The 57,671-nt window shown below is 43.5% G+C and carries 48 protein-coding genes and 1 other annotated feature (1 of these 49 running past the window's edge); of the genes, 21 read left to right on the forward strand and 27 right to left on the reverse strand.

All coding sequences use genetic code 11. The features are described 5' to 3' along the window. The first annotated feature begins 462 nt into the window (after window positions 1-462). The 4 genes from ABTQ23_RS17030 (at window position 463) to luxS (ending at window position 4,003) form a co-directional block, all read left to right on the forward strand. On the forward strand, window positions 463-1,056 hold the full coding sequence (locus ABTQ23_RS17030; protein ID WP_408616956.1) for a beta-phosphoglucomutase family hydrolase: 594 nt from the start codon (window positions 463-465) through the stop codon (window positions 1,054-1,056). 115 nt (window positions 1,057-1,171) lie between these two features. Beyond that, entirely contained in the window at window positions 1,172-2,734 is a 1,563-nt protein-coding gene (gene gshA, locus ABTQ23_RS17035) for a glutamate--cysteine ligase (RefSeq protein WP_408616957.1), read from the forward strand. A gap of 5 nt (window positions 2,735-2,739) precedes the next feature. Then, on the forward strand, window positions 2,740-3,357 hold the full coding sequence (locus tag ABTQ23_RS17040) for a transglycosylase SLT domain-containing protein (RefSeq protein ID WP_408616958.1): 618 nt from the start codon (window positions 2,740-2,742) through the stop codon (window positions 3,355-3,357). Window positions 3,358-3,493: 136 nt separating this feature from the next. Then, window positions 3,494-4,003 (forward strand): S-ribosylhomocysteine lyase, encoded by a 510-nt coding sequence (gene luxS, locus ABTQ23_RS17045; protein WP_408616959.1) that lies wholly within the window; start codon window positions 3,494-3,496, stop codon window positions 4,001-4,003. Window positions 4,004-4,070: 67 nt separating this feature from the next. On the opposite strand, the gene ABTQ23_RS17050 is transcribed toward luxS, so the two are convergent. Together ABTQ23_RS17050 and ABTQ23_RS17055 are read right to left on the reverse strand one after the other, a co-directional pair. Continuing rightward, complete coding sequence (locus tag ABTQ23_RS17050) at window positions 4,071-5,351, reverse strand: HlyC/CorC family transporter (protein WP_408616960.1); 1,281 nt, start codon at window positions 5,349-5,351, stop codon at window positions 4,071-4,073. 167 nt (window positions 5,352-5,518) lie between these two features. After that, window positions 5,519-6,304 carry a cytochrome C assembly family protein gene (locus ABTQ23_RS17055; protein WP_408616961.1) on the reverse strand — a complete coding sequence of 262 codons (786 nt, stop codon included), beginning with the start codon at window positions 6,302-6,304 and terminating at the stop codon, window positions 5,519-5,521. Window positions 6,305-6,526: 222 nt separating this feature from the next. Here ABTQ23_RS17055 and ffh point away from each other — a divergent pair, with 222 nt between their 5' ends. Then, complete coding sequence (ffh, locus tag ABTQ23_RS17060) at window positions 6,527-7,915, forward strand: signal recognition particle protein (RefSeq protein WP_408616962.1); 1,389 nt, start codon at window positions 6,527-6,529, stop codon at window positions 7,913-7,915. 63 nt (window positions 7,916-7,978) lie between these two features. Here ffh and ABTQ23_RS17065 read toward each other — a convergent pair whose 3' ends face one another. The 5 genes from ABTQ23_RS17065 to hpf all read right to left on the reverse strand — a co-directional run bounded on the left by ABTQ23_RS17065 (window position 7,979) and on the right by hpf (window position 14,277). Next, entirely contained in the window at window positions 7,979-9,646 is a 1,668-nt protein-coding gene (locus tag ABTQ23_RS17065) for an alpha-keto acid decarboxylase family protein (RefSeq protein WP_408616963.1), read from the reverse strand. A gap of 72 nt (window positions 9,647-9,718) precedes the next feature. Continuing rightward, window positions 9,719-10,906 (reverse strand): amino acid aminotransferase, encoded by a 1,188-nt coding sequence (locus ABTQ23_RS17070; RefSeq protein ID WP_408616964.1) that lies wholly within the window; start codon window positions 10,904-10,906, stop codon window positions 9,719-9,721. A gap of 282 nt (window positions 10,907-11,188) precedes the next feature. After that, window positions 11,189-11,662: an Lrp/AsnC family transcriptional regulator gene (locus tag ABTQ23_RS17075; RefSeq protein WP_408616965.1), complete on the reverse strand. Its 474-nt coding sequence runs from the start codon at window positions 11,660-11,662 to the stop codon at window positions 11,189-11,191. 51 nt (window positions 11,663-11,713) lie between these two features. Next, the gene (pheA, locus tag ABTQ23_RS17080; RefSeq protein ID WP_408616966.1) at window positions 11,714-13,720 is read right to left on the reverse strand and encodes a prephenate dehydratase; all 2,007 of its coding nucleotides are present in this window, start codon (window positions 13,718-13,720) and stop codon (window positions 11,714-11,716) included. 19 nt (window positions 13,721-13,739) lie between these two features. Further along, window positions 13,740-13,866: a sequence feature (Phe leader region), on the reverse strand. A gap of 75 nt (window positions 13,867-13,941) precedes the next feature. Then, complete coding sequence (gene hpf / locus ABTQ23_RS17085; RefSeq protein ID WP_408616967.1) at window positions 13,942-14,277, reverse strand: ribosome hibernation-promoting factor, HPF/YfiA family; 336 nt, start codon at window positions 14,275-14,277, stop codon at window positions 13,942-13,944. Window positions 14,278-14,511: 234 nt separating this feature from the next. On the opposite strand from hpf, the gene ABTQ23_RS17090 reads away from it, so the two are divergent. Both ABTQ23_RS17090 and ABTQ23_RS17095 read left to right on the forward strand, forming a co-directional pair. Beyond that, window positions 14,512-16,737 (forward strand): sensor domain-containing protein, encoded by a 2,226-nt coding sequence (locus tag ABTQ23_RS17090; RefSeq protein ID WP_408616968.1) that lies wholly within the window; start codon window positions 14,512-14,514, stop codon window positions 16,735-16,737. A gap of 56 nt (window positions 16,738-16,793) precedes the next feature. Further along, window positions 16,794-18,740 carry a transglycosylase SLT domain-containing protein gene (locus ABTQ23_RS17095; RefSeq protein WP_408616969.1) on the forward strand — a complete coding sequence of 649 codons (1,947 nt, stop codon included), beginning with the start codon at window positions 16,794-16,796 and terminating at the stop codon, window positions 18,738-18,740. Here the strand turns inward: ABTQ23_RS17095 and pdxH are convergent. Then, complete coding sequence (gene pdxH, locus ABTQ23_RS17100) at window positions 18,721-19,380, reverse strand: pyridoxamine 5'-phosphate oxidase (protein WP_408616970.1); 660 nt, start codon at window positions 19,378-19,380, stop codon at window positions 18,721-18,723. The genes ABTQ23_RS17095 and pdxH overlap by 20 nt on opposite strands. Before the next feature lie 240 nt (window positions 19,381-19,620). Here pdxH and ABTQ23_RS17105 point away from each other — a divergent pair, with 240 nt between their 5' ends. The 5 genes from ABTQ23_RS17105 (at window position 19,621) to ABTQ23_RS17125 (ending at window position 23,706) form a co-directional block, all read left to right on the forward strand. Beyond that, window positions 19,621-20,457 (forward strand): SDR family oxidoreductase, encoded by an 837-nt coding sequence (locus ABTQ23_RS17105; RefSeq protein WP_408616971.1) that lies wholly within the window; start codon window positions 19,621-19,623, stop codon window positions 20,455-20,457. Further along, on the forward strand, window positions 20,454-21,461 hold the full coding sequence (ltaE, locus tag ABTQ23_RS17110) for a low-specificity L-threonine aldolase (RefSeq protein ID WP_408616972.1): 1,008 nt from the start codon (window positions 20,454-20,456) through the stop codon (window positions 21,459-21,461). Before ABTQ23_RS17105 ends, ltaE begins: the two co-directional genes overlap by 4 nt. 9 nt (window positions 21,462-21,470) lie before the next feature. Further along, complete coding sequence (gene yciA / locus ABTQ23_RS17115) at window positions 21,471-21,923, forward strand: acyl-CoA thioester hydrolase YciA (protein WP_408616973.1); 453 nt, start codon at window positions 21,471-21,473, stop codon at window positions 21,921-21,923. A gap of 320 nt (window positions 21,924-22,243) precedes the next feature. Continuing rightward, the gene (locus ABTQ23_RS17120) at window positions 22,244-23,512 is read left to right on the forward strand and encodes a competence/damage-inducible protein A (protein WP_408616974.1); all 1,269 of its coding nucleotides are present in this window, start codon (window positions 22,244-22,246) and stop codon (window positions 23,510-23,512) included. Next, on the forward strand, window positions 23,509-23,706 hold the full coding sequence (locus ABTQ23_RS17125; RefSeq protein WP_408616975.1) for a hypothetical protein: 198 nt from the start codon (window positions 23,509-23,511) through the stop codon (window positions 23,704-23,706). The genes ABTQ23_RS17120 and ABTQ23_RS17125 overlap by 4 nt, the downstream gene beginning before the upstream one ends. On the opposite strand, the gene mltC is transcribed toward ABTQ23_RS17125, so the two are convergent. The 4 genes from mltC to ABTQ23_RS17145 form a co-directional block, all read right to left on the reverse strand. Continuing rightward, a complete protein-coding gene (gene mltC, locus ABTQ23_RS17130; protein WP_408616976.1) occupies window positions 23,707-24,891 on the reverse strand; it encodes a membrane-bound lytic murein transglycosylase MltC in 1,185 nt (394 codons plus the stop codon). A 14-nt stretch (window positions 24,892-24,905) separates the two neighbouring features. After that, window positions 24,906-25,178, reverse strand: a complete 273-nt coding sequence (locus ABTQ23_RS17135) for an oxidative damage protection protein (RefSeq protein ID WP_131913697.1) — start codon at window positions 25,176-25,178, stop codon at window positions 24,906-24,908. A gap of 89 nt (window positions 25,179-25,267) precedes the next feature. Continuing rightward, window positions 25,268-26,284, reverse strand: coding sequence for an A/G-specific adenine glycosylase (mutY, locus tag ABTQ23_RS17140; protein WP_408616977.1), 1,017 nt, complete (start codon window positions 26,282-26,284; stop codon window positions 25,268-25,270). Window positions 26,285-26,352: 68 nt separating this feature from the next. Next, window positions 26,353-26,826, reverse strand: a complete 474-nt coding sequence (locus ABTQ23_RS17145) for an Lrp/AsnC family transcriptional regulator (RefSeq protein ID WP_408617038.1) — start codon at window positions 26,824-26,826, stop codon at window positions 26,353-26,355. 160 nt (window positions 26,827-26,986) lie between these two features. On the opposite strand from ABTQ23_RS17145, the gene ABTQ23_RS17150 reads away from it, so the two are divergent. Next, complete coding sequence (locus tag ABTQ23_RS17150) at window positions 26,987-28,267, forward strand: L-cysteine desulfidase family protein (protein ID WP_408616978.1); 1,281 nt, start codon at window positions 26,987-26,989, stop codon at window positions 28,265-28,267. A 101-nt stretch (window positions 28,268-28,368) separates the two neighbouring features. Then, complete coding sequence (gene trmB, locus ABTQ23_RS17155; RefSeq protein ID WP_408616979.1) at window positions 28,369-29,085, forward strand: tRNA (guanosine(46)-N7)-methyltransferase TrmB; 717 nt, start codon at window positions 28,369-28,371, stop codon at window positions 29,083-29,085. 39 nt (window positions 29,086-29,124) lie between these two features. On the opposite strand, the gene hemW is transcribed toward trmB, so the two are convergent. From hemW to ABTQ23_RS17200, 9 genes are all read right to left on the reverse strand, one after another. After that, on the reverse strand, window positions 29,125-30,270 hold the full coding sequence (hemW, locus tag ABTQ23_RS17160; protein WP_408616980.1) for a radical SAM family heme chaperone HemW: 1,146 nt from the start codon (window positions 30,268-30,270) through the stop codon (window positions 29,125-29,127). After that, window positions 30,264-30,860 (reverse strand): RdgB/HAM1 family non-canonical purine NTP pyrophosphatase, encoded by a 597-nt coding sequence (rdgB, locus tag ABTQ23_RS17165; RefSeq protein WP_408616981.1) that lies wholly within the window; start codon window positions 30,858-30,860, stop codon window positions 30,264-30,266. Before rdgB ends, hemW begins: the two co-directional genes overlap by 7 nt. 94 nt (window positions 30,861-30,954) lie before the next feature. Further along, window positions 30,955-32,643, reverse strand: coding sequence for an NAD-dependent malic enzyme (locus tag ABTQ23_RS17170; protein WP_408616982.1), 1,689 nt, complete (start codon window positions 32,641-32,643; stop codon window positions 30,955-30,957). Between the two features lie 23 nt (window positions 32,644-32,666). Further along, the gene (locus ABTQ23_RS17175) at window positions 32,667-33,506 is read right to left on the reverse strand and encodes a response regulator (RefSeq protein ID WP_408616983.1); all 840 of its coding nucleotides are present in this window, start codon (window positions 33,504-33,506) and stop codon (window positions 32,667-32,669) included. Between the two features lie 15 nt (window positions 33,507-33,521). Further along, window positions 33,522-35,390: a sensor histidine kinase gene (locus tag ABTQ23_RS17180; protein WP_408616984.1), complete on the reverse strand. Its 1,869-nt coding sequence runs from the start codon at window positions 35,388-35,390 to the stop codon at window positions 33,522-33,524. Between the two features lie 11 nt (window positions 35,391-35,401). Then, complete coding sequence (locus tag ABTQ23_RS17185; protein ID WP_408616985.1) at window positions 35,402-40,270, reverse strand: EAL domain-containing protein; 4,869 nt, start codon at window positions 40,268-40,270, stop codon at window positions 35,402-35,404. A 277-nt stretch (window positions 40,271-40,547) separates the two neighbouring features. Next, window positions 40,548-41,096 (reverse strand): YggT family protein, encoded by a 549-nt coding sequence (locus ABTQ23_RS17190; RefSeq protein ID WP_408616986.1) that lies wholly within the window; start codon window positions 41,094-41,096, stop codon window positions 40,548-40,550. A 17-nt stretch (window positions 41,097-41,113) separates the two neighbouring features. Next, a complete protein-coding gene (gene proC / locus ABTQ23_RS17195; RefSeq protein ID WP_408616987.1) occupies window positions 41,114-41,932 on the reverse strand; it encodes a pyrroline-5-carboxylate reductase in 819 nt (272 codons plus the stop codon). Window positions 41,933-41,959: 27 nt separating this feature from the next. Beyond that, on the reverse strand, window positions 41,960-42,658 hold the full coding sequence (locus ABTQ23_RS17200) for a YggS family pyridoxal phosphate-dependent enzyme (protein WP_408616988.1): 699 nt from the start codon (window positions 42,656-42,658) through the stop codon (window positions 41,960-41,962). A 229-nt stretch (window positions 42,659-42,887) separates the two neighbouring features. On the opposite strand from ABTQ23_RS17200, the gene yaaA reads away from it, so the two are divergent. After that, complete coding sequence (gene yaaA, locus ABTQ23_RS17205) at window positions 42,888-43,658, forward strand: peroxide stress protein YaaA (RefSeq protein WP_408616989.1); 771 nt, start codon at window positions 42,888-42,890, stop codon at window positions 43,656-43,658. A gap of 61 nt (window positions 43,659-43,719) precedes the next feature. Here the strand turns inward: yaaA and ABTQ23_RS17210 are convergent, their stop codons facing one another. After that, window positions 43,720-44,910: a class I SAM-dependent methyltransferase gene (locus ABTQ23_RS17210; protein ID WP_408616990.1), complete on the reverse strand. Its 1,191-nt coding sequence runs from the start codon at window positions 44,908-44,910 to the stop codon at window positions 43,720-43,722. 664 nt (window positions 44,911-45,574) lie between these two features. Between ABTQ23_RS17210 and ABTQ23_RS17215 the strand changes: the two genes are divergently transcribed. The 6 genes from ABTQ23_RS17215 to rlmM all read left to right on the forward strand — a co-directional run bounded on the left by ABTQ23_RS17215 (window position 45,575) and on the right by rlmM (window position 50,676). Continuing rightward, window positions 45,575-46,858: an O-antigen ligase family protein gene (locus ABTQ23_RS17215; protein WP_408616991.1), complete on the forward strand. Its 1,284-nt coding sequence runs from the start codon at window positions 45,575-45,577 to the stop codon at window positions 46,856-46,858. Between the two features lie 2 nt (window positions 46,859-46,860). Continuing rightward, complete coding sequence (locus ABTQ23_RS17220; RefSeq protein ID WP_408616992.1) at window positions 46,861-47,328, forward strand: NanQ anomerase/TabA/YiaL family protein; 468 nt, start codon at window positions 46,861-46,863, stop codon at window positions 47,326-47,328. Window positions 47,329-47,717: 389 nt separating this feature from the next. Further along, entirely contained in the window at window positions 47,718-48,632 is a 915-nt protein-coding gene (locus ABTQ23_RS17225) for a transcriptional regulator GcvA (protein WP_408616993.1), read from the forward strand. Beyond that, window positions 48,625-49,260 carry an alpha/beta fold hydrolase gene (locus tag ABTQ23_RS17230; protein WP_408616994.1) on the forward strand — a complete coding sequence of 212 codons (636 nt, stop codon included), beginning with the start codon at window positions 48,625-48,627 and terminating at the stop codon, window positions 49,258-49,260. The genes ABTQ23_RS17225 and ABTQ23_RS17230 overlap by 8 nt, the downstream gene beginning before the upstream one ends. Further along, window positions 49,233-49,604 carry a DUF423 domain-containing protein gene (locus tag ABTQ23_RS17235; RefSeq protein WP_408616995.1) on the forward strand — a complete coding sequence of 124 codons (372 nt, stop codon included), beginning with the start codon at window positions 49,233-49,235 and terminating at the stop codon, window positions 49,602-49,604. Before ABTQ23_RS17230 ends, ABTQ23_RS17235 begins: the two co-directional genes overlap by 28 nt. Window positions 49,605-49,608: 4 nt before the next feature. Beyond that, entirely contained in the window at window positions 49,609-50,676 is a 1,068-nt protein-coding gene (gene rlmM, locus ABTQ23_RS17240) for a 23S rRNA (cytidine(2498)-2'-O)-methyltransferase RlmM (RefSeq protein WP_408616996.1), read from the forward strand. A 32-nt stretch (window positions 50,677-50,708) separates the two neighbouring features. Here the strand turns inward: rlmM and ABTQ23_RS17245 are convergent, their stop codons facing one another. The 5 genes from ABTQ23_RS17245 to ABTQ23_RS17265 all read right to left on the reverse strand — a co-directional run. Further along, window positions 50,709-51,716: an isocitrate dehydrogenase gene (locus ABTQ23_RS17245; protein ID WP_408616997.1), complete on the reverse strand. Its 1,008-nt coding sequence runs from the start codon at window positions 51,714-51,716 to the stop codon at window positions 50,709-50,711. Window positions 51,717-51,968: 252 nt separating this feature from the next. Continuing rightward, window positions 51,969-52,757 carry a 5'-3' exonuclease H3TH domain-containing protein gene (locus tag ABTQ23_RS17250; protein ID WP_408616998.1) on the reverse strand — a complete coding sequence of 263 codons (789 nt, stop codon included), beginning with the start codon at window positions 52,755-52,757 and terminating at the stop codon, window positions 51,969-51,971. Beyond that, window positions 52,750-54,120 carry a nucleotide 5'-monophosphate nucleosidase PpnN gene (ppnN, locus tag ABTQ23_RS17255; RefSeq protein ID WP_408616999.1) on the reverse strand — a complete coding sequence of 457 codons (1,371 nt, stop codon included), beginning with the start codon at window positions 54,118-54,120 and terminating at the stop codon, window positions 52,750-52,752. The genes ABTQ23_RS17250 and ppnN overlap by 8 nt, the downstream gene beginning before the upstream one ends. Window positions 54,121-54,281: 161 nt before the next feature. Continuing rightward, window positions 54,282-55,820 (reverse strand): GGDEF domain-containing protein, encoded by a 1,539-nt coding sequence (locus ABTQ23_RS17260; RefSeq protein WP_408617000.1) that lies wholly within the window; start codon window positions 55,818-55,820, stop codon window positions 54,282-54,284. A gap of 201 nt (window positions 55,821-56,021) precedes the next feature. After that, window positions 56,022-57,671 carry the 3' portion of a tetratricopeptide repeat protein gene (locus ABTQ23_RS17265; RefSeq protein ID WP_408617001.1) on the reverse strand. Its footprint extends 585 nt past the window's final position, so 1,650 of the gene's 2,235 nt are visible here — the last part of the coding sequence; its start codon lies beyond the right edge, outside the window — the gene reads right to left on this strand; the stop codon is at window positions 56,022-56,024.

Consider the following 57,671-nt stretch of genomic DNA (forward strand, 5'->3'; position numbering starts at 1 on the left):
CGTGTGTAGCTCAGCTGGATAGAGTACCTGGCTACGAACCAGGCGGTCGGAGGTTCGAATCCTTCCACACGCGCCATTTCTTCTTTGAACATTTCTTCTCAATCTCATTACATCAATCGTTAACTGCCAGTTAAAACAATCATCAGCGATAAAAAAGCTGAAAGAGCCAGCGAAACGCCACCAATCCAAAATAAACCCAGTCTAATTGTCCTGCTGGACAGATGAAAATAGAGGCTGATAGCACTCCAAAGCAATGTTAATATCAATGGTATTAAAAATAATCGTGTCATCTTCTAAGTGATTTTGCCAAAGGCTATTTTCAAATCTTAGTGAAGATCAGCTATTTTCACAGTAAGTTTTGCACTGAGTTTCATTTTTCATGCAATAAACTTAAAGCCCGGCATTGTCATAGATAACAATATTGCGGTTATGAATGACTTAAATAAACACAGTTGAGGTCTTATGTACGATAAATATGCTGCGCTTATCTTTGATATGGATGGCACTGTGATTGACTCTCTTCCTGCTCATCAGCGAGCGTGGGAGCAGATTTTAGCTAAATACCAAATTCCTTATACACCAGAAGTCATGAATCAGCTTAACGGCTGGCCTGCGTTGCAGACCGTCGATTTTTTATGTGACAGAGCTAATATTAAGCATTTAGACAATGCTCAAATCAGCGCTGAAAAAGAGGTGCTTTATCAACAACTAGCACCCAAGATGGTTAAAATTACTCCAATCGTAGACATCGTTAAACAATATTCTGGGAAAAAGCCCATCGCTTTAGGCACTGGCGCGAGCACCAGTGAAGCGACGAGATTACTGACTCATTTGGGAATCGCTGGATTATTTGAACATATCGTCGGCTCTGATCAAGTTGAAAAACATAAACCTGCGCCAGATACCTTTTTACGCTGCGCTAAGCTGTTAAACGTGCCATCAGAGCAATGCATTGTGTTTGAAGATGCTCAGGCTGGTTTTGACGCTGCTAAAGCTGCTGGAATGACGCATTTTGATGTGCGCACAATTTGTAAACCGAGCTATTTTGTTCAGTAGCAACTATTGCTGAAGGCCGTTTTTTAGTAATAGCTTCAATAGGTCGTGCTTATTGGATCTTTTAGGTTAATCCAGATATGCTTGCGCGATACACATTTACCTTGAGAGTTATAGTTTGAATCAAGATTTTTCAGGGCTTTTAAATGGCCTCAAACAGTTGGCTCAAACCGGTTTAGGTGAGCAGATTGGCCGCGGTATTGAACGCGAGACACTGCGCATACAACCCAATGGACAGCTTGCGAAGACGCCGCACCCACGCCAGCGTCTGGGTAGTAATTTAACTAATCCGCTGATAACGACTGATTATGCCGAAAATCTGCTCGAATTTGTGACTCCGGTTGAACGTAACCATGAGCAGTTGATGAATGCTCTGAAAGATATTCATCGATATACCGCTGATGCGATTGGTGATGAATTGTTGTGGCCGATGAGCATGCCGTGTTTTGTGGGTGATGACGATGATATTCCATTAGCGACCTACGGGCAGTCTAATGTCGGTATGATGAAGCATATCTATCGGCGTGGGCTAAAAGCGCGTTATGGTAGCACTATGCAGATCATTGCTGGTATCCATTATAACTTCTCCTTGCCAGAGAGCTTTTGGCCACAATGGCAACAGATACTTGGTAATGAGCAACCACTGCAAGAGTTCGTCTCAGAGCAGTATATGCATATTATCCGTAACTTCTATCGCTATGGTTGGGTGATCCCTTATTGGTTTGGCGCATCTCCGGCATTGTGTCAGAGCTTTATTCAAGACCGTCAAAGTAGCTTAGAGTTTCAATCGCTTGGACAAGGTTCTCTTTATCTTCCATATGCGACATCGCTGCGGATGAGTGATTTAGGCTATACCAGCAGTGCTCATTCTAATTTACAGATAAGTTACAACTCTCTTAAAGAATACGTCTGTAGCGTTCGTAAGGCCACTCAGACGCCTTCTCAGACGTTTGCCAAGCTTGGGGTTAAGGTTGATGGCGAGTATCGTCAGCTCAACAGTAATATCCTGCAAATTGAAAATGAGCTGTATGCGCCAATTCGTGCTAAACGTGTGACTAAATCTGGCCAGACGCCATCGCAAGCATTGTTTGAAAAAGGCATTGAGTATATTGAAGTGCGCTCGTTGGACCTGAATCCATTTGTTCCGCAAGGCGTGGCTTCATTTCAGCTGCAATTTATTGACTCATTGCTCCTTTGGTGCTTGATGATGCCATCGGCGCCGATGGCTGAAGGCGAGCTGCAGCAGTGCCGAGATAATCTCAATCAAGTTGCGTTAAAAGGTCGCGATCCAAGCCTTAAATTGCATATTAATGGCCAAGACCGTCTTGTGAGTGATTGGTTAAAAGAGATTAATCAAGCAATGGGCGAGGTAGCCAGTGTTTTAGGGCAGCAATTTACCGATGCCGTTGAGCGGGTCACCCAGCGTCCGCCGCTTTCTGAACAACTACTTTCGCAGTTAGTCGGTGAGAATGAAGATAACAGCGTCTTAGCGCTAGAGCTGGCTAAAAATCACAAGCTTGCCCTGCAAGAGCATCCACTGAGCTTTTGGAGCAAAGATAAATTGGATGAGATTGTCGCACAAAGCATCGATGAACAAAAAGCGATTGAGCAGCAGGACAACCTGAGCCTGGATGATTATATTCAGGATTATTTCGCAAGAGCCAGCGTGCCATTGGCTTAATCGTTATGCATTTTTATCGCATCGTTGCCATCATCGTATTTATGAGTGCTCTGACAGGTTGTGCTAGTGCGCCGCCGACTCATCCTAATAATTTATGCGATATTTTTCGCGAAAATCATGGTTGGTATGAGGCGGCTAAAGATATGAATAAACGCTGGGGAACACCTGTGCAGGTACCGATGGCGTTTATCTATCAAGAATCTCGGTTTCATTACGATGCTGAGCAACCCATGGAATATTTTTTGGGATTTATTCCGATTGGCCGCAAAAGCTCAGCGTATGGGTATGCGCAGGCCCAAGATAGTACGTGGGCCGATTATCAGCGCGCAACCCATCGTTATGGTGCGGATAGAGATGATTTCGCCGATGCGATCGACTTTATAGGTTGGTATACTAATAAAACATACATCTTAAATGGTGTTTCAAAATGGGATGCTAAGGATCAGTATCTCAATTATCACGAAGGATGGGGAGGTTATCGGCGCGGGACCTATAAGCACAAAAGCTGGTTACTGCGCGTTGCTAAACAGGTTGATGCACGAGCCCGTCGTTATGGTGCTCAATATCGCAGTTGTAAGAAAGAGTTAGATCACGGCTGGCTGTATCGATTGCTGTTTAGTTAAAGTATGGTGCCTTGATGATGAAAGCGTATAATGAGCCAAGGCTCAGAGTCGTTTTTTAAGGCTTAGAGATAAGCACTTGGTATCGGCTTAGAACTTGTCCGTAGAACCGCCGAGAGGCCTAAAGAGAGAGATTTTTATGCCATTATTAGATAGTTTTACTGTAGATCATACTCGTATGCACGCACCAGCGGTACGAGTCGCTAAATCGATGACCACACCAGGTAAAGATACCATCACTGTTTATGATCTGCGCTACTGTGTTCCGAATGAGGAAATTTTGCCAGAAAGAGGCATTCATACCTTAGAACACCTTTTCGCTGGTTTTATGCGCAATCACTTAAACAGTTCAAATGTTGAAATTATTGATATTTCACCGATGGGATGTCGTACTGGTTTCTATATGAGTCTGATTGGTCAGCCAACCGAACAGCAGGTTGCTGATGCATGGCTGGCGTCAATGAAAGATGTATTGACGGTTCAGTCTCAAAGTGAGATTCCAGAGCTGAATAAATTCCAGTGTGGAACTTATCACATGCACTCGCTTGATGAAGCGAAACAGATTGCTCAAAATATTATTGATCGTGGGATTGCTGTTAACCACAATGAAGATATTGCCTTGAGTAAAGAGCAGCTTGCTGCTTTATAAGCAATCTTTAAATGCGTAATAAAAAACCGGCTCTTGGCCGGTTTTTTATTTTTAAAACAACGCGTTATTAGTTTGATGCAATATTTTGATAAAATTGCGGCATAATGCGTGCCTGGCGAATTGCATTATTATCAATCTCTAGAACTTCGATTGGATATCCAGCAATTCGCATTCCCACGGGCGATTTTGGAATATCTTCAAGATATTCAACAATTAACCCATTTAATGTGCGCGGTCCATCGGTAGGTAACGTCCAGCCAAGTTCTTTGTTCAAATCTCGAATATTCGTCGTTCCTTCGATGATATAACTGCCATCTGGCTGCGGATGAATCTCTTCACTTGGTGTGGGGGAGATAGTTGTGGTGAAATCACCTACAATCTCTTCGAGAATATCTTCTAAAGTGACTAGCCCTTGAATATCACCATATTCATCGACAATCAGTCCGATGCGCTCTTTACGGCGCTGAAATTTACCCAATTGGATATTCAGTGGGGTATTCTCAGGGATAAAGTAAATCTCTTTAACTGCCCGCAGCAGAGTCGTTTTATCAAATTGCTCTTTGACCAACAGACGCAGTGCATCGCGAGCGTGGACAAAGCCGACTGCATCATCAATATTATCGCGATAGAGCAACAAGCGTGTGTGAGACGTATGGGTGAGTTGTTTTAAAATGGATTCCCACTCATCATTGATGTCAATGCCTGCGATATCGTTGCGTGGCACCATGATGTCATCGACACTAACGTGTTCAAGATCCAGGATACTCAGTAGCATATCTTGGTGACGGCGAGGAATAAGCGTGCCAGCTTCGTTAACTACTGTACGAAGTTCTTCTGGATTTAAAGCCGATGTTGCCGCTTTTTTAGGATTCATGCCGCAAACCAGAAGTAACACATTGGAGATGCTATTAACTAGCCAGATGACAGGAAACAACACTCTCATCAATGGCCCTAATATCCAAGACGAAGTAAACGCAAACCGTTCTGGATACAGTGCTGCCATGGTTTTCGGAGTTACTTCGGCGAATATCAAAATAATCAGCGTCAACCCTATTGTGGTAATCGCTAGCCCATAATTAGGAAACCAGCGCAAGCCAACAACGGTTGCGATAGAGGATGCCAAAATATTAACGAGGTTATTACCGATAAGAATCAGACTAATTAGTCGATCGGTCCTTTTTAATAATGCATCCGTACGTTTAGCACTACGGTTATTATTTTTCACCAAGTGCTTCAACCGATAGCGGTTGAGCGACATCATGCCTGTTTCTGAGCTTGAAAAGAAAGCCGAAATGGCAATCATCAAAACGAGTATGCCTACTAAGACACTCGTCGAGATATCGTCCAAGAAATTTACTCCTGTTAAGTACCAAAGCCCATTAAAAGTGTTGACTTAGGTGGTGTCAAGTGACAAATCTTTTCTAAGTAAATGATAACAATAATACTGGAAAATTAGATCAAAATTGATATTGCAAAAAATTGCTCAACAGGCCGCTAAATGAGCGGCCAACGTGATTAGTAGAAATTAGATAGGAGCCGGCTTCCAAAGTAAGAGAGAATTAATAAAATAGCGCCAAGCAGCGTTAAAACGCCAATGGTCCGTCCGCGCCAACCCCAGTAGCGATGCCCTAATAATAAAAGTAGATAAACGAACCAGGCAATGACTGCCAAAATAGCTTTATGAACCTGATTGTTATCAAAAATATGGCTAAGGAAAACAAATCCGGTAATCAGCGAAATTGTCAGCAATACCATCCCAATTTGAATAAGTGCGACCAGTTGGTTCTCAATTTTAATCAAGGGTGGCATCGACAGCTTCAACGCATGAGGACGGTGGCGTTTTAATGAATAATCTAGATATCCCAGTTGCAGAGCAAATAAGGCCGCTATCATCATCACCGTAAAGGCAACCAGAGCAAACCCAATATGAACCATCACTTGCGGATAAATGCCCAAGTGCAAAATATAAGGGGTACGGATAAAGTGCGCTAAAAGCAGCGTAATCACGCTAGCGATATACACAACAGGCAGCATGATCCACAGTTGGAAACGCGAACATCCCATCGTCACCGATAAACTGAGCAATAGGCACAATAAAACCGCGACGTTGACGATGCTTAAATCTTGGCCGTTGGTGAGCAACATATGCTGACTCACCCAAACCCCATGAAGAATTAATGCGAAGGTGGCGCAAATAAGAACGCTACGTCGTTTTTTGGCTTCTTGAGATAATAACGATTTGCCACAAGCATAAGATGCAATGAGATAGAAGACGATTGCTGGCAGCAAGACTAAATTCATATCAATTCAAACATTAGCTTAAGAAAGTGTTTTGACAGTATACCGTTGACTGTTTTTAAGAGCTACCCGAGAAATGTGTTGTTGATACATCGATTTGCAAGTTAGCGTCACTGGGCTATGTTGGTCGCTTAAAAATTAGGTACAATAGGGGCCATATATCTAACGGGTGGCTTGAGCGTCCAGTTATGTGGAATGGCTCAACCGGTCATATGAAGGATTACCATGTTTGAAAATCTATCAGAGCGCCTTTCCAAGACGCTAAAAAACATAAGCGGCCGTGGCCGGCTGACCGAAGACAATATTAAAGAGACCCTGCGCGAAGTGCGCATGGCGCTGCTTGAAGCCGATGTCGCACTGCCAGTAGTGCGTGATTTTGTCAAACGCGTAAAAGAGCGCGCGGTCGGTCAAGAAGTCTCAAAAAGTTTAACTCCAGGCCAAGCCTTTATTAAGATTGTTCAGTCGGAACTGGAACAATCGATGGGCCAAGCTAACGAAGCGCTTGATCTGGCAGTGACTCCGCCAGCCGTTATTTTGATGGCGGGTCTGCAAGGTGCTGGTAAAACCACCAGTGTGGCTAAATTAGCTAAATTTTTAACTGAGCGCGAAAAGAAAAAAGTATTGGTGGTCAGCGCCGATATTTATCGCCCAGCGGCGATTAAACAGCTCGAAACTTTGGCTTTGGAAGTTCAAGTTGAATTTTTCCCAAGTAGCACCGAGCAAAAACCAATTGAGATCGCCACGGCTGCTTTAGATTATGCCAAACTGCACTTTTTTGATGTACTGATTGTCGATACCGCAGGTCGATTGCATGTCGATGAAGACATGATGATTGAGATCCAGCAGTTAAATGATTATTTAAAACCTGCTGAAACATTGTTCGTGGTCGATTCAATGACCGGGCAAGATGCAGCTAATACTGCCAAAGCGTTCCATGAAGCGCTGCCTTTAACTGGGGTCATCCTGACTAAAGCTGATGGTGATGCGCGTGGTGGTGCGGCGTTATCGATTCGTCAGATAACTGGCAAACCGATTAAATTTATCGGGATGGGTGAGAAAACTGATGCCCTAGAGCCTTTTTATCCAGATAGGATTGCATCGCGAATTTTAGGTATGGGCGATGTGCTCTCTTTGATTGAAGAGGTGGAGCGTAACGTCGATAGAAAGCAGGCTGAAAAATTAGCCTCGAAAGTGAAAAAGGGCAAAGGATTCGATTTAGCCGATTTTCGAGATCAACTTCAGCAGATGAAAAAAATGGGCGGTATGATGGGCCTGATGGATAAACTGCCAGGAATGGGGCAGTTACCAGCGGGGGTCAAAGATCAGATGGATGATTCGATGACCATCAAAATGGAAGCAATTATTAATTCCATGACCGTTAAAGAGCGGGCTCATCCGGACATCATTAAAGGCTCTCGTAAACGACGTATCGCCGCAGGTTCAGGGACTCAGATCCAAGATGTGAATCGGTTGCTCAAACAATTTACCCAGATGCAGAAAATGATGAAAAAAATGTCGGGTAAAGGTGGCATGCGTAAAATGATGCGCCAGATGAAAGGTATGATGCCACCAGGAATGGGCGGTGGTATGGGCGGCGGTCGTGGCCCATTTTAAATCGCTTTATTACTCTTATTAAAACTAAAGCCAGCATTGTTATGCTGGCTTTGTTTTTTATCGCTATTTGTTTTGTGGGCCTCGGGGACCATAATCAAATTGCGCAACGCCAGGGCCAAAGCGTTTTAGTCGTTCTGGTGCATCCATTGGCTCTAACTTCAATTCGATAAACGATGCTTTTGTTTCATCTAACGAATCAAGAACAGTTTTAAGTTGCTCGTGAGTCGTTACTTCTTGGTAGTTAAAATCAATGTTGGGAGCTAGAGCTCGTAACAGCATCTGATAATCCCATTGAGGAATATCATTATAGGCAGCTGTTTTGCCCATGATATAACGCTCAATTGTATAACCGCAGTTATTCAGCATCACAATAATTGGCTTTAAGCCCTTTTGTAGAATGTTGCTCAGCTCTTGAGCTGTCATCTGCAACGAGCCATCACCAATGAATAACCAGTGACGTTTATTGGGTTGAGCTATCATCGAGCCTAGTAAAGCCGGCAGCGTATAACCGATTGAACCCCAGATCGGCTGACTGAGATAGTGGCAGTCTTTGGGAAATGGTACGGTTTGCAAAGCAACATTAGCGCTGCCATTTTCGCCTAGGATTAGATCGCCTGCTTTAAAATAATGGCGCAATTGTTCCCAAAGCTTATCTTGGCAAAGCGCGCCTTCTTGCTTGGCTAAAGGCTCTTTGCGTACATCGTTGACTGGAATTTCAAATTGGCACTCAATAGTTTGCTCAAGTAACTGATTCAGTAATACTGGCGCGCAAATGCCTTCGAATGTTTGCTGCTCAAAGGTGATATCAAAACCGCGTAGATAAACTGTCTGTTCAGCTGGCAGGTTCTGCGTTGCTACCATGGAACTGCCTTCGATAAAGCACGGGGCGGTGGCCAGAATGAAATCTGCTTTAGCGATATATTGGTTAAGCGTATCGTTTGCCTGATCTGGGTAGTAGCCAAGCCATAATGGTGAGCTTTCATCTAAGATAGCTTTGCCAGTTGGAAAGCTCGCATAAGGAATTTGGTAACGATCGCACAGTTGCTGTAGCTGCGAGGCCATTTGTGATCGCTCTGCATCCATATCGACCAGCAACAGTGGATGTTTAGCCTGAGACAGACGTCCAATCAGTTTCCCGATGATAAGCTGATGCTGGCGTTTGTCATAACTGGCGTATTGGCGCGTGAGCGGCTCAGCTGAGGGCGAAATTTCGAGATAGCTTAAGTTTGATGGCAATTGTAAATAGACGGGACAGCGTTCTTGCCAGCAGTAGCGCAGCGCTCTGTCAATTTCTTCACTGGCATTCGATGGCGTTAATCGGGCTTCGGTAAGGGTAAATTGGCGCACCGCATTGCGCACATTATCAAAATCTCCCTCTGCCATCGTGTGGTGAACTCGCAATCGATTGCGGATTGCAAACATCGGTGGGACGCCACTAATCATTACAACTGGAACATGTTCAGCAAGACTGCCCGCTACGCCACATAATGCACTGAGATCGCCTACGCCATACGTGGTTAAAAGAGCTGCAATCCCATTGGTTCGAGCATAGCCATCGGCTGCATAAGCTGCATTGAGCTCATTACATGTGCCGACAAATTCGATACCTTCGACTTCATCTATTTGTTCTAAAAGCTGCAGATTAAAATCACCTGGAACTCCGAACACATATTTAACATTGAGCTGACGAAGACGTTGCCATAAATATCGGCCAATCGTGACAGATTGCATGACATACTCCTTAGTGGATTTATATTGTTTTAAGAATTAAAAAAGGCCGCTTAAAGCGGCCTGTGTAGTCGGTTAAACGATTGCGGCAAAAGCCTTCGCAACTTGCTGCACATTATATTTATTGAGACCAGCGACGCAGATTCGACCGCTTTCAATCAGATACACGCCGTGTTCAACGCGCAGTTGTTCGACCTGTTTGGGTGAAAAACCGGTATAACTGAACATGCCTTTCTGGGTTAAAAAGTGGCTGCCATCAAAATCAGGCAGAACTGTTTTCATGGTATCGACTAAGGTCTGACGCATAGCGAGCATCCGCTCACGCATCTGGGTCACTTCTTTACGCCACAGCTGGTTAAGCTCTGGCGTGTTAAGTACTGTTGCAACGACATGAGCACCAAAAGCTGCAGGGCTTGAATAGTTGCGACGTACTGTGAATTTCAGTTGCCCTAATACTTTTAACATCTGTTCGTTATCTTCACAGATAACTGATAACCCGCCAATTCGCTGGCCGTACATCGAGAAAATTTTCGAAAATGAGTTAGCGATTAATGCCGGGATCTGCTCTGTTGCCAGCAGGCGCAATAAAAAGGCATCTTCTTCTAAGCCTTTAGCAAAGCCTTGATAGGCAATATCTAAAAATGGGATCAGGTGGCGCTGCTTAATGATCTCTACAACTTTAAGCCATTGTTCATTGCTAAGATCAGCCCCTGTTGGGTTATGACAACATGGGTGCAGCAACACGATGCTCTGGGCACTTAATTGGCTAAGGCATTCACACATTTTGTCAAAGTTAACGCCTTTAGTTTGGGCATCAAAATAAGGGTAGCGATTCACTTTAAAACCTGCGCCAGCAAAGATTGCTTCGTGGTTATCCCATGTTGGGTCACTCACCCAAACCTGCGAATTAGGGAAATAACGTTTAAGAAAATCAGCACCAATTTTAAGTGCGCCTGAGCCACCTAAAGTTTGAATCGTTGCAATTTTTTGCTCGGGTAAAATAGGATGATCTTCACCGAAGAGTAAGTTCTGAACCGCCTGACGATAAGGAGCAAGCCCTTCCATCGGCAAGTAGCTGGTGGGCTTGGTGAAATCAAGCTCAGTAATAGCTTTTTTAACTGATTCTAGTTGTGGGACCTGACCGTTTTGATCGTAATAAAGGCCGATGCTCAAGTTGACCTTATCCTCTCGAGGATCAGCGATAAAATCCTCTACAAGCGATAAAATAGGGTCGCCTGCATAGGCCTCAACGTGTGAAAACATGAATTTATTCTCCTAGACTAACTAACGGTTTGGTCAATAATGTTGGCAATAATCAGTTTTAAATAAGCTTACTATTACTAAGTTAGCTACTTTCATTACGATTATCTGCAATGAAAAACCAGACAGACTTAAATTGGTTTAGCAATGCTTGGATTATCACTCATAATGCCATTTTTTTACACAAATAAAGTGCTAAATAGATAATTTTTAAATTTTATGTGCATAAAATCATTATTTTTTAAATAAACTAACCTAAATAAACGTCTTTATGCACATTTTTCATTAACTGGGTTGTTCTTGCTGATGTACGATTTGGTTTTCTTTCAGGCGATCTAAAATGACAGACGTTTTAATTTGACTGACCCCGCTGTAACTAGATAGCTCGTTGAGTAAGTCATTTAACCCACTTAAGTCATGAGCGCCAACTTTCAACTGGTAATCGTATTCCCCTGTCACTTTATAGGCATCCAGAACAGCTTGATTGGCACTGAGCTGGCGATGAAAGCTTTCCATCGTTTCAGGACCGTGATCACTTAAGGTTATCTCTACCAGCCCCTGAACCTGGCGTTTTTGTGCTTTTAGTGCAAGTCGTGCTTGATAACCTTCGATATATCCATTTTGTTCCAGCGCAATGCGGCGTCTTGAGCATTGTGATGTTGATAGACCGATAATCTGGCTAAGTTCCTGATTGGTCAAACGGCCATTTTGTTGCAGCAGATTGAGTATTTTCCAATCGTAGTTATCAAGTGTTGTCATAAGGTCTTTCCTTATCCATGGCTAGCGTTATATGGCATGTTGGGGCCAGTATTAAAAAAGTTGATTCATCAAATGTACATATTGCTCAAAGTTAAGAGTTTGATGCGGAGCAACTTTGGCGTGTAGTGGGTCGGGGTGAATATTAAGCATAATGCCATCCACACCTAATTTGCGTGCAGCAAGAGCCAGTGGCGCAATATCTTCGGCATTGGTGACACCATCACAAGGGTTGAGCAAAATTGGCAGATGAGTCCGCTCTCTTAAAAGCGCAATGGCACTTAAATCGATGATGGAGCGAGTCTGATGGTCAGCACTTCTAATGCCTCTTTCACACAGAATAATCTGCTGATTGCCCTGACTGAGCAGATAATCCGCAGCTTTAAGCCACTCATCAAGGGATGCCACACTGCCTCGCTCAAGAACGATAGGCCGAGTTGTGTTCCCGGCAGCTTTTAATAGCGGGTAGTTTTGCATGTTGGTTGCGCCAATTTGCAATATATCGACTTGACTGGCAATTTGGCGCAAGTGTTCAAGGTGGGTCACCTCTGTCATCACCGGAACTTTAAAAGATTGCGTTGCTTTGTTAAACCAATCTAAACCTGCAAGCCCTGGGCCTTGATAATCATATGGGTTACTCGATGATTTAAAACAGGCACCGTGAATGACCTGCGCGCCATGATCAACGGCCATCTCGACACATTGAGCGAATCTCTGTGGGTCTTCGAGTGTGTCAGGCCCGGCAAATACCACAAAATCACCGCCGCCAATATGGCAATCACCAACGCTAATTCGGGTTGGTTCTGGTTTATGGACCAAGCTTGAAAGCGGCGCATCCAAACCGCGACTTATCACCGATGGTTTATCGACAATGGCGTTAACTGGCTGACTGGCTAGCACTGGCGCAGGTATTTTAGCGCTGTGCACATCAGCAACCGGGTAGCAGCCTAGTACTTTAATAAAACGGGTGATTCGAGTCAGCTCTGAGAGTACTTCTTGCATCGGAGCTGATTCCACATTAGCCATTACATCGACATAAAATAGCTCTTGCCAAGGATTACCTTGTACAGGGCGAGATTCTAAGCGCGTCATATTGATTTTGCGTGAAGCGAAAACCTGCAGAGCATCTGCTAACGCGCCAGGGTGTTGCCCCGTTGACATAATAAAGGTCGTTTTGGCAGGAACGGCTTGTGGTACTTCAATCGGGCTTCTGGCTACGGCGATAAAGCGGGTATAGTTTTCCTGTTGGTTGGCGATATTGCTTTCAATACTTCGCAACCCATACATTTTTCCCCCTGTTTCGCTACCAATTGCAGCGATTGTTGCATCATCGCTATCGGCGACTAATTGCATCGCGGTTGATGAACTATCGACATACTCAAATTTTAGATGGGGAAACTGAGATAAAAACTGACTACTTTGGGCAAATGGTTGCGGATGGCCATAAAGCGTGTGAATTTGACTTAGCTCTGTGTGATCTTTTACTAGAATTCCGTGATCAACTGGAATCGTTAACTCACCAATAATCGACAGGCTTGTTTGCTGGAGCAAGTCATAGACTTCGTTAATACTGCCTGAACTGGTATTGACCAGCGGTAATAGCGCGTAATCGGCGTGTCGTTGCTCAACTTGATTAAAGATCATGCGAAATGTCGGACAGCCAATTTCAATGACCTCTTGGCTAACCGATTCAAAATACCGGCTGACAGCGATGTTACTATAAGAACCTTTGTTCCCTAAAAAGGCAACTTTGATAGGTGAGGTTTCTTGGGGAACATGGCTCTGATGCTGACTAAACTGGCGTTGTTGCATGCGTACTGAATCTTCAATAATTAATCGAAACAGTTCGCTGACATAGCGAGGACTTAAATTTTGTTGGTGGGCTTTTTCAACTAGTGTGGCTAACAGCGATTCTTCGCGAGGAATATCGCGAATCGTCAGTTGATTAGCCAATTTGTGCTGCCCAACCTGATGGCTTAAAGCTTTACGCTTGGCTAACAAAGCGATGAGCTCATCATCAACGGCGTTTATCTGGTGGCGAAGTTGTTGTAAGTCAGTCATGACATTGTTGCTCTTATATATAAAAAAAGCCTCCCGTTTGGGAGGCTTCATGGATTGTTTTTTGATTTCTTATGGACAAACAAATCCGGCCTCCCTATCTGGGGGGGTAAAAAAGAAACCAAAAAAATAAAATTGCATTAAATATTTCATACTAACAGACTAAAAATGTCGCATTTAAAAGTCAAGCCTTGATGCGATTAAAACATCAAGGCTAGGGGTTGTTATAAGTTAGATGAGGTAGACTGATTGATATTCAGGCTACTATCGACTCGTTCTGTAATAGGTTTAGTGTGATGGCGCCGCAATTGGCGTTCTAATTTCTGGCCCAAGCCATTAATTGCTGCATAAAGATCTTCATGTTGTTCGGATGCAAACAATTGACCGTTAGGTACCCCGATTTTTGCTTCGACCTTATAGTCTTGTTTTTCTCGCGTGATGATGACCTGCGGTTTTATCAGCGGTATCTGGGGTTTTTCCAATTTTGCGAAACGGTTTTCAAGTCGTTCACGGATGGTAGGCGTGATATCAATGGATTTACTAGTGATATCAATAATCATATAAGCCCCCTTATAACAATGGGTTGGGTCATAAAACGAATCTGATTACAGATCCAAAAAACTCTTTTGCTAGGACTACTGTAACCTATCTCACTTTTAGTTAAGCAACTTTTAATGAGAACTTCCATCGATTCTACGATTTTTATAAAAACTTTTTAAAAGTCCTTGTTCTTAGTAAGAAAGTCAGGCAAATTTAACTAGATAAGTTCAGTGATAGCACGGGATGGACCGGCTATGCTATGGCTGAATCATGAGAGTATTGCAATGGTCAACGATAATCAGCGAGTTAGCTTAAGCTCTGATTTGGATTTATATCAGGCGAAGACTTATTTAGCAGATGGATTAGCGAACCAAGTTTCCGATTGTTTTTTTCCTCAGTTATGCCAGTTGCTCATAAAACTGCAAGGTTTTGACTGTATCAGTGTTTTTGGCGTCGAAAACTACCAAATACAACAAAAATATCTGCGCAATGTTGGCTATGCCTGCGCCAATGGTCAGTTTTTGCAGTTTAGTGAGCCTTTAGCACTTAGCGAAGTACCATTTGCATTGCATCCAACCTTCGTTCAACAAATTCCTACTTCATATAGCTCATTTGCTCAGTTAGTTGAGCCATATGGCAATTGTGTTTGGAGTATGCCGTTTTTTGCTGGTGGACAGCTCATTGGTTATATTAGTTGTCAATTTAGCCAGTTACCGTCATTAATAGCGGTTGATTTGTTTGAGCAGCTGCTGGCGCATTTTAGCGCGCGCATTATTTACGAATTTGAGTCTTACAACAAACATCTGTTATCGAATTTAGCCGAACTTGCTTTTCAGTATCGAGAAGGCATCGTGATAACCGATATGCAGTTTAATATTGTGCAAGTGAATGAGGCATTTTGCCGCATGAGTGGCTATAGCCAAGAGCAGCTCTTAGCGCAGTGTCTTGATAAATTTTTGCCTGGTCTGCAAGCGGCTTATATCCGTAATCCAACCCAAGCAATCACCGAGTCTATTCGCCAGCATCCCAATGGCCACACTTACATACAATATGAAGAAGTTATTGCCATTGACTGCGCTCTTAATCACAACGCGTATTATTTAATTCATTGCCAAAGCGCGCCGAATAATCAAACCTCTGACGACGAAGTTTACCAGTTGGCCTATTGTGATGAGCTGACTGGGCTGGTGAATCGACGCAAATTACTAGCTGATGTTGAACAGGCATTTCACAGCGCCCGATGTCATGATCGAATCGGAGCGTTACTGTTTATCGACTTGGACCATTTTAAAAATATTAATGACTCTTTGGGACACTCTGTTGGTGATTGGATTTTACAGCAGGTTGCAAATCGGTTGCGTTTGATTGTTCGCGATAGCGATATTTTAGCCCGCTTGGGTGGCGATGAATTTGTTGTTTTGCTTAATGATTTAGGCACAAGCCCAGTATCTGCTGAGCCTCAGGCCGCACTGATTGGCAAGCGTATTATTGAGGATATTTCAAAACCCTATTTTTATCACCAGCAGTTGTTGCATTTGGGGGCAAGTGTTGGGGTAAGTTTATTCCCCGGGCGAAATCAAAGCAGTGATGACTTGCTACGCCAAGCGGATACAGCCATGTATCGGGCGAAGTCGGCAGGGCGCAAAGCATTGCGATTTTTTGAAAAAGGCATGCAGCGAGAAGCCGATCAGCGACTGCAAATCTATAACCTGCTTCGCGAAGCGATATCTGAAAATCAGCTGTGTTTATATTATCAGCCTCAGCACTTATTAAAGACGGGCGAATTGATGGGGGCAGAAGCTTTAGTTCGTTGGCAGCGCCCCGGCAAAATATTGATTGGTCCGCAATCATTTATCCATATTGCTGAAGAAAGTGAACTTATTTGGGAGATTGGGTGCTGGGTTTTAGAGCAAGCATGTACAACTTTTGTAAATTGGCAACAAGAAGGGCTCAAGTTACCTGAAATCTCAGTCAATATTAGTGCCAGACAATTTGCTCAAGATGAATTCGTCGATTTTGTTACACAGGTTTTAGATAAAACTGGAATGGATGCTGGCTATTTGAATTTAGAAATTACCGAATCCATGCTCGTCAGTCATGTTGAAACGACCATCTCTAAAATGCATGAACTGAAAAAATTGGGAATTCGATTTTCCCTTGATGATTTTGGGGCCGGATATTCTTCATTAGCTTATTTAAAACGTTTGCCGGTTGATGAGTTGAAAGTGGATCGCTCTTTTGTTCGAGATATCCCTCATGATCGTCGGAATATGGCTATTGTCGAAACCATTATTGCGATGGCTCAACACCTTGGCTTCGGTGTCACCGCCGAAGGGGTTGAAACCCATCAGCAGCGGGATTTCCTGACCCATCGAGGCTGCTTATTTTATCAGGGTTTTTTGGCCAGCAAACCGTTATCTGCTGATGCGATGCGCCACTATATGCAAGCACATTTACAAAGAAAATTGCTCAGACCTTGATCTGCTGAGCGAGCTGGTCAACACTGGATACATCATGCTTTGCCCGTGGATGGTTCATGCGCTTTAGGCGAGTCTTTATTGTTGTGTTGGCTTTTCTGATTTTTTCGATAACGGCTAAGAGCTCCTTTGCCGATGCTTCGCTTTCACAACAAAGGCAGTTATATCAACAAGCTAGAAGCGCACAACAGCAGGGAAATTGGCGTGAATCTCGCCAATTAATGGGCCAGCTTAAAGATTATCCACTCTATAGTTATTTGCGTTTTTATGATTTGCTGGCGCATTTAGATATCGAGCATTACCAGCAAATTAAAGACTTTCGAGCACGTTACCGGCAATTACCCATTACCGATATTCTCGAACGCCGCTATATGTTTGTGCTGGCTCGGGAACATCATTGGTCCAAGTTGCTCGATTTTTTTGATCAAGAGCCGAACACCCCTTCGCTTCAATGCAGCTACTTTTACGCTCACTATAAACTTGGGCATAAATCGTTAGCGATGAAAGGCGCTAAAAAGCTGTGGTTATATGGTCATTCACGGCCTAAAAGTTGTGACCCGCTGTTTGCTGCACTTTCTCGCTCAAAACATTTAACTGCCGAGATGGTTTGGCAGCGCTATCTGTTGGCCTATGAGAGTTATCAAGGGCGTTTGCAAAGTTATCTGGAACAGCGATTGACCGGGAAATATCGCGCCGCGGCAAAAATCCTTAAACGTGATGATGCTAGCCCAGAAAAACTGTTGCATCAATCCGCTAAATTAAGCTCATTGCACCGGCAATCATTAAGGCTAGTGTTGATGCGCCTGACCTGGCAACAACCCCGTTTAGCGATAGAAATATACAATCGCTATAAAAGCGCATTAAAAATAAAAGGCCGTGATGATAGAACGTTGATTGTTCAGTTAGTGCGCTCGGTGATTCGTTATCCCGAGTCAAACCTGCTCGAGTGGGCAGATAAGCAGCTGAGTCAGCATCGTGATTTAACCACCTTAGAACGACGAATTCGATTAGCATTAGCGCAGCAAAATTGGACTGATGTGGCGAAGTTTTTAAGCTGGTTACCCAAAGGAACCTACCACAAAGACGTTTGGCAATATTGGCAGGCCCGAGTTGATGAAAAACAGGGTAAGGCTGAAATGGCTAAGCAAATTTTCACAGATCTTACTAAGCAGCGCAGTTACTATGGATTTCTTTCGGCGCAGCGCTTGGGGATAAATTATCATTTTAATCGCGCCATTTTACCTGCAAATATGCCTAATGATGCTTTGGATAACCCCATGTGGCGGCAGGTTCGAGAACTCATGGTTCAGCACGATTACCGCCAAGCTTATCGTTTATGGCGGGTATTTTTAACCCTGCACTCTGACCAGCAATTGCGTTGGGGAGTGGAGGCGATGCAAAATGATTGGCCGCAGTTAGCTGTTTACAGCACGATTCATGCTCGAGCCTGGGATATGTTGGACCTTCGTTTCCCATTTGCGTATCAGGATATTTTTACCCAGCAGGCTCAGCGTTTTTCGATTGATCCTTTATTGACAATGGCGCTTGCTCGTCAAGAAAGTGGCTTTTATCGATATGCTCACAGCCATGTAGGAGCCCGTGGATTGATGCAAATTACCACGGCAACCGCGCATCATTTGCTTGCCAAACAGGGCAAAAAACTCAGCTCTACCGCGCAGCTTTATGATCCAAAACTGAATATTGAGCTGGGCAGTTTTTATTTATCGAAACTGCTTGAGCGTTATCAGGGCAATCGGTTTGTCGCAATGGCCGCATATAATGCAGGGCCATCACGAATTGATCAGTGGTTTGACCGCTTTGGCTCGCTGCCAGCAGATATCTGGATTGAAGTGATTCCATTTAATGAAACCCGTCGTTATGTGAAAAACATACTGAGTTTCCAGCTCATATATGCACATAATTCAGGGCAACAACAGGCTTTGATTAAAGAGCACGAAGCTCACGTCAATCCAGCGGTGATTTTGGCTAAGGGCTCAGACGAGTAACATGCCAATTGTCATGTTCATCGGTTCTTGAGTAGACATAACGATCATGTAGACGATCAGCTTTGCCTTGCCAAAATTCAATAACCAGTGGCACCACTCGATAGCCACCCCAAAACTCAGGGCAGGGCACTTCTTTATCTTTAAAGTGTTCTTGAAAGTGTTGAACCTGCTGTTCAAGACTTTTACGAGAGTCTATCGGATGACTCTGATGGCTCGCCCAAGCACCAATACGACTACCGCGACCACGGCTTTGGAAATACGCATTGGATTGCTCATAACTGACTCGCTCAACTCGCCCTTCAATACGAACTTGGCGCTGCAGTATATTCCAGTGAAAGGTTAAACTGGCATGTGGATTGGCATCCAGTTCACCAGCTTTGCGACTTCCATAGTTGGTATAAAAAACAAAGCCCTGTTCATCAACTTCTTTTAGTAAAACGACTCGCGCCGAAGGTATTGCCTCTTTGGTGGCAGTTGAGACTAGCATTGATTCAGGCAGGACTATCCCACATTTTTTTGCGGCATCGAACCATTGATCAAAAAGCTTAAACGGCGGTTCATCTCCGGTCGGTTCCGGCAGAGAAACCAAAACTCCCTGACCTAGAGTCAATGCGCAGCGTAACTTACTAAACAGCGACATAGTTTTCTCTTGTTTTGATTAACTTGTATCTTGGCAAATCTTACCATGAATCAGTTCAGTTCAGGACAAATAAAGGCCAGAGAGTGTTAATTTAGTTTGATAGGGAACTCGTTGACTTAGCTAAACAATATTTAAAGTGCACCGAGCGTCATCAGCCTAAAAATAAAACTGATAAAATCAACGACTAAAAGGATGTCTTCAGTTGCCATTTTAAGGATAATAGGGCGCAAGGAGATGAGTATGACAAAACATATCCAGCAAATTGCAATTGTTGGCTGCGGGTGGCTGGGAACTCCACTGGCTTTTCACTTAAAAGGACTTGGCTTTGATGTGCGTGGTTCGCGTCAGCATGTAAGTGCGCGGCTTGATTTAACGCAGGCAAAAATTGCCAATACGGCTTTGTCTTTAACGCCTGAATTGGTGTGTGATGATGCCCCATTATTATTTGAAGGTTGCGATCTACTTATTATCAATATTCCGCCACGTCGAAAATCTCATGATAGCGCTTATCATATCGCTCAAATTGATGCGCTTAAGCAAGCGGCAATTGATTATCAAATTCCTCGTGTGCTATTTGTCAGTTCGACGTCGGTGTATGGTCCCAATCAAGGGGTTGTTGATGAATCAACACCGCTAGAACCGGTCAGTGAGTCAGGAAAAACGCTAGCAGCGATTGAGCATGATTTACAAATGAGCCCATTAAAAAGCTGTATTTTACGCTTTGGTGGTTTGATTGGTGCAGGGCGCCATCCTGGACGTTTTTTATCGGGACGCGTCGTTGCTGGCGCTGATGCGCCAGTGAACTTAATTCACCAAAAAGATTGTATCGGCATTATTCAGGCAATCATCGAACAAGATCTATTTAATGGTTCATACAATGCGGTTTGTGATGCCCATCCGTGCAAGCAAGAATTTTATGAAGCCGCCGCCAAGGCTTTGTCTTTAGAACTGCCGCAGTTTAGTCAAACCAGTGCAGGTAATAAATTAATTAGTAATCAAGCGTTAAAACAGGCACTTGGTTATTGCTTTATTTATCCGGATCCAATTGCTTGGATTACCCAACAGGAGAGCCAATGATCGATTTTCGTAGTGATACAGTGACTCAACCAACTGAGCAGATGCGCCGTGCAATGGCCAGTGCTCCGGTCGGAGATGATGTCTATGGGGATGATCCCAGCATTGAATATTTACAAAAAAGTGCAGCTGAAAAACTCGGCAGTGAAGCTGCATTGTTTTGCACCTCAGGGACTCAGGCTAATTTACTGGCTTTGATGAGCCATTGTGGTCGAGGCGATGAGTATATTTGTGGATTAAGTGCTCATAACTTTAAATATGAGCAGGGCGGCGCTGCTGTTTTAGGGAGTATTCAACCGCAGCCGGTGGTGAATCAAGCGGATGGAACGTTGGCTCTAGAAGATGTTCAAACAGCCATTAAACCCGATGACATTCATTTTGCGCGCACTAAATTGGTATCGATTGAAAACACCATCGGAGGGCAGCCTATTGCGATGGATTACTGGCCGCAAATTAGTCAGTTATGCCATTCTCATCAGCTGAAACTACACATTGATGGCGCAAGGCTCTATAACGCTGCGGTAAAACTAAATGTTGATATCCGTGAGATTACTCAGCATGTTGATACTTTTACGCTATGTTTATCCAAAGGTCTGGCCGCTCCTGTGGGCTCACTATTACTCGGCCCGCGAGATTTTATCAAACAAGCAACTCGCATTCGTAAAATGTTAGGCGGTGGTTGGCGCCAAGCTGGTATTTTAGCGGCAGCGGCACAAATCGCGCTCGATGAGATGCCAAAGCGGCTGCATGAAGATCATGAACTTGCTGAATATTTAGGGCAGCGTCTGGAAGAAGTTGAGCAGCTTGATGTTGACCATACAATGCTGCAAACCAACATAGTTTATGCCCGTTGCCGCCTTGGAAAATCGCGAGAGCTTGAAGCATTTTTAAAAGAACGCGATATACTCATTTTTGGTACTCAACCGATTCGGTTTGTGACCCATTTAGATGTTAACCGCGACAGTGTCGATCAATTGGTCGCAGCGATAAAAGAATTTTATCGCTAAGGAGATGATGTGAGCGAAGCTGAACGACAACCCGAAGGCCAGATGTTATTGCGTACTCTGGCAATGCCAGCCGATGCGAACGCCAATGGCGATATTTTTGGTGGTTGGATTATGTCGCAGATGGATATCGCTGGCAGCATTTTAGCCAAAGAGATTGCGCTTGGCCGCACTTGCACGGTTTCGGTCAACGGCATGACGTTTATCTCTCCGGTGCAAATTGGTGATGTTGTGTGTTGTTATGGCCAATGTCAACGTATTGGTAATAGTTCGTTGACGGTTAAACTCGAGGTTTGGGTGAAACCGGTGCTGCGCAAAATTGGCAGTGAGAATCGTTTTTGTGTTACCGAAGCAACATTCACCTATGTCGCGATTGATGATGACGGTAAACCACGGCGAATTCCTGAGCACACCCGTAAAGCCTATCAAAGTGATGATGCGAATGCTGGCGGCAATAATAACTAGGGGGTGTTGATCTTTGGTGGTTGAATGTTGTTCAAATTAAACGCATTTTGAACGAGGCGCATCCTGTGTCGCTTAATGAGTTAAGCAAGCAGGATGCAACAAAGTTCAGGATGCGTTTAAATGAACCCGAAGGGCAGTATCTGAGAGGAATTTATCCAGCGTTAAACGTTTTTTGTGCAGAACTACACGGCCACAACGTTTATCTGCCTAAATTCCTCTCAGATGGCTGCAAAACTAATTACAAAAGGTCAACAGCCCCTAGCACATTGTCATAGCCGTGCAGTATTCTTGCTGATGGTCGTTTTTATCAAGGAGTAGTCGTGATTATTGAAATGCTTAGCACGGGTGATGAAGTGCTTCAGGGTGATATTGTCGATACCAATGCCGCTTGGGCTGGTCAGCAATTAGCTGAGCGCGGTTTAAAATTTTCTCGCCGTCAGACGGTGGCAGATGATCTTCCGACATTGGTCTCAGTTCTCGATGAATGTTGCCAGCGCGCCGACTGGCTGCTTGTGAATGGTGGCCTTGGCCCGACGAGTGATGATTTAAGCGCACAAGCCGCTGCAATGTTGTTAGGGGTAGAGCTTGAGCTTAATCAGTCGTGGGTTGAAAACATGCAAAGGTGGTATGAGCAAAAACAGCGCGAGATGCCACAAAGTAACCTCAAACAAGCAATGCTCCCACAAGGAGCGGAGCTGATTGATAATCCGGTTGGGACCGCTTGCGGTTTTATCATCACTCATCACCAGTGTCAGGTCTTATTTACGCCCGGCGTTCCGAGTGAATTTAAGCATATGCTCACACACAGCTGGTTGCCCCGTTTAAGTGATGGTCAAAGTGCCAATGTGAAACGTTTCTTTGCCTTTGGTTTGTCGGAATCAGGAATTGCGCAGCAGTTAGATGAGCTAGAACTGCCAAAAGGCGTGCGCTTAGGCTTTCGCGCTGAACGACCTAGTATTGAGGTTAAAGTCTTTTCTGAAAAATCAGCAGCGCCGCATGTTGAGCATCTTTATGAGCAGATCCGTGGCAAATTAAAAGAGCAGCTATTTAGTGAAGATGAGAGCAACTGGGCTGCTTTAGTGCAAAAGCAGATGATTGATAAGAATCTCAAGTTAACCTGCGCCGAATCGTGCACCGGTGGCATGTTAGCCAGTCAGTTAGTCAGTGTCCCTGGAAGTTCAGCCTATTTTGAGCGTGGTTTTGTAACCTATACCAATCAAGCTAAGCAACAGATGCTTGGGGTGCAAAGTCAGTTATTAGATAATTTTGGTGCTGTTTCTATCGAAGTAGCCGAGGCAATGGCTAAAGGTGCGCTTAAACATAGCGAAGCTGATATTGCTTTAAGTATTACTGGCATTGCAGGCCCAGATGGTGGGAGCGATGAAAAACCAGTTGGCACTGTCTGTTTTGCTCTAGCAACAGCGCAAAGCTGTTTTACGCAGCGCTTATTAATGACTGGGCGAACTCGCCAAGCGATTCGTGAAACTGCAGCGGCAACCGCGCTCGATATGTTGCGCCGTTATTTGAATAATCAGCCTATTTGGGGCGATTATGATTTAATTCGCCGAGTTCAGGTTAAGCAATCATGAGTGATTTTAACGAGTTTAACCGCCGCCATAAGCAGTCTTTTGCACAGCAGCAGCGCTGGCTAAAAAAAGTATTGTCAGGCCAGACGCTGCAATGTGAAGTTTGCCATCAACCGCTTAAAACTGAGCGCAATGGTGAACTTCTTATTGTTCAATGCGATAAAGGTTGCACGCATGTTGAACTGACCGTTGGGTAGCTACCCTGCGGTATCTAAGGTTTTAAACTGCTGCTCTGCTTTGTTGACTTTATACAGGTAACGCCGTGATTCTGAACTTGGGTGATCTTTGGTTAGGTAACGGTAAACCTGTGAAGAGCTTAAGCTATTGATACGGCTAATTGCCCAAGATTGGCGCGAGCTAAAGGTTTTAAAAACATTTCCAGCACCACCGTTGTATGCCGAAATAATGCTATAGCGTCTTGATAGAGGATTGCGAATCTCTTTAAGATAAACGGTTTTAAGGATATGCAAATAAGCGGTGCCGATATCAATGTTAAAACTTGGACTTAGCAAAGCTCGGCCGCTGGGTTGACCAGAGCGCTTTTTAATGCGCCGATAAACATCAGCGCCAGCTGTTGTTGGAACCACCTGCATAAGCCCATAGGCGTTGGCATGGCTGACTGCATATGGGTTGAAGCTACTTTCTGTTTTGACAATCGCGTAGATGAGCCCTTCATTAATCGAGTAGCGTTTCGCGTAGCGACGAATCAGATCGCTGTAGCGGTATTCACGAATTTTTAAGCTGTCTTGGCTCATCGGAAAGTCGACATACCAGATTTTTTTATAGCCGATATGGCGGGTTTGTAGATGATGTTTAATCAGATAATCCGCATAGCGATTGGCTCGCCAGCTCCACTCAATCGGTTGATTGTCTTGGTCCAAAACCTGTTTGTATAAAAACGGTTTGCCTTTACCCAGAATAAACGCTTTATCAGAAAAAAGATCCACTTTGGTCGGATCGTCAGGGGTGAGTAGTGTTGCAACGATGGCTTGTTGAAGTTCTTGTTTGGGTTTAACGGTGGCAACCGTTTCAACCTGAACATAGCCCTTTTGAAAATCAATCGCTGCACGCGTGCGATAATTATTGGTGTATTTTACGTAGGTTTTACGACTGGCAACAAGGTCGTCATTTTTCCCCCAAACCTCATGAACGTTATCAGTCAGTTTGGCTATGAGACGATTGAACCCTGCAACATCTTTTTTGATGGCCCGAGGATGCGTTGCGTAATATTGGCCTTGATCTTTGGCAAGCTCAACGGCTGCTGTTTTGGGGTCATGCGAGATAAGGATCCGCACAATTCGATCGGGGCCAATTCCATTGCTACATCCGGTTAGCACCATTAAAACCAGTGCTAACAAACATCGGGTCCATCTTTTTATCATAAGCCGTTCATTGGTTACTCTGAGGGAGGCGTATACCCATCAATTGAGACATCTTCCTGATTAAATAAAAAATTGACCATCGCCTCTTCGAGTACTTTTCGGTCATCAGCATTCATCAAATTCAATTTTTTTTCATTGATTAGCATGGTTTGTTTGTGTTGCCAAAGGCTCCATGCTTCTTTGCTGATATGATCATAAATTCGCTTACCTAGTTCACCGGGAATGACTTGATAATCCATTCCTTCAGCTTCTTTTTGTAAGCGCTGACAAAAAACCGTCCGCGTCATATCATCCTCTTTGTCTTTTGTGGTCCACTTTATTATGGACGAGTTATATCAAACCTGGTAAAAATCCGCCAGTTTCCGTTGATTTTACATCATTTTGCTAAGCTTAAATGCTTGCTTATAAATTTACGAATTGGCGTCGGTAATCCCAGTGTCTTAATTTGCTCAATCGAAAAAAATTGTCCGCTCAATCCATTGGTTTGTTTGCAATTGAGTACTTCAGCGTCAAGTTTATAGTGGCTAAAAACGTGTTTAAAGGTTCCTTTTCGCTGGCTGGGGGATATTTCGCAAACTTGCTCAGCCGCTAATTGCGGTAAGCACCACAATCCCGCCCATATCCCAGGTGCTGGGCGCTTTTGTAAATAAAGCTGGTGGTTTTGTTCAATCCATAAAAATTGGCCGATTTTGGTTGGTGTACTCTTTTTCGGTTTAGGCGTTGGTAACTGAGCAACTTTGTCACTTTGATAGGCCTGACAGCTATCCATCAGTGGGCAATTGGGACAATCGGGATTTTTCGGTGTGCAGACCGTTGCGCCCATATCCAGCAATGACTGGGCATAAGCACGGCAATCTTTCTTTAAGGTGTAACGCTCGGCATATTCCCACAACTTTTTATTCACAGCCGTGGTTGAAGGAACCCCTTCGATGGCAAAATAGCGACAAAACAGCCGTCTAACGTTCCCGTCAACAATCGGGCCGCGTTCATCATAAGCAAATGAGACAATTGCACCTGCGGTATAACGACCTACACCGGGAATTTGTTCAATCTGTTTGAGCGTGCGTGGATAATGCCCAGAGAACTCATCAACCAGATAACGCGCCGCTTTTTGTAGATTTCTCGCCCGTGAGTAATAACCCAGTCCCTGCCAATGGCTCATGACCTCATCTTCATCTGCTTGCGCCAGAGCTAGAAGATTAGAAAATGCACTCATCCAACGTTGAAAATAGCCAATCACCGTTGTTACCTGGGTTTGCTGGAGCATGATCTCTGATACATGCACCGAATAAGGGGTTGGGTTTTGTTGCCATGGCAGATCATGACGGCCATGAGTAGATGCCCAGTTGACTAAGGTTGAATTGAAATGCTCGGGAGATAAAACGGCTTTCATAACTGACTCGATAGCAAAAATCTCTGGCACTATAGCACGCCCCCTATACTGACAAAAACCGCATAAAATTAGCGGTTATCTTTAGGGCGATAATCGGTTGGCAGCTCAGTGGTCTTTTTAAATGTCTCCATCGCAAAGGCAGAACTGATGTCCGCAAAATCGAGATGTTCAATCAGCTTTTTATAGATGACATCATAGCGGTCAATATCAGGTACGACGATTTGTAACAGATAGTCCACATCACCACTTAAGCGGTGCGCTTCAATAATCTCTGGAATATCGCTAACTAGTTGTTTAAATCGCTCTAACCAAGCTTGCGAGTGCGAAGACGTTTTTATGGAGACAAACACCGTAACGCCTAAATTGAGTTGTGCTTTATCTAGCAGGGCCACTTTGGCGCGAATCACACCATTTTGTTCCAATTTTTGGATTCGCCGCCAGCATGGGGTGGGCGATAAGCCAACTCGTGATGCGATGGTTTGTAGGCCAAGTGTGACATCACGTTGCAGCAAACTTAAAATTAAACGATCTTTGCTATCCAGTTCCATTTTAAAAAATCAATAATATAGAAAATATATTCTTTAAATTTAACTTAAAAAGGAAAAATTTTCTAAATTTAAATAGATAATGAGTCTACTTTGCAAACTCTTTCTTGATGCACTGCGATAAGCTAGCCAGTAGCCGTTGATCATGGAGTGGAAGATGTCGTTAGAGTCGTTGTTTCTTGATGCCCTGCAAAAATCGTTAAAACCTGCGCTAGGGTGTACAGAGCCATTAACTGTTGCTCTGGCCAGCGCTTGGGCGCGTTACTATAGCTGTGGCGAGTTAAAAAGCATGGACGTTAAGGTTAGTGCTAATTTATATAAAAATGCCGCTGGGGTATTTGTCCCCGGTACTGGGATGACTGGGCTTGGAATAGCTGCTGCAGCTGGCTGGTGGGGCGGCGACCCTAGGCAAGGTTTGCAGGTCCTAAGTACGCTTGATGAAAAAGCTTTAGTCGCAGCAAAGCAGAGCTTATCGAGCCAGACCCTTAAGGTGAGTTACTGCGATCATCCGGATGTATTTTATACCCATATTAGCGCTCAAACCGATAGTGAAAGCATTTGCGTGCTGATGGGGCATTGTCATGACGGTTTAATGCAAGTACAAGTCAATGGAGATGTGTGTTACGAGCAAAGTACCGAGAAGCCTTTTGCATCATCATCAGAACAGCTTGATAAAAAATGGTCCGTTGCTGAAATTGTGCGCTTTATTGAGCAGGTCGATTTAAAAAAATTGGCTTTTATCGAGCAAAGCGCAACGTTGAATGTTGCGCTAAGTGAGTTAGGTGAGCGTGACTCAATGGGGCTTGCGATTGGCGCACAATTGCGCCAGCAGCAGCGCCGCGGTTATATCAGCGATGATTTATCCACAGAGGCGATGATTTTATCTGCCAGTGCCAGTGATGCTCGCATGGCCGGTGCGCCGCTCGCTGCGATGAGTAATTCAGGTAGTGGTAATCAAGGAATTGCCGCCACTTTACCAGTCGTTGCGGTGGCAAAACGTTTGCAAAGTAGCAAAGAGCAACGTTTGCGGGCGCTGGCTATGAGTCATTTATTGGCTATCTATATTAAGAAGTTGCAATCCCCGTTATCGGCGTTGTGCGCTGCTACAACTGCGGCGATGGGCGCAGGAGCGGCGATAAATTGGCTGTTAGGCGGTGATATTCAACAGGTCGAGCAGACTATCCGTTACATGATTGGGGATATCAGTGGTATCTATTGTGACGGTGCAAAACCTGGGTGTGCCTTAAAAGTATCAACAGGTGCACAGGCGGCAGTTAAAGCGGCGCTATTGGCTCTTGGTGGCCGAGCGCCTTTAAGTGACGGTGTTTTAGAACGCTCGGTTGATGAATCACTAAAACACCTAGGTGAGCTGACTCTCAGTGCGCTTATTCCAACGGATCAAGCTATTATTGGTTGGATTGCCGCGCGCCAGAACTAAAGCGATATAAAATAAGCAAGAAGTGCTGCTTTTTTGACTTGCGCTTAGGGCTGCTTTTTGGATAATGCAGCCAATTATAGTTATCAAAAAGAGAAAGCTGAATGAGTGAAGCGCATGAACAGGCGGAATTTGACGCAGCCAAACCTAGACGTCAGATCAGAAGCTTTGTGAAGCGAGAAGGGCGTTTAAGCCATCGTCAGGCGCGGGCGTTAGAAGAATTCTTGCCTGTGTATGGTTTGGCCCATCAGAGTGAACTATTTGATTTAGATGCTATTTTTAATCGCCAAGCGCCGCGAATCCTAGAAATTGGCTTCGGTATGGGCAAATCCCTTGTGCAGATGGCCAAAGAGCATCCGGAGATCGATTATATTGGTATTGAAGTTCATCGCCCTGGTGTCGGTGCGTGTCTTGCTGATATGCAAGATATGAACTTAAGTAACATTCGAGTGATTGATCACGATGCTGTTGAAATTCTCAAAGATAATATTGCCGATGCTTCACTGAGCAAGCTGCAACTGTTTTTCCCTGACCCATGGCATAAAAAACGTCACCATAAACGCCGAATTGTACAGCCTGAATTTGCTGATTTGGTTCGCCAAAAATTAGCGATTGGCGGTGTTTTCCATATGGCGACAGACTGGGAAAACTATGCTGAGCATATGCTAGAGGTGATGACTCAGGCGCCTGGATATAAAAACTTATCTTTAAGTGGCGATTATGTGCCGCGGCCAGATTCTCGGCCTTTGACTAAGTTTGAAAATCGTGGTCAAAAGCTTGGTCACGGCGTGTGGGATTTAATGTTTGAGCGTATAGAATAAATATCTGCAGCGGCTATTGCCGCTGTTTTTTATTGAGCTCTATTCGACTAAAAAAAGATCTAACAGATCATTTAAAAATAGATGGCCTCTGCTGGTCACTTGCCAACAATCACGGTTGTCGCTCATCAAACCTAGCTCGATTGCCTGCTGTATGGGTTCGTTAATGCCAGTTGGGTCTAAATCGGTTAAGGATTGGTATTCTGCTTTGGGAATTTCTTCAAAAAGACGTAGCCGATTTAAAAAATACTCAAAAGGACGATCTTTTATATCCACCTGCCAGCTTTGATCGAGTGCTGGACGATTTTTTTCTAAATAGCCTTTCGGGTGGCGAACTTTTACATGGCGGACAATGCTATTGTCGCTTAACTGGGTTAATTTGCCATGCGCGCCACAGCCAATTCCTAGGTAATCCCCAAAGCGCCAATAATTAAGATTGTGTCGCGCTCGGTCATTCGCTAAACCATAAGCAGATATCTCATACTGGTTAAAATTATTTTCTTTGAGCAGCGCTTTGCCGGCAGTTTCAATATCCCAAAGTCGTTCATCATCGGGCAGTTTAGGTGGATGGCTGGCAAATGCCGTATTTGGTTCAATCGTTAACTGGTACCAGCTAATATGCGTTGGTCCAAGTGCGATAGCCTGTTTTAGATCGCCTAAAGCGCCTTGAGCATCTTGGTTGGGCAGCCCATGCATCAAGTCTAAATTAATGCGTTCAAATCCACTTTGCTGCGCCATTTCGACAGCTTTGATGGCTTGGGCACTGTCATGAATTCTTCCTAAGCGTTTTAGTTTTTCATTCTCAAAACTTTGAATACCGAGTGACAGACGGTTCACTCCAGCTTGGCGATAGCCAGCAAAGCGTTTTGCCTCAGCAGTCCCAGGGTTGGCTTCCATGGTAATTTCAATATCATCTTCAAACGTAATACGCTGGGCAATGGCATCCAGTAAGCTGGCAATGGCTGCTTCAGATAACAGGCTCGGCGTGCCGCCGCCGATGAAGATACTGTGCAGCGAGCGCCCTTGAACCCAAGCTAACTCTTGGTCCAAATCATTGATAAGCGCGGCAATATACTCTTTTTCGGGCAGCGGGCCTTTTTGCCCATGCGAGTTAAAGTCGCAATATGGGCATTTTTGTACGCACCAAGGAATATGGATGTATAGCGAAAGATTGGGCAGCGCTAGCATAGATTTCCTAACTGTTGAACCAACAATTTCAGGGCAATGGCGCGATGGCTAATAGTATTTTTTTGCCAAGGGCTGAGCTCTGCTGAACTTTGTTGGTAGCCATCAGGAATAAATAACGGATCGTAACCAAAGCCATTCTCACCATGAAGTTCAGTGCTAATCACGCCGTTCCATTGGCCATGACAGATAATTGGCGTTGGGTCATCGCTATGGCGCATATAAACTAATACGCAGTGAAAACAGGCTTGGCGCTGGCTTGCCGGGACATCTTTTAGTGCAGCTAAAAGCTTTTGATTATTCTCATCGTCGGTTGCGTTAATTGCGCTATAACGGGCTGAGTAGACACCCGGCGCACCAGCTAAGGCTTGAACGCTTAAGCCTGAATCATCGGCAATTGCGCTCAGACCTGTTTGTTTGGCTGCATGACGCGCTTTGATAATGGCATTTTCGACAAATGTAGTTCCTGTTTCTTCAGCACTTTGAATGTTAAATGCTGATTGGGGCACAATGTTGAGTGAATAAGGCTTGAGTAATTCTTGCAGTTCATTGACCTTGCCTTGATTGGAACTGGCTAATACAACCTGAGTCATGACATTATCCTGAAATCTAAATGTGAGGCGATCATAACCAGATATGGGGCAGATGCAACCTTATCAGCATCAGCCCCCGAGAAATAAAAGCGCACTAAAATGAGGTGCGTTTATAGCTTCGATATTGTGCTTGCCAAAAATTATCCTGAATGGATTGTTCTAAATATTCATCACTCACCTGCGGGGCAAATCCCTCCTCTATGGCTTGTTTGGCAACTTCAAAGGCAATGGCTTTGCTAAGAGGTTGAATTGCATCCAATGGCGGTAGTAATAACCCTTTTCCATAACGGGCTAGCGGGGAATGCTTGGCAAGAGTTAGGCTGGCTCGCATGAGCATTTCATCGCTAATCTGGGTAATTTTGGCAGCAATGACAGCAAGTCCTACGCCAGGAAAAATATAGCTATTGTTACATTGGGCAATGGGATAAGTTTTTCCCTCAAATTCAACTGGTGAAAATGGGCTGCCGGTGGCAATCAAAGCGTTGCCATTGCTCCAATGAATGAGATCCTCTGGTGTGGCTTCAACGCGGCTGGTGGGGTTTGAAAGTGGGAAAATAATAGGGTATTCACAGTAACTACAGATTTTACGAATAAGCTCTTCACTGAACATTCCCGCGGCCCCTGACACACCAATTAAAACGGTCGGTTTTGCGTGTTCAATCACATCATGCAGACTTATCTGCATGTCGGCTACTGACCACTGTTTTTTCAGTGCTGAGCTTTGACAAAGTGGTTTTTGAAAGGCTTTTAAATCATCACTGTTATCAAGTAGTAGTCCTGGCCTATCGACCATAAAGATATTTTTACGGGCACTTGGCTCATCTAGGCCTTCTTTACACATGGCGTTAATAATCGCCTCTGCAATACCACAACCAGCTGAACCTGCTCCCACAAAGCAGACTCGCTGCTCGCTTAAACTCTGATTATTGGCTCGGCAAGCGGCCATTAACGAACCAACAGTGACCGATGCAGTTCCTTGAATATCGTCATTAAAACAGCAATAGCGATTGCGATAGCGTTTTAACAATGGGTTGGCATTAGTTTGGGCAAAATCTTCAAATTGAATGAGCGCTTCAGGCCAGCGGACGTGGATTGCTTGCATGAATTGTTCGACAAATTCATCATACTCATTGCCGGTAATTCTCTCGTGGCGCCAGCCCATATACATCGGGTCATCAAGCAATTGTTGGTTATTGGTACCGACATCCAACACCACTGGCAAAGTATATGCTGGGCTAATGCCGCCGCAGGCAGTATAGAGAGATAACTTGCCAATCGGAATGCCCATGCCGCCAATTCCTTGGTCACCCAAACCTAAAATGCGCTCGCCATCGGTGACCACAATCACTTTGACGTTGTGGCGAGTGGCGTTATTTAAAACCTGCTCAATATTATCTTTATCTGGATAGGTGATGAATAGTCCGCGGGAGCGACGATAAATATTTGAAAATTGCTCGCATGCTAGTCCTACCGTTGGTGTGTAGATGATTGGCATCATTTCAACGATATTCTCTGTGACTAATCGATAGAAGAGCGTCTCGTTGGTGTCTTGAATATTGCGCAGAAAAATGTGTTTATTCATATCGCTACGAAAACTGCGATACTGCTCTAACGCTCGCTGGGTTTGTTCTTCAATGGTTTCAATTGCCTGTGGAATTAGCCCGGTGAGGTTAAAATCACTGCGTTCTTGTTGTGTAAACGCGTTACCTTTATTTAAAAGTGGCGTTTCAAGTAACGCGGGGCCTGCATAAGGGATATATAACGGACGTTTATTATTTTGCATAGCAATTTACTTCCCAAAATAAGTTATGTTTCTTGGCTATACCAAAGGGATAACTGCGTGAGCATGTTCAGCAATAGCTCCCGATTATTTTCTTTAAGCTGGGCTGCGCGAGTAGGGGACTCATCCCGACAACGGTTGCCCAGAGCTGTTTTATTTACATCAATGAGATCTGATGGTTCTGCCTTGGCATCACCTAACTTATGAATAATTGTTTTAATAAGCTGTTCTATTTGCTTACGTTTATCACTGCTATTTGTTGAGTCAGTATAGACGGTGATGAGCTCTTGTTGGTTCTTACAAAGGCTCATAAAGAGATCTGGATCGGTATTTCGAAGTGGCCTGTCATCTTCAGAATCATCACTTAAATAATAATTGTTATGTGATTCAGTTTGTTGCTCTGTTTCTTGGCCGCTTACGACAGGGCGATTGGCTCGGGCAATGGCATATTGAATTGTTTTGATTAATAAGTCGGCGTTGGTAACTTGGCTTTTGCTGATATAATCCTCTGCGCCCATAGATATGGCTTGTAGCCCGAGGGTATCTCGTTCAAACCCAGTTAAAACAATAATGGGTGTACTTGGGTATAATTTTAAGGTCTGTTGCAGCGAGTCAAGCCCCTGCGAATCAGGTAAGTTTAGATCCAGTAACACGATATCAAAGTGCGGATGCGATGGCTCTTTTGCTAATTGCTCAGCTTTTGCCATGCTGGGGACCTGAGTCAGGTGATAGTATGTTTCATTTGCCTGTTCAAGAACTTCTCGTACCAACATCTGATCGGCCATACTGTCTTCTATATGAAGCAATTGATAACGATGGGTTGAATGTTCAAACCAGTCATCACAGTTAGATGCGTTATCGTTCATTGTTGCCTCACTATTTTATGAGTTAAACCCATCATCGGTATCATCTGAAATTTGATGTTTGGGTAAGGTAATTATAAACGTCGTTCCTTTGTCTGGCTCAGAGTCTAGTTCGATTTTCCCATGATGGTTTTCTACGATAGTTTTGCAAATGGCCAGCCCTATGCCAGTTCCTGGATATTGATCGCTTTGATTGAGTTTACGGAAAATATCGAAAATTTCTTGTTGATGTTCTTTGGCAATGCCAATGCCATTATCTTTGACTTGAATTTGCCAATTTTGTTCTTGTTCGGCGGCGCTAATGGTGATTGTTGCTGTTTGCTCGGGTTGAGTAAATTTAAGCGCATTGGTTAGTAGATTCAAAAAAAGCTGATAAAGCTGTCGTTGATCACCTAAAACGGTTGGTAATGGTGAGGCGTAATCAATTTGCGCATTCTTTTCTGCTATCCGCTCACTAAGATCGGCACTTATCTTCTCAAAGACTTGTTTTAGTGCCACCTCATGAAATTCACGAGGTTTGGCTTGAGCGCGCGAATAGTGCAGAAGGTCAAAAATTAGATTTCGCATTCGAGCTGTCGCGTCACTGATGTAAAACAGATATTGTTGTGCTTTGTCATCGAGCTGTTCTTGATAACGTTTGGTAAATAAGTCCACATAACTGGCTATTACGCGCAGTGGCTCTTGCAAATCGTGCGAGGCTATATAGGCAAATTGCTCAAGAGATCGATTGGATTTCTCAAGTGCCACCATCGTGCTTTGTTGTTTTTGCTGTAAATGAACAATTGCAAAGTATTGCTGGTCGATTTTTTTGCAGCGTTTGTAGTCAAGCCACGCAAAACCAACCATCACCACAGTGATAAATGCTCCGCCAAGTAACCACTGGTAAAACAGATGGTTAAATATCTGCTGGTTGTTGGCTTGAACCTGTTGAGCGGACAGATAAGAGATGACATAAAAGCGGTTAAAATCGGATTTTAAGTGGCGAGTACAAAGCTCAATGAGACGCTTTTTGATATTCACTTCTTCAAAGGTCAGCATCTCTAACGGTTGAGCATTACGAGTATTGGCATCACATAGCTGCTCCCATAACGAAGGATATAGAGTGGCTAGGTTTTGTTTAGCCCTTTCGGCTATCTGCCAGCCCCATTCATCTTCCTCTCTCGGGCCTTTGATAAAATAACCTGCTGAGTTAGCAACCCACAGGGGAACATCTGTGCTGGCACTTAGCTTTCTTAATTGGGTCAGAATATTTGAGCCATCACAGTTAAGAATTAAGAATACTTTATGACCATGAACATCAAGGCCTAAGTTGATAACAAACCGATAAGTCGGCTGAAACGGACGCACAATTTTGTGATGTTCAATGTTTAAATCAAACCGAGATATATAAATCTCACCGGGAACCAGTGATGCTGAGTCCACGAAGTAGTCGCGGTGGGCTTTGTTTTGCAGTTGGTCGGCACTGATGATGCTGGCGTGCTCGTTATCGTCACTTTTATCGATTCGAATCAACTCTTGCCCATTTTCATTTAAAATTCGGGCCTGCATGTAGATGCGATATTTGGTGGCGATAAACTGATATAGATCGGATGTTACTTGTGCTTTGGTCTCGCGTTGTTCTGGATTGGCTAAAAAATCTTTAATACTGGATAATTTCGCCAAATAACGCACATCATCTAATGAGGATGAAAAATGGCCAACCAGAATATCTCGGCCTGATTTAACCGCTTGGTGTTGTTCTCCAATCGTTTTAATGCGAAATGTTTTAACCTCTGAGCTATAAAGCAAATATTCAACGGTGCCGACAAATGCTAATAAAATTAGCCAAATAGCAATAATTTTTAAAAACCATAATTTGTAGTTAAATAAAGACTGTTTAGCGTCCATACTTGTCTCAATTAGTGCAGAAATTTGCTATCTATTTCTTGCATCGTGACTGGTTTTGAAAACAGATAACCTTGCATGCGATCAACGCCAAGATGCTCCATTAATATGGCTTGTTCTTCTTTTTCAACGCCTTCTGCCACGACAATAGAGCCAATGCCATGAGCCATTTTTACCGTTCCTTCAACCAAGGCTTCATCACGTTTTTTAGCGTGAGCTTCGCTGACAAATTCCCGGTCAATTTTAATGATGTCCACTGGAAACTTGCGAATGTATGAGAGCGATGAATACCCAGTGCCAAAATCATCTAAGGCAATGAGCGCTCCTTTACTTTTCAGCCAGTTAATGTTTTTCAGAACCAGAACTGTATTGCCGATAAATACCGATTCGGTGACTTCTACGGTTAACAGCGAAAGGTCAACTTCGATGTTATTAAAGAGATCTTCAATATCAATATCGCGCAGTAGTTTGGCGCTGAAATTGACAGAGATTGGAATTTCATACTGGGCATGTTGTTTTAAAAAGTGTAGCTGTGCGACGACATCTTCTAGTACCAACCGGGTAATTGGTAGAATTAAGCCAATTTCTTCGGCATAAGGTATAAATTCATTCGGCGGCAAAATGCCCAATTTAGGATGTTGCCAGCGTACTAACGCTTCCATCCCCACCATTTGGCGTGTTTTCGACGCTAGAATCGGTTGATAGTAAACAATTAAATCGGTGTCTTTAATCGCTTGTCTAAGCTCTGCTTCCAAGCTGACACGAAGTGCTGCATCTTGGTTCATCTGTGGTTGGAAATAAGCAAAGCTGTGCCGCCCTGATGATTTGGCCTGATACATGGCGGCATCTGCATTACTGAGCAGTTCCGATGCTGCTAAACCATCTTGCGGATACACTGAAATACCAATAGATGCTGAGATAAATATGGTTTTGCCTTTGATGGTAAAGGCATGGTCGAGTTCTCGTAAAATGGATTGAGCAATGATTTCTGGGGCTTGGTCTCGGTGGTATTTGGGCATCAATAAAATAAACTCATCGCCGCCAAATCGGCTTAAGGTGTCTGATTTGCGAATGAGCTGAGAAATCCGCTGAGTGACTAAAACCAAAAGTTCATCACCTGCTTCATGGCCTAATGAATCGTTTACCTCTTTAAATCTATCTAAATCGATGAACATCAATGTTAGGCTAGTTTGTTCTCTTTCAGCGTGTTTTAACTCGGTATTGAGTCTGTCAATGAGCAAAGCCCGATTAGGCAGCCCCGTTAGTGTGTCAAAATTTGCTTGGCGGTAGATGGTTTCTTCAAAAGAGCGCCGCTCAGTGATATCGGTAAATACGACGGTATAGCGGCCTTCATCATCCGCGTGGGTTTTATTAAGCTCGGTAAGCTCAACCTCTAAGGTGACAAAATCATTGTGTGTCGTTTTGACATGCAGTTCGCCAAACCAATGATGATCGCTTTCAAGCGCTTGTATAATTTCATCGCTGAATACTTCTGTGCTGTTCACATTTGGAAATAAATTGGGTTTGCGCCCAACTAAGTTTTCCTCGCTCATATTGAGTATTTTTAATGCCGAAGGGTTGGCGGTTAAAACCAATCCTTCATCATCAAGGATTAACATCCCATCACGAGTACTGTTGAAGACCTCCGATACCAACTGATTCTTTTTCGAAACAGGCAGGCTGGTTTTTTTATTTTTTAATACAATTAATGCAGCATATTTGCTATTGGTCTGTAGGGGTTCGGTGGTGATGATCACCTCTTCAAATTGGACCGTCGCTGATGGTTTGCGTTGTCGATTGTGGTAAATAAATTTTTTTCGGCTACTTTTGTTATCACGCAGTTGATGTTTCAGGTAGAGCCACTGCGCTTTGGTTAAAAAGCTTTCCGGACTTTCACCTTGGTATTGACTAAGCTCTTGATCACTGTGTGAGATCATTTGAATAGTGAGGTCTTGATCAATCCCTAAAATCAGGTCGCTACTTTGATCAACTAAAATATCAAATAAACTGTCTAGGCCAATATCTGGTACTTTTTGCTCAATCTCTTGGGTGATGTCATAGGTGATGCCAGATAGATACATGACCTCGCCATCTTTATTGGCTACCGGGAAGATCCGAGACTCCAGCCAATGTTTAGCACCATCCAACGGATGAATAATCTGAAAACGAAATGACCACGGGGTTTTGTAACTACGCATATGTTCTTGGCGGTAGTGGCGAGCATCTTTGCTGGTCATGATTTTAAAGATATATTCGCTATCGCGAATCAACATGACCGGATCGAGCCCTAAGACTTGGTAACAGGCCGGGCTAACATAGCGCATTCGGCCAAAGCTCGGTTCTTGGATCCATAAAATTTGAGCAGAACTTTGGGTAAAATCTTCAAACAGTTGGTTAATTTCTTTTAGTGCCGCTTCGTGAGCTTTTAAGTTGCTGATATCACTAAAAGTTAATACTGCGCCTAAAATATCTCCATTCTGGCTGCGATAGGGCTGAATACAAACTTGTAATTGAGAATGCCCATTGTCTATCTCCATATTTGGAACGCGTTTAGCTGAAATCACTCGCGCGATATTTTTGGTGATTGACTCAAGTGGTAAACGTAGCGATAAGGTCGAAAAATCTCGATTAATATCTGTCTCTAATATGCCGATAGTTCGCCCTGCAACGGCATTCACCCGTTTAATCCGAAACTCTAAATCCACTACGACAATGGCCACTGATGCGGCATTTTGAATATTGATTAGATCGTCCAGCGCATCAGATAAACTGTGACTTTTAAGCCCCAGTTCGTCATTTACACTGGATAGTTCTTCATTGGTGGCTTGCAGCTCCTCATTGGAGGTCGCTAGCTCTTCATTTGATGCCTGAAGCTCCTCGCTTGATGATTGCAACTCTTCATTGAGCGATTGGAGCTCTTCATTTGAACTTTCTAACTGCTCTACCACATTTTGTAGATGCTCTCGAGTATTCGAGAGCTCCTCTTGCAAAATGGCTATCTGTTGTTCGCTGTAGTCATCGATTAACTCAGATTCGTTGGCTGGAATAAATTCCGGCTCTTTTGGGGGTTCAAATGAGATACTAATTGGTGATTCGGGATCTTTTGGATCTAGGCGATTGGCTCTGAGTTGATGGTGCTTTCTGTTATGGTGATAAACGGGGCTTAAAACTTCGCCGTTATGCTTATTGAGTTTGAAAAGTAATGCTCTGAGCTCAGCACGATTTTCTTGGGGTAATAAATTAAATATATCAAAATCAATTTTGCCTGAGGGGAAACTCAGATGCGAATTGAGCTCTCCATATGTTTCAATCACTTGGTTATTTGTTGAAACTAAGACGCTGGGCGGGGCATATTTCTCAAGTAGATGTTTTTGTAATGCCGAGATGACCTCTTTTTTCTTTTTGACAATGTTTGGCATGGTTTGGAGTTGATAATGGGCGACACGGCTGATGCGGGACTTTGCAAAGTCATTACGGATAAAAAAACGCTCATTTTTAGCTTGAGTGAAATAGTCGCCATTTCCCGAGTAAGTTTCTGCAGAACCGAGAATTAACACACCATGTTCATTGAGAGCATAGTGAAAATTATTAAAAATATCCCTCTGAAGCTTGCTTTTAAAATAAATCATGACATTGCGACAGGAGATCAGATCCAGTTTTAAGAAGGGGGGATCTTTGATGAGGTCGTGCTTAGAAAAGATGGTCATTTCTTGTAATTTTCTGTCGATAACCATTTTTTCTGGATCGCTGTTGTCAAAATAATGTTCAACGAGCTGCGTAGGTAATTTGTCTGTGGTCTGCGGGCTGTATATGCCTTTTCGAGCAAAATTAACGGATTGTTCATCCAAATCGGAGGCAAAAATCTGAATGGGATATTCTTGGGTATTCCCATCGTTGATTTGATCCCACAGCATGGCAATGCTGTATGCTTCTTCTCCGGTGGCACAACCTGGAACCCAAATACGTGTTTTTTCGCCGAGCTTTTTTTGTGCTTTGATATTTTTAAGGCATTTTTCCATGGTTTTAAAAGCATCTTTATCACGGAAAAATTCAGTGACACAAATCAGAAAAGCCCGAGCGAGATTTTCATATTCGTTATCATGCTGACGAACATAGTGTAGATAGTCCTGTAGGTCATTGAGTTGTAATAGCGTCATGCGACGTTCACTTTGGCGGATAAGCGTCGCCGTTTTATAACCCGAAAAATCGATTTGGCAGTGGCGCCAAATTCCTTGTAAGAGTTGCTCTAACAATTGTTCCGGTTGGCCTTCTGCTGGTGGTTCTGGGGCTGAGACTTGGGTCCAATCAGCATGAATTAACTCTTTTAATTTTCGCCCAATTTGAGCAGCTGGTAGAACTTGCTCAATATTTCCCCTGGTAATGGCAGCATCTGGCATAGAATCATATTCTGCTGTTTTAGGATCTTGGCAGATGGCGAGGCCTCCAGCATTTTGAATACTCACAATGCCTTTAGCGCCATCAGTGCCTGTTCCCGATAAAATAATTCCAATGCAGTGGTCTGGATATTCTCTGGCAATACTCTCAAAGAGAAGATTAATCGATGGTTTCGGAGAGGTTTTGCGAGTTGTTTTAATAAGCTCTAATTGTCCTTGCTTGAGCTCAATATCGTAATCAGGAGGGCAGATATAGATATGACCATTTTCAATAGATTGTGGCATTTCTACTTCGCTAACCACTAACGAAGTCTCTTTTTGTAATAACTCAGCCAGTAAGCTTTTATAGGTGGGAGATAAGTGTTGGGCGACAATAATTGCAGCATCAAGGTCAGCTGCAAGTTCACAAATAAGTTCCCGAAGCGCTGCTAAACCACCTGCTGACGCGCCAATTCCAACGACATATTCAGGGCTTTGTTGATTCGTCAATCTGCACTCCTTTGGCTTAAGTCAAAGACAGGTACAAGCATGAGTAAGACCCAAGGACAACACTAACGGATGCTTTTTTGCCTTTATTCACTGTTTTTATAATCAAATGCGCTTGGATTGGGGGTTAAACCTGCTAGATGAGCGCATAAGTAAGTGATTGCTTTAAATTAAGATGAGTATAGATGGCAGTGGTTTGTTTAGCCAAAAATGAGCTAGAAGTTAAATCTCAAATGAAGGTCTGGATAAAATAAAGGGCGCTAGATAGCGCCCCGAGCTCTTAGACAAGGTTCCAATAAGGAATGTGTGTGGCAAAGAGAATATTAATGAAATTAAGTAAAATAAACACCACTAAAACCGATAAATCTAAACCGCCCATCACTGGAATAATTCGGCGAATAGGGGCAAGCAATGGTTCTGTTAACTGCAGCATCACATATTCAACAGGGCTGCGTCCTTGACTTACCCAACTTAAAATAGCCCTAATCAATAAGATCCAGAATAGTAGAAGTCCAAATTTTTTTATTACTGTTAACAGAGTAAACCAAGGAATCCAATGTAAATACATTGTTCCCGTTTGGATATATAATATCAAAGATATTTTTATTGCACTGACAATGAATGCAAAGACAATTCCTGCCCAGTCTACTCCTGCATAACCAGGAAGCATTCTTCTTAGAGGCCTCAAAAATGGATTAGTGATTCTGACTACAAATTGGCTGAATGGGTTGTAAAAATCAGCTCGGGCAAGTTGCAACCAGACTCTTAAAATCACGACCATCAGATACAGGTCAAATACAGTTTTGATTAAGTAGGTTAAAGCCATCATAAAGTTATCTGTTCTCGTTACAGTTGATCTTCGAGTTGTTTGCTTCTGTCTATTGCGGCCTGCATAGCTTGCTTGACTGTATCACGCAGACCCGCATTTTCAAAAACATTGACAGCTTCAGCTGTGGTACCGCCTTTGACTGCAACATTGGCACACATCTGTCCGAGCGACGTATCCATCTCTTGAGCTGCTAAGGTGGCGCTTCCCAAGGCTGTTTGAGTGACAATGGCTCGAGCCTGTTCAGCGCTAAAACCGAGCTGCTGTGCATATTGGCTCATGGCATCCATGAACAAGAAGAAATAAGCCGGTGCACTGCCTGCTGCTGCAATAATATGGTTAATGCCTTGTTCATTTTCAACCCAGATCACTTCGCCAACTGATTGCAGTGTTTGAGTCGCGATTTGTTTATGCTCGTCATTTGCTTGTGGATTGGCAAATAATGCGGTTAAACCCAGACCAACTTTAGCTGGAAGATTTGGCATTGCCCGAATCACTGCAACATCACCCAACCATTTTTTTAGATGCGCACAGGTAATACCAGCTGCTAGCGAGATAAACAATTTATCTTGAATATCGCCTTCTTCTTTTAGCTGTTCACATAAGGTTTGCATTACTTGAGGTTTAACTGCCAGAACGACCACGTCGGCATTGGCAAGAGCTGTGAGACTATCTAGATAAGTATGAATTTGGTATTGCTCATGCAATGCTTGAAGCTTGGGGGGATTATGATCACAGGCTCCAATAAACTGTGCATCCATACCTTGTTTGACCATTCCGCCGATCAAACTACTGGCCATATGGCCTGCTCCGATAAATACAATGCGTGGGGTACTCATAGCTCTCCTGTTATTTTAGTTACTTTATCAATGGTGTTGTTGAGTGTAATCCCGCTCACCAAAAATAGCGGTTCCTATCCGAACCAAGGTACTGCCATATTCAATGGCTTGTGGCATATCGCCAGTCATTCCCATCGATAGTGTGTCTAGTTCGGGGTAGTCATTTTTTAAATGATTAAATGCTTGTTGCATTAGCGGAAATTCTTCTTGGGCTTTGCCTCTGGTGCCAATGGTCATCAGCCCTCTGAATTTTAGATTAGGCAATTGTGAAACAAGTTCTGCTAAAGCACTTAATTGGTTTAAATCAATGCCTGATTTACTTTCTTCATGGCTGATATTCACCTGAATACAGACATTTAAAGCTTTTTGATGTGATGGGCGCTGGTCGTTTAAACGCTGCGCTATTTTGGCTCTGTCAACGGTTTGCACCCAGTCAAAATTCTCTGCCACTAGACGTGTTTTATTTGACTGTAATGGGCCAATAAAATGCCATTCCAGAGGCTCTTGACACCAGTGTGACTCAGCTGCTGCTTGAATTTTATCTACAGCTTCTTGAACGTAATTTTCGCCAAAGCAGCGCTGTCCGGCATGATATGCTTGCTCAACGGCACTTAACGGCTTGGTTTTGCTTACGGCTAGCAATTTTACTTGGCCTTGACGATGATAACGCTGTTCAGATTCTGCAATTTGGCTGCGAATAGATTGTATTTGCTGTTCGATACTCATGGTTTTACTACTTTAAATGAAAGGTAAAAGCATATGCTCTGAGTTAGTGTAAAGCATAAACTTTGATAACTACACCATTTTAACCATGGCATTTAGTTTGTGTATATTCGAGGCGCTTTAGTCAATGATTGATTGTTAACGCATTTGATATTGATATGAGCCATTGATTAGACGCGCTTAAGATTGCCCGGTAAACTCCACAAATAAGATTATCGTGAAGGACTCAAACATGTTAGCAGTGATTTCTCCGGCTAAAAGCTTAGATTTTCAAACGCCTGCGCCAAAGCGTGACTATACCCAGCCGCTATTGCTTGAACATAGCCAAGTCTTAGCAAACAGAGCTAAACAACTGACTCCGGCGCAAATTGCCTCGTTGATGAAAATCAGCGATAAGCTCGCAGGTCTTAATGCGGCGCGCTTTACGCAGTGGCAGACACCATTTGCACAGCCGCAGGCAAAGGCATCCATTTATGCTTTCACAGGTGATGTTTATACCGGATTAGATGCGCTCTCGCTTGATGAGTCTGGCACACAATGGGTGAATGAACACTTACGAATTTTATCGGGGTTATATGGAATACTTCGGCCATTTGATCTGATGATGCCGTATCGGCTTGAAATGGGGATTAAACTTGATAACCCTCGCGGCAAAGATTTGTATGCATTTTGGGGCAATATCATTACTGATCTCTTAAATGAGACGATTACCGAGCAAAAGGCTGAATACCTCATCAATCTAGCTTCGAATGAATATTTTAAATCGGTTCGGGTTGAGAATTTGACAGTTCCTGTCATTAGCCCCATTTTTAAAGATTTTAAAAATGGTCAGTATAAGATTATCAGTTTTTATGCTAAAAAAGCTCGCGGTATGATGGTGCGTTATATGGCTGAAAACCAAGTTAAAACCCCTGCTGAACTGCTGAAATTTGACGTCGATGGGTATCAGTATTGCGCTGATGAATCAACCGAGTTGAAACCAGTATTTAAACGCCACCTATAACCATTTAATGAATCATATAATGGGCCAAATGGCCCTTTGTATAAAAAACGATGTCGCTATTTTATTTGTAGATGTAGTCACGGGTTAGCGGTAAAACATAACGACCTGCTTTGGTCGCGACTACTTGATGAATGCTAACCCAGTTCTGGTGAAATGCATAGGCGCAACCTGCCAGATAAATCCGCCAGATCCGAAAGTGTTTTTCATCAACCATTTTTTGTAGTTTTTCACTTTTCGCTTCAAAACGCTCAGCCCAATGCTCCAGCGTCATAGCATAGTGACGACGCAGGTTTTCAATATCGGTGCTTTCAAGGCCTGCTCGAGACATCTCCTGAAGGACCAACCCGATGTGGGGAAGTTCTCCGTTGGGAAAAACGTATTTGTCGATAAATTCGCCGCCGCCGGCTGGTGCACCACTAGATGCCGGATCTGATGAGGTGATCCCATGGTTCATAATAATGCCATCATCGGCTAGCAGTGAATTCAGCTTAGCAAAATACTCGTGCAAATTTTTAAGCCCCACATGTTCGAACATGCCAACACTGGTAATGCGATCAAACTGGCCTGTAACATCTCGGTAGTCTTGAAAGCGTACTTCACAGCAATCATCAAGCCCTAAATTTTTTATGCGTCGTTTGGCTTCTTCATATTGTTGTTCTGAAATTGTGACACCAACTGCCTTTGCTCCGTATTTTTGGGCCGCGCGAATAATTAACGCCCCCCAACCACATCCGACATCTAGGAGTGTTTGTCCAGGCTGTAGGCGTATTTTGTTAAGAATGTGGTCTATTTTTTGTTCTTGAGCTTTATCAAGACTGTCATCAAGCGAGTGAAAATACCCGCAAGAATAAACCATGTCTTTATCGAGCCATTCACGATAGAACTCATTTGAAACATCGTAGTGATAAGATATGGACTTGGCATCGACTTTTTTAGAATGGTGATATCGTTTCGATTTTGTGGCGATGGGTTGGTCATCATGGGATGTTTGCACAAGAGCGGTTGCAATTTCGATAATGTCTTGAACTTTGCCGTTAATCTGCAGTTTCCCTTCAACATAAGCCTCGCCAAGACCATCTAACGAAGGGTGAATTAAATAACGTAATGCTGCAACAGATGGCACATCAACGACAATTTTTGGGGTTTTAGCAAGGTCGATTTCCTTGCCATTCCAAAGATGAATTTGCAGAGGTAATTCGCGCTTGGATACTATCTGTGTGACAAATTCATCTAGTTTTCGTTCCCAAAACATGGCCAACCTCCTTACATGAATATCGTCTCATTGCCCCAAAGGCGCTGCGCTGGTCTTACATAAGTCATTTTTAACTGATTGATTAGCACTTATTCTACATGAAGCGAAAGTCGGTTCGATTGTATCTCTCATGTAAATTGACTGATATCACATTAAAAATATCTACCTACGTTGAGAGTTTTGTTGTTCTAATTGGCGAGGTTAAGACGCTTTTGGATGAGGTAGAGCCAAATTAGACAAAATGGTGACGTACAAATTTATTTTGAATCGATTAAGTTCTCAAGTGTGTTTTAAGTTCGGCCTTGAAGAACCTATTCTCATACTCTTGTGTTTAATAATTCATCAATACTTAATTAATTCTTACGATTTTTCATGCTTACCTATGTTTTGTCCTGCCATCTACCAATAAATTCACATAAAATATGGACGAATATCATGACATTGAGATATTTTTATTTTGCTCAAATAAAAGTGGATTATTTCGCCTATTGTCTATTGATGGGCTATTCTTTTATTCGGACAAATCAAAGCATTATCAATTTTTCGATGATGGTCCTTCCTTATAGTGCTCTTGTGCTGACAGGGAGTTGAGCCTATTTGGGACTAATATTTTACAACTGAAGATGTTAGTTGTGTGCCTATAGCTTGCTGATAAGAAATATAAATGATTACTTCAACTGGTTATATTATGAACATGTTCGAATTTAAATCCAAACTAGTTGCATATTGGTCTTCGACAGGGATTTTTTTAATTTTCGCAATGGCATTAACAATAAGAAGTGGTTATAGCTACGGTGCCACATTATTGTTGTTGGGGTCTTTAACCATGCTGGCGTTTAACGCCCGCGGTACTTGGGGCTTGCTTGATAAGTCCGATAAATATCTTTTGGCAACATTTGTTATTTATGGCTTGAGCTTTATCTTATTTCGCTTTGTGCATGTAGTGGAAGCGACGGGCTTTGATAAACCTTCACGGTTTGTCATCGGTGTTTTGCTCTATCTATTTTTACGACGCTATCCATTTAAGCTTAGTTGGCTTTGGTATGGTTTTGCTATCGGTGCGATAGCTGGTGTTGCCATTGGGGGCTATGAGCGATTTTTAGAGGGATTTTATCGAGCCAAATCGAATATGCATCCGATTATGTTCGGTGATATCGCAATGCTGTTGGGTCTCTTAAGCTTAACCGGGATTTTGTATTTTAAAGCGCTTAAACAATATCGTAGCGTCGTACTTATGGCTTTAGGTGGGCTTAGCGGTATTTTTGCGTCCATTTTATCAGGTTCTCGTGGTGGTTGGATTGCGTTGCCGATGGCAATTATCTATATCTTTTGGCAAGGTCGGGAGTTGATTGGTAAAAAACGTGTCAAAATGATTTTTGCCGGGTTTGTATTGCTTGCTATTGCCGTTGGTTGTGTTCCTCAGTTAGGGGTTAGCCAGCGCATTGAAGAAGCAGCTTCCAATATTCAAAATTATGTGAGTGGGCACAATGAAAATACCTCTGTCGGTATGCGTTTTCAGATGTGGAAAGCGGCCCTTTATATGTTTCGGGAGCATCCAGTGTTGGGCGTTGGAAAATATGATCTTCGCCAATACAAACAGCAGTTGGCCGATAGAGGCATCATTAACCAAGAGGTTGTACCTTTTGGACACGCGCATAATGAATATCTGACTAATCTAAGCGAGTACGGGGCCGTTGGTTTTATTCTTTTATTGTTTGTGTATCTCGTCCCGATGCGATCCTTTGCGCTTAAAGTGATTCGTTATCGAAATAATTGGCAGTTAAAGAGCCTTGCGATGGCTGGTGTTTTAGTGCCGGTTAGTTTTATGGATTTTGCCCTAACTCAGTCAATGTTTTCACATAACTCTGGGGTTATGATTTACATCCTGGCTATTCTCATCATCTGGGCAGCCATTCGTAATCAAGAAGTCTCACCCGTTAAGGAATAATTATGTTACAAGGTCAGCTGAGCGAAGCTGCTCTTATTGAGCCTATCGCACCTACTCTTGGAAAAATACTAAAATCATTACTGGTTTCTTTGAATGCTGAAGCACCTGTTGGACGTCATGAAATCGAAGGGGATAAACTCTTTTATACTGTATCTGAGGATACTACTCAGCTACTCGATGAGCGTCGCAGTGAGTGCCATCAAAATTATCTCGATATCCAAGTCGTCTTATCGGGTGAAGAAAGCTATGGCTATTCGTTAGAGCCAATGGCCAAAATCACTGAAGATCTGTTCGGTAAATGTGATTTAGGATTCGGTGAGCCTCGTAGTGAACGGTTTGTTACATTGCACAGTGGTGAGTTCATTGTTTTTGCACCGAACTGCCCTCATCGGCCTTTAGTGGCGGTTGATGGTAAACCAGCTCAAGTGAAAAAAGCAGTGATTAAAGTGCATCGTTCACTGTTAGGTTAGTTTTTATGAGTAGCCAGATCTTTTAGATTATCGTCTTTATTTTTTATTGAGTATTGACGGTAGTGCCGGAGATCTGGTCTTAGTTTTGCTAATAGCCGACTGTGGTTAAAAAAAAGGCTAAGCAAAAGATGCTTAGCCAAGAAGCGATTTGACAGACAAGTCAAATGTACAGGAGGTAAGTCGGCAAAGAACCGACTAATGCAAACACAACATCGCAACCAAATGACCACTATAAATGGTTGGACTTACATGTGTAGCAGATGGAGCTCTGCTACATTTGGAAGCCCCCGTTTGGTGCAAGTGCACTATATTGGTTTACTGGATTGGCGGCAATAGATAAATTATAATCCACTGAGATTAGAAAATTTTATCCGTTAACAGGTTGTTAAATGGCTCGTCGTTTACCCCCACTAAATGCGCTGAAAGCCTTCGAAGCTGCAGCAAGGCACTTGAGTTTTACACGTGCAGCAGAAGAGCTGTTTGTGACTCAGGCAGCAGTGAGTCATCAGATCAAAGGACTCGAAGAGTATTTAGGTCTTAAATTATTTCGTCGTAAAAACCGTTCATTGCTCTTAACTGAAGAGGGGCAAAGTTATTTCTTAGATATTAAAGATATTTTTATTTCTTTGAGTGAGGCAACCGATCGGTTATTAGCCCGCGGTGAAAAGGGGGCTATTTCTGTTAGTCTGCAGCCAAGCTTTGCTATTCAGTGGCTAGTGCCAAGATTGTCGCAGTTTAGTCAGTTGCATCCCGATATCGATGTGCGAATTAAAGCACTTGATATGAATGAAGGTTCCTTAACCGATGATGTGGATGTGGCGGTCTATTATGGCCGTGGTAACTGGAGCGGTTTACGAGCCGATAAGTTGCACACAGAGTATCTTATTCCTGTCTGTTCACCGCTGTTGCTTAATGGTGATAAACCGTTAAATAAACCTGAAGATCTGCGTTATCACACGCTTTTGCATGATTCATCACGGCGTGACTGGAAAGCCTGGTTTAAACAGGTAGGCGTGAAAGTAGATGTCAATCAAGGGCCTATTTTTTCCCATTCAACCATGGTTTTGCAGGCCGCCATTTATGGTCAAGGTGTTGCCTTGGGCCATTCTGTACTTGCTAAGCCAGAAATTGAAGCGGGGCGATTAGTCTGCCCATTTGAGCAGGTACTGATGAGCCAGAATGCTTATTATTTGGTTTGCCATCCATCGCAGGCTGAACAAGGTAAAATCGTAGCTTTTCGTGAATGGATGATCAATCTCGTTAAAGAAGAGCAGCGTGAATTTGGAGCTGATGTCGTTGAGTAGTCCAGTAACTCTATTACAAGGACCAAAAGATGCTCCGTTGCTCGTGTTAGCGCATGGTGCTGGCGCTGGTATGGAGCATGAGTTTTTCCAACAATTAGTGCCATTACTGACTGATGAAATTGCCGTTCTTCGCTTTAATTTCCCTTATATGCAGCGTATGCTTGCCGAGCAAAAACGTCTCCCTCCAGATCGCTTGGATACGCTGATTGAATCTTTTAATCAAGCGATCCCAACCACATGGCAAGGTCCGATTTTTATCGGCGGTAAATCAATGGGGGGAAGAGTTGCGACTCATGTTGCATTAGCAAATACAAGATTATCGGGTGTGATTGTGTTGGGATTTCCATTTCATCCCCCGGGAAAACCAGAGCGCAACAAAGGTGAGCATTTAGCTCAACTATCAACGCCGTTATTGATAGCGCAAGGTGAGCGCGATCCATTTGGAAATTGCTCTGAAATCACGTCTCAAATGTTGCCCAAACAGGCCCAGTTATTTTGGGTTAATGACGGTGAACATAGCTTTAAGCCACGTAAGAAAAGTGGTTTGAGCTGGCAAGATAATTTACAAAGCGTTGCATTACAAATCAAAGGTTTTATTCAATGTCATATTCATTCCCTTGGCGACTAGCCATAGCGATTGGCGGTTTACTCGCGGTTGCCATGGGCGCGGGCGCGGCACATGGTTTATCTCATCTGCTTGCTGAGCAAGCGTTGGGTTGGATCCATACCGCTGTCATGTATCAGTTAATTCATCTGGGATGTGCTCTGGCTGTCGCCAATAGTGCCTCTCGTAGTGGCAAATTCTGGATTGTTGGAAGCTGGTGTTTTTCTGGGAGCCTTTATTTGTTAGCGGTGTTGCCTGAAGATATTCGTTCTTCTTTGGCAATGCTGATTGGTCCTGTTACTCCCATCGGTGGCGTGTTAATGATGGTCGGGTGGGTCATGTTATTAAAAGTTAAGCGCGCAGGATAAGATTGTGACTCGTTCGTTGTTATTAAGCTGCAGAGGCGGCTTTGAAAGTGATTGTGCTGCCGAAATTCAGCAAAGTGCCAGCCAGTTGCAGGTGGCTGGTTTTTCTCGTACTAAACCAAACCAAGGATATGTGGTTTTTGAGTGTTTCAATGACAGCGATGCTGACTATTTACATCAAAATATAGATTTTCGCTCGCTCGTTTTTACTCGCCAGTGGCAGGTTGTCACTTGTTTACTCGAGCTTGATGAAACCGACCGAATTAGCGCAATTGTTGAAGCGCTAGCTGATCTTCCCCATTTCTCAGCAGTTGCCCAGGATTGGCCGGATACGAATGATGGCAAACAGATGTCTGGATTTTGTAAGAAGTTTGCCAGACCTCTTGAAAATGCTATGCACAAACGATTGCATCGTAAGGCTCCTGCATTACTGCAGCTATTTTGGCTTGATGGCAGACACGTATTTGTCGGATATCGCCTGATAGCCAATTCCAGCCCATATCCTATGGGCATTTTACGACTTCGACAAAGTAGTGAAGCGCCCAGTCGTTCGACGTTAAAGCTAGATGAAGCTTTTGCGGTATTACTGAATGATGATGAACGCGAGCGTTATGTGCAAAGCGGCCAGCATGCGGTCGATTTAGGCGCTTGTCCGGGGGGATGGACCTATCAGCTGGTGCGACGCAGTATGTATGTTGCTGCGATAGATAATGGCCCAATGGCTGAAAATCTAATGCAATCGGGGCAGGTCAAACATTATCGCGAAGATGGTTTTAAGTATGTGCCTGCTCGCAATAATATCAGTTGGTTAGTTTGTGACATGGTAGAAAAACCATCGCGCGTTACGCGTTTAATGCTTAAATGGTTGACACAAGGTTGGTGTCGCTATGCGATATTTAACCTGAAGTTGCCGATGAAAAAGCGCTATGCTGAAATTGCTCAAGATCTAGAATTTTTACGTCAAGGATTAGAGCAAACCGGTCAGCAATATGAGCTCAGGGCTAAACATCTGTATCACGACCGAGAAGAGGTAACGGTGTTTGCCTGCCTACATCAATCATGGAAATGGTCTTAGCAGCACGCCAAGAAGCGTGCTGCCAAAGCAGATTATAGATGATCGATAATTGCCTGAGTGAATTCATCAGTAGAGCCTGTGCCCCCTAAATCCTGAGTCACTCTGTCGCCTTGTTTGATGGTTTCTTTTAGAGCATTGAAAATTTGATCTGCCTGCTTATGCATCGCTAAATGCCGTAACATCTGAACACTGGCCAGAATGATGGACGTAGGGTTAGCGATATTTTTTCCGGCGATATCCGGAGCACTGCCATGAACCGCTTCAAAAATTGCTGCTTTTTCACCAATGTTCGCACCTGGTGCCATACCAAGCCCACCTACGAGACCTGCACAAAGGTCAGAGGTGATATCGCCAAATAGGTTGGTGGTTACGATAACGTCAAAACGCTCTGGATACATCACTAAGTTCATGCATGCCGCATCGACAATCATATCGGAGCTTTCGATATCTGGATATTCTTTGGCAATTTCTCGAGCCACTTCTAAGAATAAACCAGATGTTGTTTTGAGAATATTCGCTTTATGCAGTGCGGTGACTTTTTTGCGACCTTCTCGGCGAGCCAATTCATAAGCATAACGAATGACGCGCTCAGAACCTTTTCGGGTAATGACGCTCTTTGCTTCAGCAATGGTGCGTGCATCGTCAACAATCTGTCCCTGTCCTGAATACATTCCTTCGGTATTTTCACGAACAGTGATGATATCAATGCCGCTATAACGAGCTTTGGTCCCTTCAAATGTTTGCACCGGACGAACGTTTGCATAAAGTTCAAAATGTTTGCGCAGTGTCACATTAATAGAAGTGAAGCCTTTGCCTACTGGCGTAGTGAGCGGGCCTTTAAGGGCAATTTTATTGCTTTCGATTAAATCTAGTGTTTGCTGTGGGATTAGCTCGCCTGTCTGCTCAAGTGCGCTAAGACCTGCCAGAGCATAATCGTAGGTGAAGTCACACCCAACATGATCGAGGATGCGGGTTGCACTGGCTACGATATCTGGGCCGATGCCATCGCCTGGGATGACGGTAATTCGGGTTTTTGACATAGTTACTTCCTGAACTGTTATAGGTGGTCAATGCAGAGTTTAGTGTACTCTGAGGCCATTTTTTATTTTAAGGCGCGATTGTTGTCTGATGTTAGCGTAAAACGTAGCTCATTTCGCCTTTAAAATCATGAGATCTATATCGCTTTGTGCTCGATAACATAAGTTATGATTTTATTGTGTCAAACAACCTAACTGTAAATGAAATGTTTTTCAACTGACTCGATAAAAATCGGGCCAATGCAAAAGGTCTGACTATGATGGACGATTTATATAGCGTAATTGTCTGAGATTAAAGCCAAGAGGGAGCGAAGTTAGCAGTTGCATTAACCGATAGGTTAGCTGTGCGTCAGCGCGATGCTTTAGAATTTTATCAATGGCTTTATCTTGGCCTTGAGGCAGATTTAATAGCGTTTCAAGACTGTGGTATTCGTTGATAAGTTTAGCTGCTGTTTTGGGCCCAATGCCAGGCACACCAGGCAGATTTACGCCGCTGTTGCCAGTTAGCGCCCAGTAATCAACTAGCCATTGACTGGGCAACTGGTAGCGTTTTAGAACATCTTGTGGGGTAATTTTGTGATGTTTGAAGTAGTCGTAAACCGCAATGCCCGGTTTGTCTAATAACTGCCAGTAGCCATGATCAGTTGAAACAATGACGGTTGGCAAAGAGCGAGCCGCGGCTTTACTGGCTAAGGTGGCAATTAGGTCATCGGCTTGAATGTCGGGATTGAGCAAAGAGTCGATGCCTTGTTCAAGTAATTTATCCTGAATAATCTCAAGTCCTTGACTTAAGTGCTCTGGCATTATGCTGCGATTAGCCTTATAAGCTGGATAAAGGCGATTGCGCCAATCATCGCCTGAGCGCTCAAATACCGCGACAACATGGCTTGGGTTAAACTGGGCCAATAATTTATTCACTCCATTGATGGTTGCCGCAATGGTCGCTTTAAGACGTTCCTCATCGTTGTGATATTGCTTAAGTGAAATCGCATCTAATCGTCTGATTAAATTCAAAGCATCAATGATTAACAGCTGTTTATTCACGCGATTCCTTAACGATGACCTGATAACACGGTTCGTAATGGCTACCTGGTAGTTTCATTCGATGCTGATTGATAAAGTCTTTTAGCAGCGCATCGAGTTGACTCATAATTTTGGGCTCGCCATGGATTAAAAATGGCCCTTTCTCTTCAATCGCTTTAATTCCCTCGTCTTTGACATTGCCGGCGACGATTGCTGAAAAGGCGCGCCGCAGATTAGCTGCAAGCTGCTGGGGTGGTTGATCTGGATATAAATTTAACTGACTAACATTTTCATGGGTTGGACTAAATGGCTGCTGGAAGATGGGATCAATTTGCAAACTCCAGTTAAAGGAGTATGCATCGCCCATTGCTCGACGAAATTCTTTAATTTTTGGCATCGCCTGTTTGATTATGCGCGCCACTGTTGGCGCATCATCAATAATGATTTGATAATACTTGCGGGCTTTTTCACCGAGTGTCATTTTTATAAACGCGTCAATTGAGCGAAAGTATTGTTCACTGCTTTTCGGGCCGGTTAGGATAACAGGAATCGGTTGGCGCGCATTAAATGGGTTCATCATCACACCAAGTAAGTAAAGCAGCTCTTCTGCGGTTCCTGCGCCACCAGGGAAGATAATAATAGCGTGGCCTAAGCGCACAAATGCTTCTAATCGTTTTTCGATATCGGGTAGGATGACGAGCTCGTTGACAATGGAGTTTGGCGGCTCTGCGGCAATGATGCTTGGCTCTGTTAAGCCAATATAACGCCGGTTATTAAAGCGCTGTTTGGCGTGCCCAACCGTTGCACCTTTCATTGGGCCTTCCATCGCACCAGGACCACAGCCAGTGCAAACGTTGAGTTCGCGAAGCCCCAGCTCTGAACCTACCTGATGCGTGTAAGCGTATTCTTCTTCGTTGATAGAGTGTCCGCCCCAGCAGACGACTAAATTGGGATCGCTGGCAGGATGAATGGTGCGGGCATTGCGCAAAATAGAGAAAATCAGATTGGTGATGTGGGCTTGGCTGGTAGGGTCAAAATAACTTTCTTGCTCCAGCTGACTGGATACATAAAGAATATCGCGCAGCACGCTAAAGAGATGTTCCTGAATACCGCGAATAATCTCGCCATCGACAAACGCATCTTCTGGTGGATTGAGCAGCTCTAATTTTACTCCCCGTTCGCGACTGAGTAAGTTAATATCAAAATTTTCACAGCGATTGAGAATATCTCGGCTCGAGTCGGTGTGAGCTCCCGAGTTTAAAACTGCCAAAGAGCAATTGCGATAGAGTTGATACAGTTCACTGGACGCGGTGCGAGTTAACTGGCTAACTTCCAACTGGGACAGCAGATTCATGCTGCCAACAGGATTAACGTAAGTAATCATAATCGACCCAATAGTTATCGGTAACGTGCTGATAAATGATTTTTAGATAAATCTCTGGTTGCTACCTTTACTCAAATGAAGAGCGTGGTTATCAAGCATACTCTGTGTAATTCTTATCTCAGAGCTTTCAAGTCTAACACCTGTTGGTAAAACTGCCAGTTTTAGAGAATCACATTGGTGTGATTAAGCCCTTGATTTTTAGCTTCATATAGCGCTTGGTCGGCTCGTTCAAAAGCATCGAGTAACCGATCATTATCACGAAACAAGGTCGCACCAATCGTTGCGGTGATGGAAATTTGCTGTTGCTTGAAACGAAATGGCAAACTGGAGATATGCTCACGGAGGTGATCAAGGGGTAGATGTAAATCTTCGGCATTTATTTTTGGCATCAATAAGACAAACTCTTCACCGCCAAAACGTGCGAGAAAATCTGTATCGCGTAGTGAACTTTGCAGTGCTCGGGCAATGACTTTTAAAGCTTTATCACCGGCTAAATGACCAAACTGATTATTCACCGCTTTGAAGTGGTCAAGGTCAATGATTGCTAAGCCTAAATCATAACCATAACGGCGCCAGCGCTTAAACTCCAACTCCATGCGTTCATCTAAGGCACTGCGATTATAAATTTGCGTTAGCTTATCGATAAATAGCTGTTGTTTTTGACTAGTGATCTTTTGTTGCTGCTCAGTTGATTGTTGGCGGAGCTGATCGAGCTGGTTATTGAGGTTTTGCAATTGTAACGTTAAATCTTGGAACTGGGCTTCCAGCTGTTCATTTTGCTTAAACAGACTTCCCATCTGGATAATGCGCTGTTGCATCAACTCCTTCGCGTATTCAAGATCATCAACATCTTTTAATTCAACGCCCATATTCAGCACTTGTCGCTTGAGCGTTTTATTTTGGACGCTGTAGCTTTGTTGCAGCTGTTTGCTTAAGTCAACATTTTGACCGAAGCTTTTATCCATATGCTCCAAGTCTTGATTCAGTGATAGTAAGTATTCTTGGGTTTGTTTTCGCTCTTCACGAAAACCATTTAACATCAGTTGAATGACGCGTTGGCAAATGCTTGGGATCAATTCTGGTGCAACGCCATCAAGCAGTTGATTGCGAATTTTGCTTAGCTCTTCGTTGGTTGATTTTTCAAAATCCAACTCACTGATAATGCATTGCAGTTCATCACAAATTCGCTGATGTTGCTTATCATCTAATAAACTGTGTTTGGGAATGGCAGCCTTTTGCTCTGGTTCCTTGGCAATTTGCTCGATGCCGCCGGGTTTGTTCGTTAGTGCTTGGTGATAAAACTCTAGAATCGAGCCTAATCGCGCTATATTTTCTTGATAAGAATAAGGGGCTGACTGGCTAGTAAATTCTTTGAGTTGTTGGCGAAGTTTAGGCGGCAATCCGTTAATATTCTGCAGTTTATCGGTTGCTGTGTTGGCTAGAGCTTGAAATTTTAGAAGATCGTTTTGGCCGTTTTTTCGACAAGTCGATTCTAATCGCCGGGTAATATTCTCAACGGCGAGATGAATTTCGGACGACGATGCATTTTGATCGATTTTTTGGCGCAATTCAGCTAAACGATTATCCAGAGCTAAATCGAAACCCTTGCTGATGACACTAAGCCGATAAAGCAACATATATGATGCTTGTAAGGCCTCACCAGTGTTGACTACGGTTGTAAATTCAGAATCACTACTCATACCAGATTATAACTTTATAGCTGTTTGGGCTTATCAACGGTTTGTTTGAGTGCTCTTTTCATTGAATAATTTGAGCATCATGAATCACTTATATCACGCAAACAGCATACCATGCGATAGTTACAGAACAAAACAACTCAAATTTATTATTTAACTCACTGATTTTAGGCGTCTATGCAGTTAAAAACTGTTCATCATTGTTTACATTGAGTGTTGAAAAGAGCTGATAACATCTTTTTTATCAGCATTGGTGCTCAGCTTGACGAGTCCTTTGTGCACCGCTTCTTGAATATCGTCATTGATATGGCCAGATTGAAAAAACGCCGCTGGAGAGCAGTGCAGAGCTTGCAGCAAGACCCAGTGATGCTTATGTGTTTTATAGGTTTGGTTGATTGCTGCTTCTAATGCTAAATGAGCAATTTCAACGATACCTAAATCGTCTATCGCATCAGGTGCTTTCACCAAAAATGGTGTTGTACAGCAACCTAAGGCAACCCTTTGATGCAGTTGTCGACTCTGGGTGAACTGGCTAATCACATCCAGCAACTGAATGCATAATTGTTCAGCTGATAGCTCTTTGAGCGGTGTGATAAACAAATAACTTGGGCCGCCTAAGTGACAGGCTAAGAAATGTTTGCCTAAGTGATGATAAATATGGTGCGCAAATGAGGTTTCAAGCTGTTTACGTTGCTCAAATCCACCTAACTGATTTTGGAACATCTCACCACATAAACGGATGAGCATGATTGCATGTTCGCCACTTGGGTTTAGCCCCTGTTGCATCGGATAGTGGTGTAACTGACGAAGTAATGCCAATGGCGACTCAGCTGTTTCTAATGATGGCCAACCCGTGCGCGGATGATAATACAAGCGATCGGTTAACTCTCGACCTCGCAACATCGATTTTCGCAGTCGTAACCGAGTCCCTGCCCAAATCAACAGCAGGAGCAGACTCAATATGATGAGAATGACAATCAGAATTCGTCTGTCACCACTTTGCACTTTGAGCATCTGGTTTGCTTCATTTAGCTTATTCAGCTGCTGCTGTTGTTCAATAAATTGATAATGGTTATTCAACTGCTCAGTATTTTGCACAGGCAGTGTGGATTCTTTATTTTCATGCAGCTGATGAAACAGTTGATAGTGTTTCAGCGCAAGATCGTATGCACCGCTTTGTTGATAAGCTTTGGCTAAAAGTTGCTGAACTTGGGCGGCAATATCTCTTAACGCTAAGCTATCAGTGAGCTTTTCTGCTTTAGTGAGCTGCAAAATCGCGATGGCAGCCTCGTTATTATCTAGATGCAAATGAGCCAGAGATAACAGAGTTTTACTTAACCAGTGAATACTCAGCGGATTTTGGAAAGCATGACGGGCCAGTGATAGATGCGTAAGTGCTCGCTCCGGGTCATTAATGGCGATGTAGGTTTGTCCCAGCCAGTAATTAACTTTGCCACTGAGTAGATTGTTGTGTACTTGTTCAGCTAATGTTTGGGCATTGAGGTAGTTGACCAGAGCCAGATTATAATCGTGCATTTTGCGATAAATATGTGCAAGCTCAGAGATACTATTGGCCTGCAAAATGGTGTTATGCAGCTGCTGAGCGGCACTAATTGCAGTTTGCTGATAACCAATTGCTTTCGTCCACTGTTTTTGTTGCTGATAAATCAAGCTAATTGCGTGATGGAGGTGATTTCTCAAATAATAAGCGGCATCACTTTGGGAAGAGGCATAGCGAATCGCTTCTGTATAATGGCTCAATGCCAACTCAGAACGATTGAGCTTTTGATAATAAACCCCTTGCCAAACTTGGGCCCAGCCCAAGAGCATTGGAAGGTGACTCACCAGAGCAAT

This window comes from Celerinatantimonas sediminis, assembly GCF_046054195.1.
Classification (GTDB): domain Bacteria; phylum Pseudomonadota; class Gammaproteobacteria; order Enterobacterales; family Celerinatantimonadaceae; genus Celerinatantimonas.

Excerpts from the sequence above, each read along its gene's own strand:
- ABTQ23_RS17030 (WP_408616956.1), top strand. The coding sequence starts at position 463 with ATGTACGATAAATATGCTGCGCTTATCTTTGATATGGATGGCACTGTG.
- ABTQ23_RS17040 (WP_408616958.1), top strand. The coding sequence starts at position 2,740 with ATGCATTTTTATCGCATCGTTGCCATCATCGTATTTATGAGTGCTCTG.
- luxS (WP_408616959.1), top strand. The coding sequence starts at position 3,494 with ATGCCATTATTAGATAGTTTTACTGTAGATCATACTCGTATGCACGCA.
- ABTQ23_RS17055 (WP_408616961.1), bottom strand. The coding sequence starts at position 6,304 with ATGAATTTAGTCTTGCTGCCAGCAATCGTCTTCTATCTCATTGCATCT.
- ffh (WP_408616962.1), top strand. The coding sequence starts at position 6,527 with ATGTTTGAAAATCTATCAGAGCGCCTTTCCAAGACGCTAAAAAACATA.
- ABTQ23_RS17065 (WP_408616963.1), bottom strand. The coding sequence starts at position 9,646 with ATGCAATCTGTCACGATTGGCCGATATTTATGGCAACGTCTTCGTCAG.
- ABTQ23_RS17070 (WP_408616964.1), bottom strand. The coding sequence starts at position 10,906 with ATGTTTTCACACGTTGAGGCCTATGCAGGCGACCCTATTTTATCGCTT.
- ABTQ23_RS17075 (WP_408616965.1), bottom strand. The coding sequence starts at position 11,662 with ATGACAACACTTGATAACTACGATTGGAAAATACTCAATCTGCTGCAA.
- pheA (WP_408616966.1), bottom strand. The coding sequence starts at position 13,720 with ATGACTGACTTACAACAACTTCGCCACCAGATAAACGCCGTTGATGAT.
- hpf (WP_408616967.1), bottom strand. The coding sequence starts at position 14,277 with ATGATTATTGATATCACTAGTAAATCCATTGATATCACGCCTACCATC.
- ABTQ23_RS17090 (WP_408616968.1), top strand. The coding sequence starts at position 14,512 with ATGCTATGGCTGAATCATGAGAGTATTGCAATGGTCAACGATAATCAG.
- ABTQ23_RS17095 (WP_408616969.1), top strand. The coding sequence starts at position 16,794 with ATGCGCTTTAGGCGAGTCTTTATTGTTGTGTTGGCTTTTCTGATTTTT.
- pdxH (WP_408616970.1), bottom strand. The coding sequence starts at position 19,380 with ATGTCGCTGTTTAGTAAGTTACGCTGCGCATTGACTCTAGGTCAGGGA.
- ABTQ23_RS17105 (WP_408616971.1), top strand. The coding sequence starts at position 19,621 with ATGACAAAACATATCCAGCAAATTGCAATTGTTGGCTGCGGGTGGCTG.
- ltaE (WP_408616972.1), top strand. The coding sequence starts at position 20,454 with ATGATCGATTTTCGTAGTGATACAGTGACTCAACCAACTGAGCAGATG.
- ABTQ23_RS17125 (WP_408616975.1), top strand. The coding sequence starts at position 23,509 with ATGAGTGATTTTAACGAGTTTAACCGCCGCCATAAGCAGTCTTTTGCA.
- mltC (WP_408616976.1), bottom strand. The coding sequence starts at position 24,891 with ATGATAAAAAGATGGACCCGATGTTTGTTAGCACTGGTTTTAATGGTG.
- ABTQ23_RS17135 (WP_131913697.1), bottom strand. The coding sequence starts at position 25,178 with ATGACGCGGACGGTTTTTTGTCAGCGCTTACAAAAAGAAGCTGAAGGA.
- mutY (WP_408616977.1), bottom strand. The coding sequence starts at position 26,284 with ATGAAAGCCGTTTTATCTCCCGAGCATTTCAATTCAACCTTAGTCAAC.
- ABTQ23_RS17150 (WP_408616978.1), top strand. The coding sequence starts at position 26,987 with ATGTCGTTAGAGTCGTTGTTTCTTGATGCCCTGCAAAAATCGTTAAAA.
- trmB (WP_408616979.1), top strand. The coding sequence starts at position 28,369 with ATGAGTGAAGCGCATGAACAGGCGGAATTTGACGCAGCCAAACCTAGA.
- hemW (WP_408616980.1), bottom strand. The coding sequence starts at position 30,270 with ATGCTAGCGCTGCCCAATCTTTCGCTATACATCCATATTCCTTGGTGC.
- rdgB (WP_408616981.1), bottom strand. The coding sequence starts at position 30,860 with ATGACTCAGGTTGTATTAGCCAGTTCCAATCAAGGCAAGGTCAATGAA.
- ABTQ23_RS17170 (WP_408616982.1), bottom strand. The coding sequence starts at position 32,643 with ATGCAAAATAATAAACGTCCGTTATATATCCCTTATGCAGGCCCCGCG.
- ABTQ23_RS17175 (WP_408616983.1), bottom strand. The coding sequence starts at position 33,506 with ATGAACGATAACGCATCTAACTGTGATGACTGGTTTGAACATTCAACC.
- ABTQ23_RS17180 (WP_408616984.1), bottom strand. The coding sequence starts at position 35,390 with ATGGACGCTAAACAGTCTTTATTTAACTACAAATTATGGTTTTTAAAA.
- ABTQ23_RS17190 (WP_408616986.1), bottom strand. The coding sequence starts at position 41,096 with ATGATGGCTTTAACCTACTTAATCAAAACTGTATTTGACCTGTATCTG.
- proC (WP_408616987.1), bottom strand. The coding sequence starts at position 41,932 with ATGAGTACCCCACGCATTGTATTTATCGGAGCAGGCCATATGGCCAGT.
- ABTQ23_RS17200 (WP_408616988.1), bottom strand. The coding sequence starts at position 42,658 with ATGAGTATCGAACAGCAAATACAATCTATTCGCAGCCAAATTGCAGAA.
- yaaA (WP_408616989.1), top strand. The coding sequence starts at position 42,888 with ATGTTAGCAGTGATTTCTCCGGCTAAAAGCTTAGATTTTCAAACGCCT.
- ABTQ23_RS17210 (WP_408616990.1), bottom strand. The coding sequence starts at position 44,910 with ATGTTTTGGGAACGAAAACTAGATGAATTTGTCACACAGATAGTATCC.
- ABTQ23_RS17215 (WP_408616991.1), top strand. The coding sequence starts at position 45,575 with ATGATTACTTCAACTGGTTATATTATGAACATGTTCGAATTTAAATCC.
- ABTQ23_RS17220 (WP_408616992.1), top strand. The coding sequence starts at position 46,861 with ATGTTACAAGGTCAGCTGAGCGAAGCTGCTCTTATTGAGCCTATCGCA.
- ABTQ23_RS17225 (WP_408616993.1), top strand. The coding sequence starts at position 47,718 with ATGGCTCGTCGTTTACCCCCACTAAATGCGCTGAAAGCCTTCGAAGCT.
- ABTQ23_RS17235 (WP_408616995.1), top strand. The coding sequence starts at position 49,233 with ATGTCATATTCATTCCCTTGGCGACTAGCCATAGCGATTGGCGGTTTA.
- ABTQ23_RS17245 (WP_408616997.1), bottom strand. The coding sequence starts at position 51,716 with ATGTCAAAAACCCGAATTACCGTCATCCCAGGCGATGGCATCGGCCCA.
- ppnN (WP_408616999.1), bottom strand. The coding sequence starts at position 54,120 with ATGATTACTTACGTTAATCCTGTTGGCAGCATGAATCTGCTGTCCCAG.
- ABTQ23_RS17260 (WP_408617000.1), bottom strand. The coding sequence starts at position 55,820 with ATGAGTAGTGATTCTGAATTTACAACCGTAGTCAACACTGGTGAGGCC.